This window comes from Pseudomonas sp. CFBP2511, from assembly GCF_030209255.1.
GTDB lineage: Bacteria > Pseudomonadota > Gammaproteobacteria > Pseudomonadales > Pseudomonadaceae > Aquipseudomonas > Aquipseudomonas avellanae.
Genome location: NZ_JARVSI010000037.1, coordinates 1 through 48,009, shown reverse-complemented (window position 1 = coordinate 48,009; position 48,009 = coordinate 1). Strand labels below are relative to the sequence as shown.

At 59.2% G+C, this 48,009-nt stretch carries 32 protein-coding genes; 13 read left to right on the top strand and 19 right to left on the bottom strand.

All coding sequences use genetic code 11. The features are described from left to right. Positions 1-115 precede the first annotated feature (115 nt). The 8 genes from QRN38_RS26725 to QRN38_RS26690 form a co-directional block, all read right to left on the bottom strand. Positions 116-1,729: an NAD(P)/FAD-dependent oxidoreductase gene (locus QRN38_RS26725; RefSeq protein WP_005764923.1), complete on the bottom strand. Its 1,614-nt coding sequence runs from the start codon at positions 1,727-1,729 to the stop codon at positions 116-118. Positions 1,730-1,825: 96 nt separating this feature from the next. After that, entirely contained in the window at positions 1,826-2,506 is a 681-nt protein-coding gene (locus tag QRN38_RS26720) for a COG3650 family protein (RefSeq protein ID WP_003381486.1), read from the bottom strand. Between the two features lie 285 nt (positions 2,507-2,791). Continuing rightward, positions 2,792-3,493 carry an ABC transporter ATP-binding protein gene (locus QRN38_RS26715; protein WP_003381485.1) on the bottom strand — a complete coding sequence of 234 codons (702 nt, stop codon included), beginning with the start codon at positions 3,491-3,493 and terminating at the stop codon, positions 2,792-2,794. Beyond that, a complete protein-coding gene (livG, locus tag QRN38_RS26710) occupies positions 3,494-4,261 on the bottom strand; it encodes a high-affinity branched-chain amino acid ABC transporter ATP-binding protein LivG (protein WP_003381484.1) in 768 nt (255 codons plus the stop codon). Further along, the gene (locus QRN38_RS26705) at positions 4,258-5,523 is read right to left on the bottom strand and encodes a high-affinity branched-chain amino acid ABC transporter permease LivM (RefSeq protein ID WP_024666138.1); all 1,266 of its coding nucleotides are present in this window, start codon (positions 5,521-5,523) and stop codon (positions 4,258-4,260) included. Before QRN38_RS26705 ends, livG begins: the two co-directional genes overlap by 4 nt. Continuing rightward, on the bottom strand, positions 5,520-6,443 hold the full coding sequence (gene livH, locus QRN38_RS26700) for a high-affinity branched-chain amino acid ABC transporter permease LivH (RefSeq protein ID WP_003381481.1): 924 nt from the start codon (positions 6,441-6,443) through the stop codon (positions 5,520-5,522). Before livH ends, QRN38_RS26705 begins: the two co-directional genes overlap by 4 nt. A gap of 225 nt (positions 6,444-6,668) precedes the next feature. Next, positions 6,669-7,793, bottom strand: a complete 1,125-nt coding sequence (locus tag QRN38_RS26695; protein WP_057417793.1) for a branched-chain amino acid ABC transporter substrate-binding protein — start codon at positions 7,791-7,793, stop codon at positions 6,669-6,671. A 65-nt stretch (positions 7,794-7,858) separates the two neighbouring features. Then, on the bottom strand, positions 7,859-8,122 hold the full coding sequence (locus QRN38_RS26690; protein ID WP_010203709.1) for a hypothetical protein: 264 nt from the start codon (positions 8,120-8,122) through the stop codon (positions 7,859-7,861). Between QRN38_RS26690 and QRN38_RS26685 the strand changes: the two genes are divergently transcribed. Beyond that, positions 8,121-8,426, top strand: coding sequence for a DUF2288 domain-containing protein (locus QRN38_RS26685; RefSeq protein ID WP_003381475.1), 306 nt, complete (start codon positions 8,121-8,123; stop codon positions 8,424-8,426). The genes QRN38_RS26690 and QRN38_RS26685 overlap by 2 nt on opposite strands. A 124-nt stretch (positions 8,427-8,550) precedes the next feature. Here the strand turns inward: QRN38_RS26685 and QRN38_RS26680 are convergent, their stop codons facing one another. Beyond that, positions 8,551-10,842: a putative bifunctional diguanylate cyclase/phosphodiesterase gene (locus tag QRN38_RS26680; RefSeq protein WP_057417794.1), complete on the bottom strand. Its 2,292-nt coding sequence runs from the start codon at positions 10,840-10,842 to the stop codon at positions 8,551-8,553. A 233-nt stretch (positions 10,843-11,075) separates the two neighbouring features. Here QRN38_RS26680 and QRN38_RS26675 point away from each other — a divergent pair, with 233 nt between their 5' ends. Further along, positions 11,076-12,455, top strand: a complete 1,380-nt coding sequence (locus QRN38_RS26675; protein WP_057417795.1) for a spinster family MFS transporter — start codon at positions 11,076-11,078, stop codon at positions 12,453-12,455. Between the two features lie 410 nt (positions 12,456-12,865). On the opposite strand, the gene rapA is transcribed toward QRN38_RS26675, so the two are convergent. Further along, a complete protein-coding gene (rapA, locus tag QRN38_RS26670; RefSeq protein WP_005764946.1) occupies positions 12,866-15,712 on the bottom strand; it encodes an RNA polymerase-associated protein RapA in 2,847 nt (948 codons plus the stop codon). Between the two features lie 230 nt (positions 15,713-15,942). On the opposite strand from rapA, the gene QRN38_RS26665 reads away from it, so the two are divergent. Both QRN38_RS26665 and QRN38_RS26660 read left to right on the top strand, forming a co-directional pair. Then, on the top strand, positions 15,943-16,284 hold the full coding sequence (locus QRN38_RS26665) for a hypothetical protein (RefSeq protein WP_005764948.1): 342 nt from the start codon (positions 15,943-15,945) through the stop codon (positions 16,282-16,284). A gap of 88 nt (positions 16,285-16,372) precedes the next feature. Continuing rightward, complete coding sequence (locus tag QRN38_RS26660) at positions 16,373-16,528, top strand: hypothetical protein (RefSeq protein ID WP_005740131.1); 156 nt, start codon at positions 16,373-16,375, stop codon at positions 16,526-16,528. A 279-nt stretch (positions 16,529-16,807) separates the two neighbouring features. Here QRN38_RS26660 and QRN38_RS26655 read toward each other — a convergent pair whose 3' ends face one another. Both QRN38_RS26655 and QRN38_RS26650 read right to left on the bottom strand, forming a co-directional pair. Beyond that, positions 16,808-18,475, bottom strand: coding sequence for a pectate lyase family protein (locus QRN38_RS26655; protein ID WP_024666289.1), 1,668 nt, complete (start codon positions 18,473-18,475; stop codon positions 16,808-16,810). Positions 18,476-18,647: 172 nt separating this feature from the next. Then, positions 18,648-19,118 (bottom strand): MaoC family dehydratase, encoded by a 471-nt coding sequence (locus QRN38_RS26650; RefSeq protein ID WP_005740134.1) that lies wholly within the window; start codon positions 19,116-19,118, stop codon positions 18,648-18,650. Positions 19,119-19,513: 395 nt separating this feature from the next. Here QRN38_RS26650 and fadD2 point away from each other — a divergent pair, with 395 nt between their 5' ends. Together fadD2 and fadD1 are read left to right on the top strand one after the other, a co-directional pair. Further along, positions 19,514-21,202 carry a long-chain-fatty-acid--CoA ligase FadD2 gene (gene fadD2, locus QRN38_RS26645; protein WP_057417796.1) on the top strand — a complete coding sequence of 563 codons (1,689 nt, stop codon included), beginning with the start codon at positions 19,514-19,516 and terminating at the stop codon, positions 21,200-21,202. 355 nt (positions 21,203-21,557) lie between these two features. After that, on the top strand, positions 21,558-23,249 hold the full coding sequence (gene fadD1, locus QRN38_RS26640; protein WP_054090393.1) for a long-chain-fatty-acid--CoA ligase FadD1: 1,692 nt from the start codon (positions 21,558-21,560) through the stop codon (positions 23,247-23,249). Between the two features lie 298 nt (positions 23,250-23,547). Here the strand turns inward: fadD1 and QRN38_RS26635 are convergent, their stop codons facing one another. Beyond that, complete coding sequence (locus tag QRN38_RS26635) at positions 23,548-23,688, bottom strand: hypothetical protein (RefSeq protein WP_010203699.1); 141 nt, start codon at positions 23,686-23,688, stop codon at positions 23,548-23,550. 157 nt (positions 23,689-23,845) lie between these two features. On the opposite strand from QRN38_RS26635, the gene hrpA reads away from it, so the two are divergent. The 4 genes from hrpA (at position 23,846) to QRN38_RS26615 (ending at position 35,311) form a co-directional block, all read left to right on the top strand. After that, complete coding sequence (gene hrpA, locus QRN38_RS26630; RefSeq protein WP_057417797.1) at positions 23,846-27,757, top strand: ATP-dependent RNA helicase HrpA; 3,912 nt, start codon at positions 23,846-23,848, stop codon at positions 27,755-27,757. A 240-nt stretch (positions 27,758-27,997) separates the two neighbouring features. Continuing rightward, positions 27,998-29,119, top strand: coding sequence for a beta-ketoacyl-ACP synthase III (locus tag QRN38_RS26625; protein ID WP_005764961.1), 1,122 nt, complete (start codon positions 27,998-28,000; stop codon positions 29,117-29,119). A gap of 120 nt (positions 29,120-29,239) precedes the next feature. Next, positions 29,240-34,144, top strand: coding sequence for an NEL-type E3 ubiquitin ligase domain-containing protein (locus tag QRN38_RS26620; RefSeq protein WP_057417798.1), 4,905 nt, complete (start codon positions 29,240-29,242; stop codon positions 34,142-34,144). Between the two features lie 39 nt (positions 34,145-34,183). Beyond that, complete coding sequence (locus QRN38_RS26615) at positions 34,184-35,311, top strand: GNAT family N-acetyltransferase (protein WP_007247022.1); 1,128 nt, start codon at positions 34,184-34,186, stop codon at positions 35,309-35,311. 91 nt (positions 35,312-35,402) lie between these two features. Here the strand turns inward: QRN38_RS26615 and QRN38_RS26610 are convergent, their stop codons facing one another. From QRN38_RS26610 to QRN38_RS26595, 4 genes are all read right to left on the bottom strand, one after another. Beyond that, the gene (locus QRN38_RS26610) at positions 35,403-37,235 is read right to left on the bottom strand and encodes an ABC transporter ATP-binding protein (RefSeq protein WP_005764967.1); all 1,833 of its coding nucleotides are present in this window, start codon (positions 37,233-37,235) and stop codon (positions 35,403-35,405) included. 101 nt (positions 37,236-37,336) lie between these two features. Further along, on the bottom strand, positions 37,337-37,900 hold the full coding sequence (locus QRN38_RS26605; protein WP_005764969.1) for a peptidylprolyl isomerase A: 564 nt from the start codon (positions 37,898-37,900) through the stop codon (positions 37,337-37,339). 149 nt (positions 37,901-38,049) lie between these two features. Continuing rightward, complete coding sequence (locus QRN38_RS26600; RefSeq protein ID WP_005764971.1) at positions 38,050-38,838, bottom strand: alpha/beta fold hydrolase; 789 nt, start codon at positions 38,836-38,838, stop codon at positions 38,050-38,052. 13 nt (positions 38,839-38,851) lie between these two features. Next, positions 38,852-39,775, bottom strand: coding sequence for a LysR family transcriptional regulator (locus tag QRN38_RS26595; RefSeq protein WP_005764973.1), 924 nt, complete (start codon positions 39,773-39,775; stop codon positions 38,852-38,854). Positions 39,776-39,842: 67 nt separating this feature from the next. Between QRN38_RS26595 and QRN38_RS26590 the strand changes: the two genes are divergently transcribed. Next, entirely contained in the window at positions 39,843-40,157 is a 315-nt protein-coding gene (locus QRN38_RS26590; protein WP_005764975.1) for a hypothetical protein, read from the top strand. Positions 40,158-40,732: 575 nt separating this feature from the next. Here the strand turns inward: QRN38_RS26590 and QRN38_RS26585 are convergent. Continuing rightward, positions 40,733-45,565, bottom strand: a complete 4,833-nt coding sequence (locus QRN38_RS26585; RefSeq protein ID WP_057417799.1) for a M10 family metallopeptidase C-terminal domain-containing protein — start codon at positions 45,563-45,565, stop codon at positions 40,733-40,735. A gap of 278 nt (positions 45,566-45,843) precedes the next feature. Here QRN38_RS26585 and QRN38_RS26580 point away from each other — a divergent pair, with 278 nt between their 5' ends. After that, complete coding sequence (locus tag QRN38_RS26580) at positions 45,844-46,722, top strand: carboxylate/amino acid/amine transporter (protein ID WP_057417800.1); 879 nt, start codon at positions 45,844-45,846, stop codon at positions 46,720-46,722. A gap of 1 nt (position 46,723) precedes the next feature. Here the strand turns inward: QRN38_RS26580 and QRN38_RS26575 are convergent, their stop codons facing one another. Next, positions 46,724-47,458 (bottom strand): SDR family NAD(P)-dependent oxidoreductase, encoded by a 735-nt coding sequence (locus QRN38_RS26575; RefSeq protein WP_005619926.1) that lies wholly within the window; start codon positions 47,456-47,458, stop codon positions 46,724-46,726. A 481-nt stretch (positions 47,459-47,939) separates the two neighbouring features. On the opposite strand from QRN38_RS26575, the gene QRN38_RS28425 reads away from it, so the two are divergent. Continuing rightward, positions 47,940-48,009, top strand: a 70-nt coding sequence (locus QRN38_RS28425; RefSeq protein ID WP_479681213.1) for a hypothetical protein, incomplete at its 3' end; no start/stop codon positions are given.

The window sequence follows — 48,009 nt, the reverse complement described above, 5'->3', positions numbered from 1 at the left end:
CATACATTTGCTTACTTTGATCCTTCAAAGTCAGTCGCCGAGGGGCGAAAAGGTGCATTGAGCCTGGCCTGAATCTAACTGACTCTGTGACGCAGAGCGCCGCACGATAGTGGGGTCAGCCCTCGATCCCCAGCATGTCGCGCACCAGTGCTTCGGCAACCCGAATGCCGTCCACGCCTGCCGACAGGATACCGCCCGCATAGCCCGCGCCTTCACCGGCCGGGTAAAGGCCTTTGGTATTCAGGCTCTGCATAGTCGGGCCGCGAGTGATCCGCAGCGGTGCCGAGGTGCGGGTTTCGATGCCGGTCAGCACTGCATCGTGCAGCGAGAAGCCTTTGATCTGCTTGTCGAACGCAGGCAACGCCTCACGGATGGCTTCGATGGCAAAGGCGGGCAGGGCCTCGGCCAGGTCCACCAGTTTCACGCCTGGCTTGTAGGAAGGTTCTACACTGCCCAGCGCCGTTGACGCTCTGCCGGCGATGAAGTCGCCGACCAGTTGCGCGGGGGCTTCGTAGTTGCTGCCGCCCAGCAGGTAAGCGTGGGATTCCAGACGCTCCTGCAGCTCGATACCGGCCAACGGGCTGCCAGGAAAGTCCTGCTCCGGCGAAATACCGACCACGATGCCCGAGTTGGCATTGCGCTCGTTGCGCGAATACTGACTCATGCCGTTGGTGACCACTCGGCCAGGTTCCGACGTTGCTGCTACCACCGTGCCGCCAGGGCACATGCAGAAACTGTAAACCGAACGACCGTTGCTGGCGTGATGCACCAGCTTGTAATCCGCCGCGCCCAGTTTCGGGTGCCCGGCGTATTTGCCCAGCCGTGCACGGTCGATCAGCGATTGCGGGTGCTCGATGCGAAAACCCACCGAGAACGGCTTGGCTTCCATGAACACGCCACGGCCGTGCAGCATACGGAAAGTGTCACGGGCGCTGTGGCCCAGCGCCAGGATGACGTGCCGGGACTCGATCTGTTCACCGCTGTCGAGCTGGACGCCCAGCAACTGGCCGTCCTCGATCATCAGGTCGGTCACGCGCTGCTGAAAGCGCACTTCGCCGCCCAGCGCTTCGATCTGGTGACGCATGTTTTCAACCACACCGGTCAGGCGGAACGTGCCGATGTGCGGTTTGCTGACGTAGAGAATTTCTTCCGGCGCGCCCGCTTTCACGAACTCGTGCAGCACCTTGCGGCCGATGAATTTCGGGTCCTTGATCTGGCTGTAAAGCTTGCCGTCGGAGAACGTACCGGCACCGCCTTCACCGAATTGCACGTTGGACTCGGCGTTGAGCACGTTCTTGCGCCACAGCGCCCACGTGTCCTTGGTGCGCTGGCGCACTTCGGTGCCGCGCTCGAGGATGATCGGCTTGAAGCCCATCTGCGCCAGCAGCAGCCCGGCAAAAATGCCGCACGGCCCGAAGCCCACCACTATCGGGCGCTCGCTCAGGCCTTCAGGGGCGTGACCGACCACTTTATAGCTGACATCCGGTGCCGGGCCGACGTGACGGTCATTGGCGAGCTTGCGCAGCAGCGCTGCTTCATCCTTGACCTGAAAGTCGATGGTGTAGATGAAACACAGCTCGGACGACTTCTTGCGCGCGTCGTAACTGCGTTTGAAGAGGGTGAAGTCCAGCAATTCGCTGCTGTCGATGCCCAAGTGCTGCAAGAGTGCAACGCGCAGGTCTTCTTCCGGGTGATCGATCGGCAGCTTGAGTTCGGTGATTCGTAACATTAAGGGGTCCAGTTTTCGGGCCGCAGGTTCAGCCCGACAGCACTACAAGACCGGCGATTATAAGCGCTGAACCCCTTTGGCGGCGAGCCTGCCCGATCAGTCGTCGCGCGAACCGCCGTAATAACCGCAGCCACGCTGGGCCTGACCGTTGATACGCAGCTCTGCGGTGAGGTGCTGCACCGAGCCGTCGACGCTGTCAACGCAACGCTGCGGGGCTACCCAGATCTCGATGCGCTGGTTGTTGGCTTCGCTGCTGACGCTGAAACTGCCATCGGGAAGCTTCTCTTCCACGTACGGCAAGGCCAGGGGGGCGAGCCCTTCGCGCTCCAGCACCATGCCTTTGCCACTGACGTTGACGTTCCAGGCAGGTTTGTTGCCGTTGACGTGCAGCGTCAGGCGTTTGAAATTGAGGTCTTCACAGGCCTGACCGGGACGCTCGACGCGATACAGCTGATGCAGGTCCACTTGGCCATCGCTGTTGGCCGCCTTGCTCGCAGTAAAACTGCCGCGCAGGTCGGCAAACACCTTGCCGTTTTTGTCGGCCAGCGAAGCGGCTTCCTGCAAAATGCCGGTATTGCCGCGATCCTTGACCACATAACGACGCTGCTCGTTGCATGGCTTGAACAGCAATTGGCCGTTGCTGCCAGTCAGATCGCCCTGCATACGGAGCATGCCAGCCGTAGAAACCTTCGGTTCCTCGGCCTGTTTACCGAGCAACTGACACCCGGCAAACAGCGGTAGAAGGGCAAATACGAGGACGGAACGGGCAGTGAACATGATGTGGTCTCCAGACAGGTGCCGCCACGTTACTCAGACTGGAGATGCATCACAAGGGTTGGAATGTCTATCGCGTGCAGGAGCGGACCGAGCGTCGCTTCGCTTGTCCGCGAACTGCCGGGGACCGGCAGCAAAACCAGCCGCCTTGGTGTGCCTGACACAACCGAAGTGGCCGGCCTTGGGGCCGCTTCGCAGCCCATTGCGGACAAGCGAAGCGTCGCCGGGTCCGCCCCTACGCCTCCGGGCAAGAAACCGGGGCGTGGATGACGGGTGTCCTGGGCAATCTCAACCGCCCAGGTACGCATCCCGCACTTTCGGATCAACCAGCAGTTCTTCACCCGTGCCTTGCATGACCACGCGACCGTTTTCCAGTACGTAGGCGCGGTCGGCGACTTTCAGGGCCTGATTGGCGTTCTGCTCGACCAGAAACACCGTCACCCCGTCACGGCGCAGTTGTTCGACGATCTCGAAAATCTGCTGAATGATGATCGGTGCCAGGCCCAGCGACGGCTCGTCCAGCAGCAATAGCTTGGGCTTGCTCATCAGCGCACGGCCGATCGCGAGCATCTGTTGTTCGCCACCGGACATGGTGCCGCCACGCTGATTGAAGCGTTCCTTGAGGCGCGGGAAGAGGTGCAGAACCTTGTCCATCTGCTCCTGATAGTCAGCCTTTTCCGTGAAGAAACCGCCCATCGCGAGGTTTTCTTCGACCGTCAGGCGCGCAAACACACGACGGCCTTCCGGCACGACGGCGATGCTCTTGCGCATGATAATCGAGGACTCCAGCCCGACCAGTTCTTCGCCCATGTAGCGAATGCTGCCGCTGTGCGCACGCGGCGAACCGCACAGGGTCATCAGCAGGGTGGACTTGCCCGCACCGTTGGCGCCGATCAGGGTGACGATTTCGCCCTGACGAACCTCCACGTTGACGCTGTGCAGTGCCTGGATCTTGCCGTAGAAGGTGGAAACGTTTTCGAACTGCAGCATTTACGCTTCCCCCAGGTAGGCTTTGATCACGTCAGGATTGTCGCGAATCTGTTCCGGCGTACCGTCTGCCAGAGGCGTGCCCTGATTGATCACCACAATGTGGTCGGAAATGCTCATCACCAGTTTCATGTCGTGCTCGATCAGCAGGACCGTGGCGTCGTGCTCGTTGCGCAACACACCGATCAGGGCTTTCAGGTCGTCGGTTTCTCTGGGGTTCAGCCCGGCTGCCGGTTCGTCGAGCATCAGGATGCGCGGGCGCGTCATCATGCAGCGGGCGATTTCCAGGCGGCGTTGCTGACCATAGGCCAGTGTTCCGGCAGGGCGGTTGGCGAACTCGCGCAGGTTGACGGCTTCGAGCCAGTGCTCGGCATAGTCCATCGCTTCGCGTTCGCTGCGACGGAACGCCGGGGTCTTGAACAGGCCGGACAGGAAGTTGGTGTTCAGGTGCCGGTGCTGAGCAACCAGCAGGTTCTCCACCGCAGTCATTTCCTTGAACAGGCGCACGTTCTGGAAGGTTCGAACCACGCCCTTGCGGGCAATCTGATGCCCCGCCAAGCCTTGAATCGGCTCGCCGTCCAGCAAAATGGTGCCGGCGCTTGGCTTGTAGAAGCCGGTCAGGCAGTTGAAGACTGTGGTCTTGCCCGCGCCGTTGGGGCCGATCATCGACACGACCTGACCTTTATTGACCGTCAAGGCCACACCGTTGACCGCCAGCAGGCCGCCAAAACGCATGCTCAAGCCGGTGGCTTGCAGTAATGGGCGGCTCATTTGGGCAGCTCCGCTTTCAATTTCATTTCAGGCCGTTGCATCGGCAGGAAGCCTTGAGGACGCCAGATCATCATCAGCACCATCAGGGCGCCGAACATCAACATGCGGTAGTCGCTGAACTCACGCATCAGTTCCGGCAGCAGGATCATCACAATGGCCGCCAGAATCACGCCCAGTTGCGAGCCCATGCCACCGAGCACAACGATGGCGAGGATGATTGCCGACTCGATGAAGGTGAAGGATTCGGGTGTCACCAGGCCTTGGCGGGCCGCGAAGAAGCTGCCGGCGAAACCGGCGAATGCAGCGCCCAGGGTGAAGGCCGACAGCTTGATGACGGTCGGATTCAGGCCCAGCGCGCGGCAGGCGATTTCGTCTTCACGCAGCGCCTCCCAGGCCCGGCCGATCGGCATGCGCAGCAGACGGTTGATGACGAACAGCGCCGCCAGTGCCAGCAGCAGGGCGATCAGGTAGAGAAAGACAACCTTGTTGATCGAGTTGTACGGCAGGCCGAAATACTCGTGAAAGGTCTGCATGCCTTCGGCCGCTTTGCGCTCGAACGTCAGGCCGAAAAAGGTCGGCTTGTCGATGTTGCTGATGCCATTCGGGCCACCCGTCAACTCGGTGAGGTTACGCAGGAAAATACGGATGATCTCGCCGAACCCCAGCGTCACGATGGCCAGATAGTCGCCGCGCAAACGCAATACCGGGAAGCCCAGCAAGAAGCCGAACACTGCCGCCATCATCCCCGCAATCGGCAGGCAGATCCAGAAGCCGAGCCCGTAGTAATGGGACAGCAGGGCGTAGCTGTAGGCACCGACCGCATAGAAACCCACGTAGCCGAGATCAAGCAGGCCGGCCAGGCCGACGACGATGTTCAGGCCCAGGCCGAGCATGACGTAGATCAGGATCAGCGTGGCGATGTCCACCGCGCCGCGCGAGCCGAAGAACGGCCAGATGAAGGCCAGCACGATCAGGGCCGCCAGGCCCCAGCGCTGGGTTTTCGGCTGAGTCAGGAAGTCGCTGGTCTTCTGCGGGATCAGCGGCTTTTCCGAGCCGCGACGCAGGCCGCTGATTTGCTCGGCGAACAGCACGCGCAGAAACAGCAGCACCGAGCACACGGCAATAATGGTCAGGGTCAGCGGGCTGGCATTCTGCACTTGCAGGGTCACGCCGGAGAACGCCAGTTTCAGGCCGAACACCGGGTAGGCCACGGCCCAGACCAGTGCGGCGCTGAACAGCGCCTGTTTGAAAGACTTGCTCATACTTTTTCAACCTCCGGACGACCCAGAATACCGGTCGGTCGGAACAGCAGCACCAGAACCAGCAGGCCGAAGGCCACGACGTCCTTGTACTGATCACCGAAAATGTCGGCACCGAACGCCTCGGCGACGCCCAATACCAGACCGCCGAGCACCGCGCCAGGGATCGATCCTATACCGCCCAGCACCGCCGCTGTGAACGCTTTCAGGCCGACCAGAAACCCGGCACTCGGGTTGATCACGCCGTATTGCATGCTCAGCAGCATCGCGGCGACGGCGGCCAGTGCCGCGCCGACCACGAAGGTCAGGGCAATGATGTTGTTGGTGTTGATGCCCAGCAGGTTGGCCATTTTCATGTCTTCGGCGCAGGCGCGGCAGGCGCGGCCCATTCGCGAGCGGGAGATGAACAGGGTCAGGCCGGTCATGGCCAGCAGGGTGACGACGAACACCACGATCTGCATGTAGGAAATAAGCACTTCCTGCGAACCACCGGGCCCGAACGACAGGCTGCCGGGCAGCAGGTTGGGGATGGCAAAGTTGCCGGAACCCTGAGAAAGCTGAACCGAGTTCTGCAGAAAGATCGACATGCCGATCGCAGAAATCAGTGGAATCAGACGGTTGCTGTTGCGCAATGGCCGATAGGCCACACGCTCGATGCTGTATCCGTAGGCGCTGGTTACGACGATCGCTGCGGCAAAGCCGGCAATCATCAGCAACGGCAGGCTATGAATCCCCAGCATCGCCAGACCGGCGAGTGCCATGAAGGCCACATAAGAACCGATCATGTACACCTCGCCATGGGCGAAGTTGATCATTCCAATGATGCCGTACACCATCGTGTAGCCGATGGCGATCAATGCATACGTACTGCCAATGGTCAGGCCATTGACCAGCTGCTGCATGTAGTGGAAAAACTCGGGCATTTACCGCGCTCCTAAAAACCTGATCTGCATTTCTCTGATGTGCGCCGGGGTGGCATTCTGTCGATGCGTAGCCTGTTGCGCCGTCAGCGAACCGCTGGTGACGGTTTTAAGATTTTCAGGGGGCCTCGTTACGCAGTGTTGTTGATATCGGTCTGCGTGCGGGCCTGGATGTGTAAAACAAAGCCCACTGCACAGGCAGTGGGCTTCGATGAGTGACGCAGCAGCTTATTTGGCTGCTTCGGTCTTCGGTTTGCCGAAGTGCCACTCGTAGACCACGAACTGGAAGTTCTTCAGGTCGCCCTTGGCGTCGTAGCTCAGATCGCCCATTGGGGTCTTGAAGGTGCCGGCATGGATGGCAGCTGCCACCTTGGCGGTGTCTTCGGACTTGGCGGCAGCGATGCCGTCAGCAATGACCTGAACGGCGGAGTACGATGGGTACACGAACGGGCCGCTCGGGTCCTGCTTCTTGTCCTGGAACGCTTTGGTCAGTGCCTGGTTGGCCGGGTCCTGATCGAAGGATTTTGGCAGGGTGACCAGCATGCCTTCGGAAGCATCACCAGCAATTTGCGAGATGGACTCGTTGCCGACGCCTTCAGGACCCATGAACTTGGCGTTCAGGCCCTTTTCCTTGGACTGGCGCAGGATCTGCCCCAGCTCAGGGTGGTAGCCGCCGTAGTAGACGAAATCGACATTGGCTTGCTTGAGTTTGGCGATCAGCGAGGAGAAGTCCTTGTCGCCAGCGTTGATGCCTTCAAACAGCGCAACCTTGAAGCCTTTGGCTTCCAGCGTCTGCTTCACGGCTGTCGCGATACCTTCGCCGTACTGCTGCTTGTCGTGAATGACAGCGACGATTTTCGGTTTGGCGACATCGGCAATGTAGTTGCCTGCTGCCGGGCCCTGAGCGCTGTCCAGACCGATGGTGCGGAACACCATCTTGTAGCCGCGCGCGGTGATTTCCGGGCTGGTGGCAGCCGGGGTGACCATGATGATGCCTTCGTCTTCGTAAACATCGGACGCTGGCTGAGCGGAGCTGGAGCACAGGTGACCGACCACGTATTTCACGCCGTCGTTGACCACTTTGTTGGCGACTGCAACGGCCTGTTTCGGGTCGCAAGCATCGTCGTACTCGACGGCTTCAAGCTTTTTGCCATCGACGCCGCCTTTGGCGTTGATCTGCTCGATGGCCATTTTGGCACCGTTGAACTGCATGGTGCCGTACTCGGCAACAGGACCGGTTTTCGGGCCGGCGATGCCGATCTTGATGGTGTCAGCTGCGAACGAATGGCTGGCAACCCCCGCCATAACCAGTGCGGCAAACAGCCTTGAAAGCTTATTGGTACCCTTAGTCATGATGCTCCACTCTTGCGTTGTAGTTTTTATAATCCTGATGGCCGAGGCTCCAGGACCGGATTCGATTACCGGTTTTCCCCGCTCCGCCAACTGTACCGGAACAGTTTAGAGTGCCGGTCAATGGCTTGGAAAGCCGCGTGCCGGGGAGCCAACCGATGGGTGTCGCTTAATCGAAAGAAAGTTACAGAATCCAACCACTTGAGTGTCTGAAAAACCTTCAGATCCATAAGGTTATCTGCATCTCCCTGCGACTTTTCACCTGCTTCTGGGCTTGCCGGCGGGAAAGTCGGCGTTATCATTGCGCCGATTTTCTTTCTGGTGAAACCCATGACGCAAGAACCTAGCACCCTCTATGCCAAACTGCTCGGCGAAACCGCCTCAATCACCTGGACTGAATTGCAACCATTCTTTGCCAAGGGTGCCCTGTTGTGGGTCGAGCTGCCTCTGGATTTAATCGAAGTCGCCGAGGCCGTGGCCGAAAATGATGCAGCCAGGGTGTCTGCGTGGCTGGCCGACGGGCAGGTTGGCAAGGTGTCTGAAACCAAGGCGCTTGAGCTGGTAGAGACCGATCCGCCGCTGTGGGCGGTGGTGGTGGCACCTTGGGTTCTGATTCAAAACAGGGCGAATGCCTGAATTTCGCACCCTATCAGTGCTCGCCTGTTAGCATGATTGGGTTGGAAGGTAACTCTGGGGCGGTCTGCGTGGCGTAAAACCACACCTGCCGATGAGCGTTTTACCGATTCCCATCGCAGAAGCGTCAGGTGCGAACGGGGCGGTGGCTGACAAAGCTGTCACTGTCGGGCAGCTCGTCGAACGGGTCGATGGGTTCTGGTACATCGATGTCCGGCTCTTTGGAGACCGGAAACGGCAGCACCGGCCATCGACTGTTCGCTTCGCGTGCGTTCATCTGTTTGGCAAGAGGCAGGATTCGCTCCAGTGGCTGCGGTCTGCTGAACAGATAGCCTTGCACGTAATCACTGCCGAACTGGTTGAGAAACTCCAGTTGTGCAGGGGTTTCCACGCCCTCGGTGACCACTTTCAGGTGCAGGGTGTGCGCCATGACGATAATCGCCTGGACGATTTCCATGTCTTGCGGCGAGTCGGGGATGTCGATAATGAATGACCGGTCGATCTTCAGCGTGTCCAGCGGCAGGCGCTTGAGGTAGGCGAGTGACGAATAGCCCGTACCGAAGTCGTCGATCGACAGCGACACCCCCAGGCTGCGAATGTGCTTGAGCATCAGGATGGTGTTGCTGATATTGCCCATCAAGGCATTTTCGGTCACCTCTAGCTCCAGCCGGCCAGGCGCGGCATTGGCGTCGGCCAGCGCCTGCTCGACCTCTTCGACCAGCTCGTCGCGGCCAAGCGTCAGTGCCGAACAGTTGACGGTGATGATCAACTGTTCCAGACCCTCGTTGCGCAAGGTGGCCAGATCACGACAGGCACGGCGCAGCACCCAGTTGTCCAGCTCGGCAATCAGACCGTTGGCTTCGGCAATGCCGATGAAGCGAACGGGCGCCAGCAGGCCGTGCTGCGGGTGATGCCAGCGCACCAGCGCTTCCAGCTTGGCGACGTGGCCGGTGCGCATGTCGACGATAGGCTGGTAGTAGACCTGCAGGCCTGTCTCTTCACGCAGGGCGTTGCGCAGTTCTTCCTCAAGGTGCAGTTCCAGGCTGGCCTTGGTCTTGAGTGCCGGGCTGAAGAAATTCACCCGGTTACGCCCGTTACCCTTGGACTGGTAAAGCGCAAGGTCTGCGTGCTTGAGCAGTTCATCGCAGGTCGAGCCGTCACGCGGGAAGACCGCGATGCCAATGCTGGTGGTCATGACCATGCGCCGTCCTGCAAGCGCGATGGTTTCCTTCATTTTGTGCATGACCCGATGCGCCAGATGCCGCGCCTCTTCGTAATCGGGAATGCTCAGCAGAATGCAGAACTCATCACCGCCGAAACGTGCAACCACGTCTTGAACACGCGTGGCGCTGCGGATGCGCTCGGCGATCACCTTGAGCAGCTCGTCACCGGCATCGTGCCCCAGGCTGTCGTTAATGCGCTTGAAGTGGTCGATGTCCAGAAACATCACCGCCAGCATACCTTTGCTGTGGGTGTGCTCCAGCAGCTTTTCAGCGAATATCTGATTGAAGCCGCGGCGGTTGATCAGGTTGGTCAGCGGGTCGTAATGCGCCACTTGCTGGAGCGAAACGCGTGCCTGATCCAGCTGGCTGAGCAGGGCGTTGACCCGTTGCAGGTCATTTTCCTTGCCCTGCAACTTCTTGTCGGCCATTGCCGCGCTGATACTCCCGGCGATGATCAGCAGGGTAATGGCCGCGATGGTGAGCCCCAGTTGTTGACTGTTTTCGGTGCCGGGAATGTGCAGCTCGGCGTTCTCGGGGATAACCAGGCGCAGCGCTCGCATGCCCATCAGGTGCATGGTCAGCAAGCCTGCGCCCAGCAGCAGGCTGACGCCATAGCGAAACATCTGATGGAACATGCCGCTGTACTGACGCAGGTGGCGTGACAGGGTCAGCAGCGCGATGCTGGAGAGCACAGCGACCACAATCGACAGCGCGAACATTCGCGGCTCGTAGTATTGCGTGGCTGCGGAGCGCATGGCCGACATGCCCAGATAGTGCATGGTGCTGATACCTATGCCCATGACCACCGAACTGATCAGGCAGCGCTTGAGGGTCAGCTCCGGGATGGTCAGGGCTTTCATGGCGCCCAGTGCCGTGATCAGCACGATCAGCAGCGACACCAGGGTAATGGTCAGGTCGTAGGAGATTTTCAGCGGTGCCTGAAACGCCAGCATGCTGATGAAGTGCATGGCCCACACACCGCCCGCCAGGCAGAGTGCGCCCAACGCTTTCCATACGCGCCGGCTTGTGGTGGCATCCACATGAATGACGCGGTCGGCGATGTCCAGCGTGGCAAAGCACGCCGCGCACGCCACGCCATAGGCCAGCGCTACCAGAAACAGATTATGACTGCAGTCGACCAGCAATTGCCCGTCCGCTGGCAGGCCAGCGAACATGTTCAAACCCAGCCACTCCATAGCGTGCCCTATTTTGACTACCAGGGCGCCAAGGCTTAAGGCCTGGCGATTTGAGCTGAGTATAGAAGTTGTTTACAACCTGCCACCCAAATGAGGGGACATTTTGACATCAGTTCAATAACGAATAGTTATAAAAGGCCATCACGCACCTGCCGTAGTTACGAATATTTACAGACAGACAACCTTCCTGCTTCTAGATTTGAGTGACTGACCATAGAAGGACGAATGGCGCCATGAACAAGCTCCCGCCGGAAAACGCGACTCAAGCGGCCAATGCCTGGCGTGTTCTGTTCCTGTTGTTTTTGGCCAATCTGTTCAACTTTTTCGATCGCACCATTCCGGCAATCATCGTTGAGCCTATTCGTCTGGAATGGCACTTGAGCGATTTTCAACTGGGCATGCTCGGCACTGCGTTCACACTGGTCTACGCCATCGCCGGCCTGCCGCTGGGGCGCATGGCGGATAACGGGTCGCGCAAAAAACTGATGGGCTGCGGGCTGGCGGTCTGGAGCGGCTTGACGGCGGTCAATGGCATGGTCGGCAGTTTCTGGGCGTTCCTGCTGGTACGCATGGGCGTCGGGATAGGCGAGGCCAGTTATGCGCCTGCGGCCAACTCGCTGATCGGCGACCTGTTTCCTGCCCACCGGCGTGCACGTGCAATGGGCCTGTTCATGCTCGGTCTGCCATTGGGCTTGCTGTTGGCGTTCTTTACCATTGGTGCGATGGTCAAGGCGTTCGACAGCTGGCGTGCGCCATTTTTCATTGCGGCGGTGCCCGGTCTGTTGCTGGCGGTGTTGATCTTTTTCATCAAGGAGCCCAAGCGCGGCGCTGCCGAAAACGTGCGTATGTCGCAAGCCAAGATCGACAAGCCGATCCGCCGCGTGCTGTCGATCCCGACCTTTCGCTGGCTGGTGCTGGGCGGTCTGACCTTTAATTTTGCGACCTACGCCTGCAATTCATTCATGGTGCCGATGTTACAGCGCTACTTCCTTCTGCAGCTGCAGGAAGCGGCGGTGGCGACGGGAATCATCGTGGGCGTTACCGGTCTGATTGGCTTGACGCTGGGCGGCTGGATTGCCGACAAGCTGCACCAGCGCTCCGCCAATGGCCGCCTGCTGTTTGCGACCTTCAGCATGCTGGTCGCCGCGCTGGCGACAGGCTATGCGTTGCATGCAGGACGAATCGAGATCGGTGTGTTTGTAGGCGTTTTCAGCCTCGGCTGGCTGTTTGCCTACAACTTTTACACCTGCGTCTACACCGCGATTCAGGACGTGGTCGAGCCACGCCTGCGGGCAACCGCCATGGCGTTGTTCTTTGCCGGGCTCTATCTGCTCGGTGGCGGGCTTGGGCCGGTGGTGGTCGGTCTGCTGTCTGATCACTTCGCCCACTCGGCGATGGCCGTGGCGGGTGTCGAGGTCATGAACGAAAGCTTCAAGGCCATCGGCCTGCACGACGCCATGTACCTGATCCCGGTCGCGCTGTTTCTGACCCTGCTGTTTCTGTATCAGGCATCGCGCTGCTTCAGCCGGGATGCCGAACGGATGACGGCGCGCATGGTGGCGGAAGAACCAGTGGCGGGGTTGGCGGAAGGGGTTGCGGTGGTCAGGCATTGATTGCTCTGATGCAAGATCGGACGCAGAGCGTCCAGAACGGCATGCCGACGCAGAGCGCCGCACGATAGTCAAAAATGCTTTAGATGTGCTTTTCAACCACGATGGCACTAACGACGCCGATTGCGACGTAAGTGACGGCTGAGCTCTGGCGCTGATCCGGGGGATGCGAGGCAGGACGCCGAGCAAGCCGCACCGGGCCATGGATCAGTGACAGGGCGAAGGAACCCGACGAAGTCGGGCCGGAAACGGAGCCAGGGTTGCCTACTTTGGCCCCATCAAAGTAGGTCGCCGAGGGGCGAAAAGGTGATTCGAGCCGTGAACAAGCATCACTGCCATCGCAGATCGCTGTGACGCGGAGCGTCACGAAATGCATCCCCACGCGGAGCATGGGGAGGAGAGTCAGCGCGGCTTCAACCCGCGACCAGTACCCGGATCGCCTCAAGGCGCAGCGCGGCTTTTTCAAGCATCGCCAGACCTTGTTCGCGCTGAGTGCGCAAGGCGACCAGTTCGCTGTCACGCACGGTAGGGTTGACCGCCTGCAAAGCGGTCAGACGTGCCAGCTCCTCTTCGGTGTCGGCTGCCAGACGGCGTTGTGCTTCGGCCACGCGTTCAGCGTGCTTGGGAGTGATTTTCTCTTCGCCTGCGTTGATCCTCGGGGTCAGCTGATCACGCTGCGCCTGGATGAACTTGTTGGCGCTGGCGCGTGGCACACTTTCAAGCTGATCGTTCAGGGTATTGAACGAGACACGGCTCGACAGATCGTTGCCATTTGCGTCGAGCAGGCAGCGCAGTGCAGCAGGCGGCAGGTAGCGTCCCAGTTGCAATGAGCGCGGCGCGACCACTTCGCTGACGTAGATCAGCTCCAGCAGCACAGTGCCCGGTTTGAGCGCCTTGTTCTTGATCAGTGCCACCGCCGTGTTGCCCATCGAACCGGACAGCACCAGGTCCATGCCGCCCTGGACCATCGGGTGTTCCCAGGTGATGAACTGCATGTCTTCACGAGACAGTGCCTGATTGCGGTCGTACGTGATGGTCACGCCTTCGTCGTCGCCCAGCGGGAAGCTGGCGTCGAGCATCTTCTCACTCGGCTTGAGGATCAGGGCATTTTCCGAGTGGTCTTCGCTGTCGATGCCAAAGGCGTCGAACAGGGTTTCCATGTAGATCGGCAGGCTGAACTGATCGTCCTGTTCGAGAATATCCTCAACCAGTGCCTCACCTTCGCCAGCACCACCGGAGTTGAGCTCCAGCAGCCGGTCGCGGCCAGTGTGCAGCTCGCTTTCCAGACGCTCGCGCTCGCTGCGGGCCTCATCGATCAGGCTCTGCCACTCATCGTCGTCACCGCTTTCCAGCAAGGGCAACAGGCGCGGTCCAAACTGATGTTGCAGCGCGTTGCCGGTCGGGCAGGTGTTGAGGAACGCATTGAGCGCTTCGTGATACCACTGGAACAGACGCGCCTGCGGGCTGGTCTCCAGAAATGGCACGTGCAGCTCGATGACGTGTTTCTGGCCGATCCGGTCCAGACGCCCGATGCGCTGTTCCAGCAGGTCCGGGTGCGACGGCAGGTCGAACAGGACCAGATGGTGGGAAAACTGGAAGTTGCGGCCTTCGCTGCCGATTTCCGAACAGATCAGTACCTGAGCGCCAAACTCTTCGTCCGCAAAATAGGCTGCGGCGCGGTCGCGCTCAAGGATGTTCATGCCTTCGTGGAACACTGTGGCCGGAATGCCGGAGCGCACGCGCAGCGCGTCTTCCAGGTCCATGGCGGTTTCAGCGTGAGCACAGATGACCAGCACCTTGACGCGCTTGAGCATCTTGAGCGTGTCGATCAGCCATTCGACGCGTGGGTCAAAGCGCCACCAGCGCTCTTCTTCGCTGGCATCCGACTGCGACTGGAAACTCACTTCGGGGTAAAGATCGGCGTGCTCGCCAACCGGCAGTTCAAGGTATTCAACAGGGCAGGGCAGCGGGTATTGATGCAGCTTGCGCTCCGGGAAGCCCTGCACGGCGGCGCGGGTGTTGCGAAACAGCACGCGGCCGGTGCCGTGACGGTCCAGCAGTTCGCGAATCAGACGTGCCTTGGCTTCGTCGTCGCCGGCATTGACCGCCGCGAGCAAGGTGTCACCTTCGGCACCGAGGAACCCGTGGATGGTCTTCTGCGCCGCAGCGGACAATTTGCCCTTGTCGAGCAGTTCCTGAACGGCCTGAGCCACCGGGCGATAGTTTTCGCTCTCGGCGCGGAAGGCTTTCAGGTCGTGGAAACGGTTCGGGTCGAGCAGGCGCAGGCGGGCGAAGTGGCTGTCCTGGCCCAGTTGTTCTGGCGTTGCGGTCAGCAGCAGTACGCCGGCAATGACCTCGGCCAGTTGTTCGACCAGCGAGTATTCACGGCTGGCCTTTTCTTCGTGCCAGACCAGGTGGTGCGCTTCGTCGACCACCATCAGGTCCCAGCCCGCCGCGAACAGGGCGTCCTGCGCTTTTTCGTCTTCGACCAGCCACTCCAGCGCAACCAGCGCCAGTTGGGTGTCTTCAAACGGGTTGCCGGCATCGCTTTCCATGAAGCGTTCGGCGTCGAACAGCGCAACCTGCAGGTTGAAGCGGCGGCGCATCTCCACCAGCCACTGGTGCTGGAGGTTTTCCGGAACCAGAATCAGCACGCGGTTGGCGCGCCCCGACAGCAATTGGCGATGAATCACCAGGCCGGCTTCGATGGTCTTGCCCAAACCCACTTCGTCGGCCAGCAATACGCGTGGCGCGATGCGGTCGGCGACTTCCCGGGCGATGTGCAATTGGTGCGCAATAGGTTGCGCACGCACTCCACCCAGGCCCCAAAGCGATGACTGCAACTGGCGGCTGGTGTGCTCAAGCGTGTTGTAGCGCAGCGAAAACCACGACAACTGGTCGATCTGGCCCGCGAACAGACGGTCGGTCGCCAGGCGGAACTGGATGAAGTTCGACAGTTGGGTTTCCGGCAGCGTGACCACTTCGTTCTGCGCGTTCAGGCCGTGGTACACCAGCAGGCCGTCGACATCGTCGACTTCGCGAACGGTCATCTTCCAGTTTTCGAAGTGCGTGATCACATCGCCCGGCGAGAAGCGCACGCGGGTCAGCGGCGCATTACGCAGTGCGTACTGGCGTGTCTCGCCAGTGGCCGGATAGAGCACGGTCAACAAGCGGCCGTCCTGTGCCAGAACGGTGCCTAAACCCAGCTCGGCTTCGCTGTCACTAATCCAGCGTTGCCCCGGTTGATACTGCTGCGCCATGCTGCCTGTCTCCCGCTTGAAAAAGCTGACTATGTTAACGGAACGCGCACCGAAGACCAAAGGTGACGTGAAAAAACTCGCCGTCGGGGCGTGCGACGCATCAAATTTTTAGTTCCATGACACTAATTTCACTAAACGCAGTCCAAAAAGGCCTTATAAATCATTGCTGCTTATTTCTCGGTTCAAGTTGCCACGCACACGGCCGAAACCCCGATAAGAGGATATAAACCATGCTGCAACCTATGCTTCCGTTAAGTGTGGTGCCCGTGACATCACAGCTGGACCCGGCCAAACGCATGCCGGACATCCCGCCTGTGGCACCGGTGCAACAGAGCTCCAGCGAGACCTCTATCGACCTGCACAACGAAGATACTGAACGCAGCGCGTTGCTATTGCGTGAAGAGCAGCAACGTCAGCAACAGCAGCATCAGGGTCGTCCTTATGAAGAGGCCGAGGAGTATCAGGGGCTGGTCGTTCCGGGTGACTCGCTCAATGCCGACAATACTGTACCTGTCGTGCCTTTGATCGACGACGAGCCGCGTCAGGGTATCTGGGTCGACATTCAGATCTGATCGCTCCAATTGCCGCACAGGTGCTGGTCATGGCTGATGCGAGCAAGCATTATTGACACTGTTTTCCAGTGTCCGAGAGCGGCAAGCCATGAGCGACGATGAAAAATTGATCGACCTGGGCGCAGAGCGCGCCAGGCGCGTTCACGATTTGAACGACAAACGCCTCAACGAAGTGCGCAACGCCTTCGAGCAGGCCATGCCGTTGAGCGGCAAAAAACCGAAGAAAAAGCCTAAAAAACGCTGACACCCTTCCTGCGTCATTGACCCGGATCAGTTATCCCTGTGCCTGCGCGGCCGGCGAGCGGATAACTGATCTGGATCAACATGCATTTATCCAGCTGCGCTTAAGCTGATGCCATCGAACACGACGCAGCATGACCTCGGGCAGGTCATTGCCAACGCCGGAATCGGCGGCATAAAAAAGAATGACTGGCGCAGGCCCGTCATTCTGTCAGTGAGCACGCAAGGCACTTCGGGCGACGCAGGTCGCCCTTTTTTTTCGCCTGCGTTTCGGGCCTGGTGGTTATTTCACGACCTGTGCGCCCGCATTGGCCAGGTCATAGGCTCTGGCTGCTTCGGCTGTTTTCACGTCGCGGTTGTAGCTCGGTGTCCAGGCGGTGACCGGCGATTTCTGAGTGAAGCTGACGTTACTGCCAATGTCTTTGAAGTGAGCATCGCCGTAGTCATCCAGCACGCCGGAGTTACTGGCCTTGCTGGAAACATCCACGCCTTTTGCGAAATAGTTGGCCTGCGACAGGATGGTTGCATCGCCCGTCGCGGTGAAGCCAAGGTGGAAGTTGTCGATGGAATTGTTGAACACGTCAAACTGCCCGTGACGCATCAGACCCGGTGCCCGAACATCAAGGTTGCTGAACACGTTGTTGGCGATGGTCATCCGTGGGTAGCCCTTGTACTCGGCCTTGGCGGCTGCCGAGTCGTCCGGCTGGCCGAGAATCACGCCATATTCGTTGTTCTGGAATTTCGAATTGGTCAGGCTGACGTTATCTGCCGTCCCGCCTACATAGAGCAGTTTGTCCAGCCCCTTGGGGTTCTGATCCTTGGTGCCGGTGTAGGTGTTTTGGTCAATCCAGTAGTTCTTGCCGCTGCTGATGAACATCTGCATGTCGCCGTTTTCACGGTAACGGGCGTCGTGGTTGAAGTTCAGATTCTGGAAAATATCGTTGCTGGCGGTTTTGCCGCTGGCCAGATAGATGTTGTGCAAGGTGTTGCCTTTATCGGTGCCCAGCAGGGTTTTGTTGGCCCCGAAATTTATTGACACTTTACTGTCGGCAGACAGGTTGGCCCCCAGCTTGACGGTGCGGGCTTTGTCGTCCTCCATGTACTTCTTGAGGTCGGCAACCGTGTTCACGGTGACCACTTCGCCGTTGTTGCCCCCGGTGGTATTGGCTTCCTTGGCAAAACCGATCATGCCGGACATGTCAGCGCCCTGGCCACGGGCAGCGGGCGTCGCGTGTTTTGCGGCGGTCACCGTGCTGTCAGGCTTGGCGGCGGCAGGGGTCGAGGTTTTCGGCAGCACCGGGTCGTTGACCACTGCCGGCTTTACCGCCTCGGGTTTGGCCGGTGCCTTGTCCGGGGTAATGCTGTTTCGCTCGACAGCCTGCGGTGGTGTTTGTGGCGGCGTCACAGACGTTGGCTCTGAGGTTCTCTGCAGCGATACCGGTTTTTCCGCCGGATGATCGCTCTGCACCACAAACGGTTTTTCTGCGTTGCCCTGAGGCGTTGAAGGCACTGAGGGTGAAGACTGGGAGGATGTCGACGGCGAAGATGAAGACGACGAGGAAGGCGAAGCGTGCGATTGAGTGGACGTCGGCGTCTGTTCACGCTGGGTCTGTGCAGGCGCAGAGCCCTGGTGTTGATTGCCTTCCAGCAGAGAGAGCAGGTTGTTGAGGATGTTACGGATCGCTTCCACGAGTTTGTTCAGCAACTGATCGCCATTACCCCCCAGCCTGTTTGAGGACGTGCTGGTGTCAGTCGGCTGAATTCTGGAGCTCGATGTGTTCAGCGATGAGTGCGGACCATTGGCCTGCTGTATCAGTCCGAAGTCGATCAGGTTGCTATTGTGCCCCGGCCTGATGCCCTGGCCTTGCGGCTGGAGCTGATCAGTTTGTACAGGGGCATCCTGCGCAGAAATCCCGGAGACGGGGTAGATGTTTCTGTTGATCGTATTCATGGCTGAGTTCCCCGCCTGTGGGAATGAACAATGGGTGATCCCGGATAGAGGTACGGCTAGTCCCCTGAGTGGAAAGCGCAGGGAAAGAGTTCCGGGATGCATCACATATTTGTGTTCAGGCCATAGCAGCGCGTGGGCGCGGGGTTGTCTGGGCGCGCGCCCGTTTTCGGTGTCAGCCGAAGGTGATCTCCGGGAGCACGGTCAGGTCGACAGTCTGCTTTTTACGCGGGGCCAGGATCTCGGCTTCGCCGTCTACCACCAGTTCGTCGTTCTGGTTGAACACGCGGGTGGCGATGCGGACGCGGAATTTCGGCAGCTTTTCCAGAATTTCCAGGCGCACCGTCAGCGTGTCACCCAGCTTCACAGGCTTTTGGAACGTCATCTGTTGACCGATATAAATGGTGCCCGGCCCAGGCAGCTCGCAGGCAACGGCAGCACTGATCAGCGCGCCACTGAACATGCCGTGGGCAATGCGCTCCTTGAACATGGTCTTGGCGGCGTATTCTGCGTCCAGGTGAACCGGGTTGTGGTCGCCGGACATCGCCGCGAACAGTTGAATGTCCCGTTCTTCGACGGTCTTGCTGTAGCTGGCGGTCTGACCGACTTCAAGGGCTTCGTAAGGCGTGTTGGTGACTTGAGTCATGTGGCTGTCCTGACAATGAAAATCAAAATGAATTGAAGCGGGCCGGTTCATTCAGTCCGACGTAGCCTTGATTTGTAACACTTGATGACCTGCCGCCGCCAATGCGCGGACAAGATCATACAGACGCTTGCTGGCGCTCCCCGGATCACATTCCCGGCAAATATAAGCAAAAGGCGCATAAACGCTGCTGTTGCGGCGTCGAACGCTGCCCGTGGCCGGCCCGCCTGTGCCTGACAGTGTATCGCCAGTGGCAGATTGCAGTCTGAACAGGCACAAGATTCATGCCGCTGATGACGTCAGGTGGATTATTTGCCTGACGCGTTTTAACTGATAACGTCGGGCCACCCCGACCTTTGACAGCGGGCCAGGCACATGCAGGGAAGAGGATAAAAATAATGCAAGCTGATTTCTGGGATGACAAGCGTCCGGCGGGTGTCGATTCCAACGTGGATCTACAGGCCTATCAATCGGTCATCGACGTGTTTGAACGCTGCTGCAAGAAGTTCGCGGACCGACCTGCGTTCAGCAACATGGGCGTGACCCTGACTTATGCCGAGCTTGATCGTCATTCAGCCGCGTTCACCGCTTATCTGCAACAGCACACGCAACTGATGCCGGGTGACCGTATCGCCGTGCAGATGCCCAACCTGCTGCAATACCCCATTGCTGTATTCGGTGCCATGCGTGCCGGTCTGATCGTGGTCAACACCAACCCGTTGTACACCGCGCGCGAGATGCGCCATCAGTTCAAGGACTCGGGTGCCAAGGCACTGGTCTACCTCAATATGTTCGGCAAGCTGGTGCAGGAAGTGCTCCCGGACACCGCCATCGAACATTTGATTGAAGTGAAGATGGGCGACATGCAGTCGGCGGCCAAGGGGTGGCTGGTCAACACCATTGTCGACAAGGTCAAGAAGCTGGTCCCGCCATTCCGGTTGCCCCAGGCTGTCGGCTTCAAGCGGGCACTGCAACTGGGGCGTGACAGCCGGGTGCAGGCCGTGGCGCAAACCCTCGACGACGTCGCCGTGCTGCAATACACCGGTGGCACCACGGGGCTGGCCAAGGGTGCGATGCTGACGCATGGCAATCTGGTCGCCAACATGCAGCAAGTCTATGCCTGCATGCGCCAGGACCGTCCCGAGGGTGGTCCAGTGTTTGAGGAGGGCTCGGAGGTGATGATTGCGCCGCTGCCGCTTTATCATATCTATGCATTCACGGCGAACTGCATGTGCATGATGATCAGCGGCAACCACAACATCCTGATTACCAACCCGCGTGACATCGCCGGCTTCATCAAAGAACTGGGCAAGTGGAAGTTCACCGCCATGATCGGTCTCAATACGCTGTTCGTGGCGCTGATGAACCATCCCGAGTTCAAAAAGCTGGATTTCTCGGCGCTGAAAAGCACCAACTCCGGCGGCACTGCGCTGGTCAAGGCCACGGCCGAGCGCTGGGCGCAGATCACCGGCTGCACGATTGTCGAGGGCTACGGCCTGACTGAAACGTCGCCTGTGGCCAGCGCCAACCCTTATGGAACGCAGGCGCGTCTGGGTACGGTCGGTATTCCGGTGCCCGGCACTGCCATGAAAGTCATCGATGACGAGGGCGTGGAGCTTGCGTTCGGCGAGCGCGGCGAATTGTGCATCAAGGGGCCGCAGGTCATGAAAGGCTACTGGAATCGTCCGGATGCCACGGCCGAAGCACTCGACGCCGAAGGCTGGTTCAAGACTGGCGACATTGCCGTGATAGCTGCCGACGGGTTCGTCAGTATCGTGGATCGCAAAAAGGACCTGATCATCGTTTCGGGTTTCAACGTCTACCCCAACGAAATCGAAGACGTGATCATGACTCATCCCAAGGTGGCCAACTGCGCCTGCATCGGCGTGCCGGACGAGCGCTCCGGCGAGGCGGTGAAGCTGTTTGTCGTGCCGCGGGACCCAAGCGTGAGCGTTGAAGAACTCAAGGCGTTCTGCAAAGAGAATTTCACCGCTTACAAGGTGCCCAAGCTTATTGTTCTGCGCAATTCGTTACCCATGACACCGGTGGGCAAGATTTTGCGCAGGGAGCTTCGCGACCCGGCCTGAGGCTAATCAATCATCTCTGTTTGCGTACCTGACCCCATTTGCAGACTGCTGCACATGGGGTCTTTCTTTTCCGGTTGCGACGACTTTTATCGCTGACCGCTCTGGCTCGGTACTTTCGAGGCTGGCAATCGATATCTTCTTCGGGTTTTAAAAGTGACTGAATTTAATATTTTGGTCTCTTTTGTGACTTGTCGGCCTGCTTCTGCCTCTAGTCGGCCTCTGGCAAAGCTGCTACGCTCGGCGCGCTTTTTGATCAGTCATAAAGCGAAAAAGCGTCTACTGCATAATTCCAAACACAAGAAAATCATCGCCTCAAGCGATGTGAAGAATTCGCTATCGCTATGGAGCTGGCTGAATGATTGAAAACTTCTGGAAGGACAAATACCCGTCCGGTATCGCTGCCGATATCAACCCCGACGAGTATCCCAATGTCCAGGCGGTCCTGAAGCAGTCCTGCCAGCGCTTCGCCGACAAACCGGCGTTCAGCAATCTGGGCAAGACCCTCACCTACGGTGAGTTGTATGAACTGTCCGGCGCGTTCGCGGCCTGGATCCAGCAACACACCGACCTGCAGCCGGGCGACCGTATCGCCGTGCAGCTGCCCAACGTGCTGCAATATCCGATTGCCGTCTTCGGTGCGATTCGCGCCGGATTGATCGTAGTCAACACCAACCCGCTGTACACCGCGCGGGAAATGGAACACCAGTTCAACGATTCCGGTGCCAAGGCGCTGGTGTGCCTGGCAAACATGGCGCACCTGGCCGAGAAGGTCGTGCCCAAAACGCAGATCAAGCACGTCATTGTCACCGAAGTCGCCGACATGCTCTCGCCGTTCAAACGCTTGTTGATCAACTGCGTCATCAAGTACGTGAAGAAAATGGTTCCGGCGTACCACCTGCCGCAGTCCGTCAGGTTCAACGACGTGCTCGCCAAGGGCCATGGCCAGCCGGTGACCGACGTCTCGCCCGGCGCCGTCGATGTCGCCGTGCTGCAATACACCGGCGGCACCACGGGCGTAGCGAAGGGTGCGATGCTCACTCACCGCAACCTGATCGCCAACATGCTGCAATGCAAGGCGTTGATGGCGTCCGAACTTGGCGAAGGCTGTGAAATCATCATCACGCCGTTGCCGCTGTATCACATCTACGCCTTCACCTTTCACTGCATGGCGATGATGCTGATCGGCAATCACAACATCCTGATCAGCAACCCGCGTGATCTGCCGTCGATGGTCAAGGAACTGTCGAAATGGAAGTTCAGCGGTTTTGTCGGCCTCAACACGCTGTTTGTGGCCTTGTGCAACAGCGAGGGCTTTCGCAATCTCGATTTTTCGGCACTCAAAGTGACCTTGTCCGGTGGCATGGCCTTGCAGCAAGCCGCCGCCGAACGCTGGAAGCAGGTCACGGGCTGTCCGGTCTGCGAAGGCTACGGCATGACCGAGACCAGCCCGGTGGCGACGGTCAATCCTTCTGAGTACATTCAGATGGGCACCATCGGCATTCCCGTGCCGTCAACGCTGTGCAAGGTCATCGATGATGTCGGCAACGAACTGGCATTCGGTGAAACCGGCGAGCTGTGCATCAAAGGCCCGCAAGTGATGAAAGGCTACTGGCAGCGCCAGGAGGCCACCGACGAAATGGTCGACAGTGACGGCTGGCTCAAGACGGGTGACATCGCGATCATCCAGCCTGATGGCTACATCCGGATTGTCGATCGCAAGAAGGACATGATCCTGATCTCTGGTTTCAACGTGTACCCCAACGAACTGGAAGACGTGCTGGCCACGCTGCCTGGCGTGCTGCAATGTGCAGCGATCGGTATACCGGATGAAAAATCGGGCGAATCCATCAAGGTTTTTGTTGTGGCCAAGCCTGGTGTAACCCTTACCAAGGATCAGATCATGGTGCACATGCGCGCCAACCTGACGGCCTACAAAGTGCCACGCAGCGTGGAGTTTCGCGACGTACTGCCAACCACCAACGTCGGCAAGATCCTGCGTCGCGAACTGCGTGATGAGGAATTGAAGAAGCTGGGTTTGAAGAAGTAGGTGTTCTGCGTCTTGCATGCTTCGTGCTCATCGCTACGCGCAAGTTCCGATGAACACGGAAGTCGGGGCTCAGACCGCGATGACTCTTGCCGCCCCTTGATGAAACTAGACATGTTCTCCCGGACACCTATCGTTCCTCACGCTCCAGTGGACTGCCTGTCGTGACGCTCCGGGTCACAGATCTGCATTGCACCGCGCATTCAGGATCGGACGCGGAGCGTCCAGAACGGCATGCGACGCAGAGCGTCGCACGATAATTGAACCGGAGTGCATTTTGTGACGTGAGCTCGCAGCCAGGTCAGGGAGACAGCCTGTCCTTGGCTGAATCGTAGATAGCCCCTCGTTCGCGCTTGCCTACAGCGACGCCGGTCACTATTACCCGATCATCTTCCACCCGGTAAACCAGTCCTGAAGGCAGAAACTCGAGCTTAAAGGTCATCTATATCTACCGATACCGGCTTTTCATGTTGCCTGGCGCAGTACCCCGTGATTCGTCACGGGTGCCAGTGATGGCCTGAGGATCAGACCATCGTCACAACCCACCGCAATCTGCGACAATCCGCACCTGCCATTTGAAAAAAGACCCTGCGCACCTGATGACCGACGAATCGCCTTCTATCGACCAACTCCTGAAAAACCTCGACCACGCGATGATCAGCGAACGCCATCGTTTGCGCCGTCAGTTGCATGAGCTGCGCAAGAAGCCTGACGAGGCGAAGCTGGCGCAGTGGGTGGCACGGGTTCAGGCGTCCTGCGCTCAGGTGACGGCGCGGCGCGAAAGCGTGCCGGCGATGCGTTATGACGACAATTTGCCCATCGCCGCCAAGCGCGACGAGATCAAAGAAGCGCTGCTCAAGCATCAGGTGCTGATCATTGCCGGTGAGACCGGTTCGGGTAAAACCACGCAGTTGCCAAAGATCTGCCTGGAAATCGGTCGCGGTCAGCACGGTCTGATCGGCCATACCCAGCCGCGCCGGATCGCCGCACGCAGCGTGGCCAGCCGGGTTGCCGAGGAAATCGGCACGCCGCTGGGGGCGCTGGTCGGTTATCAGGTACGTTTCGAGGATCAGAGCGACAGCAACACCCTGATCAAGCTGATGACTGACGGTATCTTGCTGGCCGAAACCCAGAATGACCGCTTTCTTGAGCGCTACGACACGATCATCGTCGACGAAGCCCACGAGCGCAGCCTGAACATCGACTTTCTGCTCGGTTACCTGAAAACCCTGCTGCCGCGCCGCCCGGACCTGAAAGTCATCATCACCTCCGCGACCATCGACCTGCAGCGCTTTTCCGAGCACTTCAACGATGCGCCGGTGATCGAAGTATCGGGTCGTACCTTCCCCGTGGACCTCTGGTATCGCCCGCTGACCAGCGAGCAGGACGAGGAGGGCAGCAGCGTTGAAGAAGACCTGACTGTCGATCAGGCGATTCTGGCCACGCTGGACGAACTGGCAGCTTTTGAACGCAGCGAGCGCAAAAGCCCCGGCGATGTGCTGGTGTTTCTGCCCGGCGAACGCGAAATTCGCGATGCGGCCGAGGTGCTGCGCAAGGCTCAGTTGCGGCACACCGAGATTTTGCCGTTGTATGCACGTCTATCGCCGGCCGAACAGCAGCGTATTTTTCAGTCGCATCCCGGTCGTCGCGTGGTGCTGGCGACCAACGTCGCCGAAACCTCGCTGACCGTGCCGGGTATTCGTTACGTGATCGATACCGGTACGGCGCGCATCAGCCGCTACAGCTATCGCGCCAAGGTCCAGCGCTTGCCGATCGAGGCCGTTTCCCAGGCCAGCGCCAATCAGCGCAAGGGCCGTTGCGGACGTGTCGAACCGGGCTTGTGCGTGCGCCTGTACAGCGAGGAGGATTTCAACGGTCGGCCTGAATTCACTGACCCGGAAATCCTGCGCACCAACCTGGCGGCGGTCATCCTGCAGATGCTGCACCTGCGCCTGGGCGAGATCACCGACTTTCCGTTTATCGAGCCACCCGACGGCAAGGCGATCAGCGACGGCTTCAACCTGTTGCAGGAACTGTCGGCGGTCAATCGCGAAAATCAGCTGACCCCGCTGGGTCGCCAGCTGGCGCGTCTGCCAGTGGACCCGCGCATGGGCCGCATGCTGCTTGAAGCCGCGAAACAGGGCAGCCTCCAGGAAGTGCTGATCGTCGCCAGCGCCATGTCCGTGCAGGACGTGCGTGAGCGCCCGCCCGAGCGTCAGCAGGCGGCCGATCAGGCCCATGCACAATGGAAGGACGCCGACTCGGACTTCGCCGGGCTGGTCAATCTGTGGCGCGGTTTTGAAGAGCAGCGCCAGACCCTGACCGCCAGCCCGCTGCGCAACTGGTGCCGGCGCAATTTTCTGAATTACCTGCGCCTGCGTGAGTGGCGTGACTCTCATCGGCAGTTGAGCCTGATCTGTCGCGACCTGCAACTGACGGTAAACAAGGAGCCGGCCGATTACCCGAAATTCCACAAGGCCATTCTTTCCGGCCTGCTAAGCCAGATCGGGCAAAAGGCCGACGAAGGCGATTACCTTGGCGCGCGGCAGCGACGCTTCTGGATTCACCCCTCCTCAGGTCTGGGCAAGAAGCGCCCGCAGTGGCTGATGGCTGCCGAATTGGTGGAAACCACCAAGTTGTATGCGCGCATGGTGGCCAAGATCGATTCGGACTGGATCGAGCCGCTGGCCGGGCACCTGATCAAGAAGAATCATTTCGAGCCGCATTGGGAGAAAAAGCGCGGGCAGGTGGTCGCGTTTGAACAGATCACCCTGTTCGGCCTGATCGTGGTCGGTCGTCGCCCGGTGCATTACGGGCCTGTCGACCCGCAGGTGTCACGCGAGCTGTTCATCCGCGAAGGCCTGGTGCGTGGCGAAATCCTCTCTCGGGCCAAGTGCCTGAGCGCCAATACCCGCTTGCTGGAACAGCTCGACGAGCTGGAAGCCAAAGCTCGCCGTCGCGATATTCTGGCCGACGAAGACACCCTGTACAGCTTCTACGAAGCGCGAATTCCGGCCGAGATTCACCAGACCGCCACGTTTGACAGCTGGTACAAGACCGAAAGCCAGAACAACCCGCAGCTGCTGATCATGCGCGAAGAAGACGTGTTGGCCCGTGAGGCCAGCGAAGTGACCGCCGCGCAGTACCCGGACACGCTGAATCTGGGCGATTTGAGCCTGTCGCTGAGTTACCACTTTGAGCCCAACCACCCGCGTGACGGCGTGACCCTGCGTGTTCCGGCACCCTTGCTGCTGTCTTTGCCTGCCGAGCGTCTGGAGTGGCTGGTGCCGGGGTTGCTGGAAACCAAGTGCATCGCGCTGGTACGCAACCTGCCCAAGGCGGTGCGCAAGAACTTTGTGCCGGTCCCGGATTTCATCAAGGCCGCGCTGCAACGCCTGACCTTTGGTGAAGGCTCGTTGCCTCAGGCGCTGGGCCGCGAGCTGTTGCGCATGACCGGCGTTCGGGTCAGCGACGAGGCCTGGGCCGAAGCCGCGCAGCAGCTTGAAGGCCATTTGAGGATGAACCTGGAAATCGTCGATGGCAGCGGCAAGTTTCTGGGTGAAGGGCGTGATCTGGCCGAACTGACCGCACGCTTCGCCGAGGCGAGTCAGGCTGCTCTCGCGGTGCCGCAAACCGCGAAAAGCCAGCAACCGGTTCAGGCCAAGGCCTTTGCTGCGGTGGCACAGAAAACTCAGCAGAACATAGCCGGGCTGTCGATGACGGTGTATCCGGCGCTGGTCGAAGAGGGCGGCGTGGTCAAGGAAGGCAGGTTCTCTACTCAGGCCGAAGCCGAGTACCAGCACCGACGCGCCTTGCAACGCTTGCTGTTGCAACAGTTGGCGGAACCGGCGAAGTTTCTGCGCAACAAACTGCCGGGCCAGACCGAGCTGGCCTTGCTGCACCGCGAACTGGGGCGTATTGATGCGCTGGTCGAAGACATTCTGCTGGCCAGTCTCGACAGTTGCGTGCTGGAAGGTGAGGCCGAGCTGCCGCGCGACGGTGCCGGCCTGCTGTCGCTGGCGGAGCGCAAGCGCGCCGACTGGACCGAGCACGCCGAGCGGCTCGCGAAGCTGGCGCTGGAAATCCTCAAGCTGTGGCACGGTTTGCAAAAGCGCTTCAAGGGCAAGATCGACCTGTCTCAGGCGGTTGCGCTCAACGATATCAAGGCGCAACTGAGCAAACTGGTGTATCCGGGCTTTGTGCGGGAAACCCCGGCGGCGTGGCTCAAAGAACTGCCGCGCTACCTGAAAGCCATCGAAATGCGCCTGGAGAAACTGCCAGGCCAGATGCAAAAAGACCGGGTGTGGAGCATCGAACTGGCAGGTCTCTGGGCGCAATACCAGGCACGCGCCGACAAACACGCCCAGGAAGGCAAGCGTGACCCGGAGCTGGCGTTGTATCGCTGGTGGATGGAAGAGTATCGCGTCTCGCTTTTTGCTCAGCAGTTGGGCACTAAAATGCCGGTGTCGGACAAACGGTTGAGCAAGCAGTGGAGCCAGGTGGATAGCTGATCCCAAGTTCACATGTGTTTAGTGAAATGTGTCTATCGGGCCTATATTCATTGGCCCGATAGCGCCAAAACCGGGCTCTGTGGCACACTCCGCGCCTGTCTTCACCGTGTCATGAAACGCTGCTACCGCTTGCGGGCAGCTTTTACCTTCGCACTGGTACGCTGGTCCCGACAAGTGTGGGCTGGCAGATGCCGTGCCTGAGCAGGTCATTACCTGCAACTCAATAAAAGAGGAACGACCGTGCACAACGTCGTCATCAGCGGCACAGGCCTGTACACCCCGGCCGACAGCATTTCCAACGAAGAGCTGGTGCAGTCCTTCAATGCCTACGTTGCACAGTTCAACGCTGACAACGCAGCCGCCATCGAGCGCGGAGAAGTGCAAGCGCTCAGCGAGTCCAGCGCCGCGTTCATCGAGAAGGCATCGGGCATCAAAAGCCGCTTTGTGATGGACAAACAGGGCATTCTCGACCCGCAGCGCATGAAGCCCAACCTGCCTGAACGCGGCAATGACCAATGGTCGATCCTGTGCCAGATGGGTGTTGCGGCAGCCAATCAGGCGCTACAGCGCGCAGGCAAGACGGCTGCTGATATCGACGGCGTTATCGTCGCCTGCTCCAATCTGCAACGAGCGTACCCGGCGATCTCCATCGAGATTCAGGAAGCGCTGGGCGTTGCGGGCTACGGTTTTGACATGAACGTCGCCTGTTCTTCGGCCACCTTCGGTATTCAGGCCGCCTGCAACAGCGTGCAGCTCGGCCAGGCCCGCGCCTTGCTGGTGATCAGCCCGGAAATCTGCACCGCGCACCTGAATTTTCGCGACCGCGACAGCCATTTCATCTTCGGTGACGGCGCCACGGCAGTGGTGGTCGAGCGTGCAGACCTCGCCACGTCGGCTTTTCAGTTCGATATCGTCAGCACCCGTTTGTTGACCAAATTCTCCAACAACATCCGCAACAACTTCGGTTTCCTCAACCGCACGTCAGATGAAGGCCAGAACGCACCGGACAAACTGTTCGTGCAGGAAGGGCGCAAGGTGTTCCGCGAGGTTTGCCCGATGGTCGCCGAGCTGGTCAGCGCGCATTTGCAGGACAACGGCATCAACATCAGTGACGTGAAGCGCTTCTGGCTGCATCAGGCCAACCTGAGCATGAACCACCTGATCACCAGGAAACTGCTGGGCCGCGATGCCACGGTCGAAGAAGCACCGGTGATTCTCGACACCTACGGCAACACCAGCTCGGCCGGATCGGTCATTGCGTTTCATACCTATCAGGATGATTTGCCAAAAGGCGCGCTGGCGGTACTGAGTTCGTTTGGTGCCGGTTACTCGATTGGCAGCGTGATTCTGCGCAAACGCTGATCGCGTTCGATGGGTAGCGCTTGAGCGGCGAGCGCTACTTGTCATATCCCGTTATGTCACTTGCAGGTCATAGGGTCTCTATGGTGTTGGCTTTTCACGAAGCCACCCTAGGTATTGACTATGTTAACTGCTCACGACAACACGCCTGAAACACAGGCATCGCCTGACGTGCCCGTTTCCTTGATAACCCCGCGCAAGCTCGACTCTGAGCCGTTTGAAGCCGAACATCCGAACGCCGGATTCATCAGGGCTAATTTACCTGGCTGGTACTCGAGCGCACCGGCGTCATTGCGCCAGGCACTGCATGCCAGCCAGCAGAAAGCCCGGCGTTCGGCCCAAGCGCTGGAACCCATCCGCAACCGCCTGTTATCGGCAAAGACGTTCGCCGCGCCTGTGCTGTCGAAAGCGTTTTTTGAACGTTTCAAACTTGCTCTGGACGTTGAAGACTTCCAACTGATGACCTGGCGCTACGACAGCACCTGGAAACCGGCTCCCCTTGAGCAGACGCTTTTGCAGGCAGCGTTACAGAACTTTGCCGCCAGCAACCGCAGCCGCTTCGATCCGCACTCGGCCATTCTGCGTACAGGTGGCTTGCGTTACTGGCTGATCGACAGCACCCAGCACAGGTACACGGTGGAATACCATGACCGCCAGGACATCAGCCTTGAGCAGTTCGCTGATTTTTGCCATGAGCTGGACCTGGGCAGCCAGTACCAGTCCCATCTGGACAGTGTATTCAAGCCTTCCACTCCCGATGCTGCGCAGGCGGTAGCCGTCGCGTTCATCGACAGTGAGCGTGATGCCGTCGAGGTACTCGCGCACATTGCCAGAATGAAGGGTGATGTCACCGATGCGGCTTACCAGATGTTGCTGAGCATGGTGAAGTCCGTCGACCGCCCGGAATGGGATGGCAAGGGCGTGCGCTGTTGCCAGTTACACATGCTCGATACCTACGTTTTTTCGGGCTGCCTTTTGCACGGCGCTCTGCTGATCCAGCAGGACATTCCTGATCCTGATGGTGGGCCTTGCATTGTCTATATGCCTTCCGAGCCTTCACATCCGATCAAACAGTTCGCATCACTCCAGGCCTTCAACGCCAGTCTTGTGGAAGCGCTCGACAGCGACAGTTATCGTCGATATTTCAGCCGCTTTGTCAGTCTGACTCGCAGTCCGCAATTCTTTGCCACGCTGAAGCCACGCCTTCACCCGGCCCAGGACGCCACGCTGGACGTCAACGCTGACCTTGTGTTGCAGGCACAGCCATTTTCAAAACCACCGTTTCAGTTGCTGTATGACCACCTGCTGGCCAAAACCTACGGCGACTCACGGGCAATCGCGGTGCCTTCCGCGCAGGTGGATCAGCAGGCTCGCGATGCACTGCTTGAAAGCCTGGAAAGCAAGGGCATGAACCTGCTCAATGTGGCCGGATTCTTTGTGCCGGTGCTGGGCGAAGTCATGGCTATGGTCGCCCTCTATCAGCTTGCCAGTGAAGCGTTCGTTGCCTACGAAGACTGGACGCACGGGGAAGTGGAAGAGGCCATGCAACATGTTTATGAGATTGGCGAAAACGTCGCCCAGATGCTGCTATTGGGCACCGTCATCGGCGCGGTGAACGGGCTCAAGCCGTCGATGTTCATCGAAAGCCTGGTGCAGAAGAGCGTCGATGGATCGATCCGCCTTGGCAAACCGACCGTTGATGCTTTTGCCGATACGGTCAGGTTGCCTGATGGGCTGAGTCTCAATGCGCTCGGGCTTTACGAATTTGATGGCAAGACCTGGCTGCTTCTGGATGGCAAGCTCTATCGCGTAGCGGCGGATGCCCATCACGCAAACTATCGAATCAAGCATCCGGTGGACGAGCGCTCGTATTCGCCGAGGCTGGAACACAATGGCGCTGGCGCCTGGCGTCATGAGTGGGAAAACCCCATGGGCTGGGATGAGGTCACGGCGTTCAGGCGTCTGAACGCGACGTGTGAAGCGTTCAGCGAAGCGGAAATCCGCAAAACGCTGGGTATTACCGGCGTCAATGAGGCGTTGCTGCGCCAGATACATGTCGAGAACCTCCCGCCTCCGGCCTTGCAGAAAGATGCCGTACAGCGCGTTGAAATCGAGCGGGAGCTGCAAAGCTGTATTGATGCACTCAAGGCCGAAGATCTGTCGCCGGTGTCGGTTTCTCACCTCGAGCCATGGATGAAGCTGCTGGTGTCGTCGCCGCTTTGGCACAAGACCCGGGGGCTGTTATTGATCGATGCTGAAGGGGGCCTGCTGGATTCCTGGAACGCGGGGGCGCACATGACACTTTCATCTCATGTGGTAGGCCCGACACGGCACCTGACTCAGGTTCTGGGCCAATTACTGGACGGCCTGACGCCTGACGAAATCACTCGTCTGACGGGCAGCGGCAGCACAGACAAGGTCGTTCAGCTTCGCGGCTTGAAAAGTCATTTGGCCGATTATGCTCAATACCATATAGAGCAGCTGCTCGATGGGGTTCATGCGCTGAAAGCCCGCAGCAGCGACCCGCTGGTCCAGTTGATACAGCGCGATTTCAGCCGCTTGCCGGATAGCGTCGCGCTTGAACTCCTCGACATGACGAGCGAGGCTGACAAGGTCCGCATGACATCGGAAAAGCGTATCCCTCTGGAGCTTGCCGAGCACGCCCGTGAGTATCAACAGCAGCTGAGGATAAACAGGGCCATCGAGGGCTTCTACAGAAGTTCGACCGACAATCCCGACACTCAGGCCGCAGGACTTGGCCTGTTGCAATACGTGCCGGGCTGGGGCGGTGACAGGTCAATCGATCTGCTCAAAGACACACTGGAGGGAGACGAAATAGGCAGTCTTGCCAGCGAGAAGGCCACCGCCGTGCACCGGATTCTCGTCAGAACTGGAGAGGGATTTGAGCCCTTCAATCATTTGGGAGAGTCTCTTGGTGCACGGAATCCGAGGTTTTTCGGCAGCCTGTTGAGCGTTCTTCCTGATGACGTGCGCCTCACTATCAATCTGCCGTTGAATGCGCAAGAGCAGCAGTTGCGCAGTCTGTTGGGCGGTATTGCATCTGATCGACGCGACCGCGTCATGAGTATCCTGCAGATGCAACCGATCAAGCCTGGCATCAAATGGCCGCACAGATTGCCTGACGGCCGTATCGGCTATCCTCTGAGCGGTCGCTTGCGTGGGTTCTTTCGCCGACTGGGTATCGGTTCGTCCAATCACTCGCCAGAGCTTGCAGTGAAAAGTTTATACCCGGATTTTTCCGCTGATCAGGTGGCGAGTTTTCTTGATGAGTTGCGGGCCGAACATACCGGGTCGGCCGGGCAGTTGCCCCATTTCGTCAAGCAAAGGCTGCGTGGTCTCAGGGATGAATTACGCAACCTTCAAACCACCCTGGATGAGTGGATAACGGAAACGCCATTCTCTTTGCTGCGCACATCCAGGGAAGTCGCGGCGAGGCGCATTCACGGCTGCTGGAGAAGACTCGGTAATCACTCCATAAGTCTTCAGGGTGAGTTTCTGGGCTATTCGCTTGATCTGGATAATCTGCGAGTAGGGGTAATACCGGAGATAACCGCCAGCTTCGGCCATGTGGCTGAGTTAAAGGCGTGGAACATGCAGCTTCCCCATTCACACATGGATGCATTGCTGAAAAACTTCACTAACCTGCGGTCGTTGAATCTGGGTTTCAATGAACTGCAGGCCCTGCCAGAGTCGATAGGGAGAATGACTCGGCTTACAGAGCTGTCACTCAGAAATAACCCCTTGGGCTGGACAGAGGCCTCCAATGCCATTTTGCAGAACCTGCGCCGACTGGAGGTTCTGAATCTCAACTATTGTCCGCTTGGGCCGCAGGTGCGTCTTGCGGATCTCAATTCGTTACGTATGCTGTTTTTGCGTGCTACAGGCATTGAAACGTTGCCAGCGTGGAATTGGCGCAGGTCGGATTTGATTCGTCTTGATGTGCGCGATAATCGTATTTCGGAATTATCGCTCGAGGAGCTTGATGGCATTGAGCGCTCCCTCGGCTCCACTCGCCTTCACCTGCTTTTGAGCGGCAATCCATTGACTGCGCAAGCAATGGCCAGCATCCGACTGTTTCTCGAGGGCAGGACCCGGCCGCGATTGGGTGTCGGCCAGAACCGTCCTGCGCTTGAGGCCGGGCCTGACAGTACACCCTGGCTTGCAGGTCTGGATCGTGAGCAAGTGGAAGCCCGTGACCGGCTTTGGCAGGATCTGCGAGCCTGTACAGGTTCTACGGACTTTTTCCAGATGTTGAGCGACCTGACGCACTCGGCTGATTTTTCAAATAACCATGAAGCACTCGTCAGGCGAGTCTGGGCGATGATAGACGCAGCCTCTGCAAGTACGGAGTTGCGTCTCCAGCTATTCGATGTTGCCGCTCACCCGCAGACTTGCGGCGATGGGCTGGCGTTGGTCTTTGGCGACATGGAAGTGCGCGTGCGGGTGTTCTCGATCATGTCATCCACGCCGCAAGCCGCGCAGCCACTGGAGCTGTTCAAGATGACGCGCAGTCTGGACCGTCTGGATCAGGTGGAAAAAATTGCACTGCGCGAGATTGCTCTTCGTCAGCATCAAGGCGACAGGGTCGATGAGGCCGAAGTGCGGTTGGCCTACCGTGTCGGCCTGCAAGCCCGGCTTGATCTGCCCGGTCAGGCCCAGACCATGCTGTTCAGCAATATCGCGAAGGTCACCGACGCTGATTTGCAGGACGCGCACAGCGAAATAATCACACGCGAAAGTACCCAGGCATTTTTCGAGTCGCTGATCGCCAGGGAATTCTGGATGAGTTATCTGGAAGCTCGTTACGCCTCCGATTTCGACGTGGTAAAGAGGCCTTTCAGTGAGCGTCTGAGCGTTCTGGATGAATTGCCTGCGAACCAGCAATCCGACCAGCAGTATCTTGATCGGATCGCCTTGATTTCCAGTGAGCGTGAGCAGGCACTCAATGAGTTTGCGATCAGGCTTTCCATGCAGATTGCTGAGGCGGTGAACATGGCGCCTCAATAAGGGATACTCTTGACCCTGTCTGCTTATCGGGGAACCTGCATGCCTGTTCACGTCATCGACAGCCTCGGCACCGTTGCGCCTGCCCAATGGGACGCACTGGTGCCGGGCAATCAGCCGTTCCTGCGCCATGCCTTTCTCAGCTCGCTGGAAGACAGCGGCAGCCTCGGGCCGCGCTCCGGTTGGCGTGCCGAGCATGTGCTGCACTACGAAAACGATCAGTTGGTGGCGGCGTTACCGGCTTATCGAAAGTGGCATTCGTACGGCGAATATGTGTTCGACCACGGCTGGGCAGACGCCTGTCGCCGTGCTGGCATTGCTTATTACCCCAAGCTGTTGGTGGCGGTGCCGTTCAGCCCGGTTAGTGGTTCGCGGATTCTGTCTGCAACGCCACAGGGCGGTAGGGAGTTGCTCAGCGAGCTGCCGGCCTATCTGCAGAGCGAGGGCCTGTCGAGCGCGCATGTGAACTTCACCGACCCTGCCGCAGATGCCTTGCTTGAGTCGCAACCGGGCTGGCTGCAGCGCATTGGCTGTCAGTTCCATTGGCATAACCGTGGCTACCGGGACTTTCAGGACTTTCTTGATGCATTGAGTTCGCGCAAGCGTAAACAGATGCGCAAGGAGCGTGAGCAAGTGGCGGGGCAGGGCATCGAGTTTGAATGGCTCGAAGGTGGGCAAATGAGCGAAGTGCTGTGGGACTTTGTTTATGCCTGCTATTCCAATACCTACGAAATTCGTGGGCAGGCGCCTTACCTGACCCGCGAATTCTTCAGCCTGCTGGCCGAGCGCATGCCTGAATCGATTCGTGTGGTCATCGCCTTGCAGGGCTCACGGCCTGTGGCGATGGCCTTTAGCCTGATCGGTGGCGACAGCTTTTACGGGCGTTACTGGGGCTGTCTGGCCGAGTTCGACCGTCTGCATTTCGAGACCTGTTTCTACCAGGGCATGGACTACGCCATCGCCCACGGCCTGCAACGGTTCGACGCGGGTGCCCAGGGCGAACACAAGCTGATCCGCGGCTTTGAACCGCAGATCACCCGTTCATGGCATTACCTGATGCACCCAGGGTTGAAAGACGCTGTGAGCGAGTTTCTGGAGCAGGAGCGAGCGGGCATAATGGCGTATGCCGAGCAAGCACGGAGCGCGTTGCCGTATCGGCACGTAGACTGACCGATCAACTGCTCCTGTGGGAGCGCCCGAGGCAGCGATCCGCATTGCTCGCGACGGCTGACTGGCGAAGAGGCCAGCATTCTGCCTACGCTCAATCCACCCCCACAAACCCGCCGGTCTGATGTTGCCACAATCGCGCATATAACCCGCCGCGGGCCAGCAGTTCGGCATGGGTGCCGGTTTCGGCGATCTGGCCTTTTTCCAGGACGACCAGGCGATCCATGCGGGCGATGGTCGACAGGCGGTGAGCGATGGCGATGACAGTTTTGCCTTGCATCAACGTTTCCAGGCTCTCCTGAATCGCCGCTTCGACTTCCGAGTCGAGTGCCGAGGTGGCTTCGTCCATGATCAGAATCGGCGCGTCCTTGAGCAGCACGCGGGTGATCGCGATACGCTGGCGCTGACCACCGGACAGCTTGACGCCGCGCTCACCCACATGCGCATCGAAACCGGTACGGCCTTCGGAGTCCGATAACAGCGGAATAAACTCATCGGCGCGGGCCTTGTGGATCGACTCCCAGAGCTGTTCATCGGTCGCGTCAGGATTGCCATACAGCAGGTTTTCGCGAATCGAGCGGTGCAACAGCGAAGTATCCTGAGTGATCATGCCGATCTGCGCACGCAGGCTTTCCTGGGTTATCCGGGAAATATCCTGGCCGTCGATCAGAATCCTGCCGCCCTGCACGTCATACATGCGCAGCAACAGATTCACCAACGTCGATTTACCAGCGCCGGATGGCCCGATCAAACCGATCTTCTCGCCGGGTTTTATGTCCAGGTTGAGGTTGTGAATGATCCCGTTGCCATTGCCATAATGGAAATCAACCCCGTCGAACCTGACGCCACCGTTCTCGATCTTCAACGGTTGAGCGCCGGGCTGGTCATTGACCGTGACAGGCTGCGAAATACTTTCCAGGCCGTCCTGCACGGTGCCGATGTTCTCGAAAATACCGTTGACCACCCACATGATCCAGCCGGACATGTTGACGATACGAATCACCAGGCCTGTGGCCAGCGCAATGGCGCCCACCGAGATCATTGACTGGGTCCACAGCCAGAGCGCCAGCCCGGTCGTGGTGACAATCAGCACGCCGTTCATGGTGGTGATGGTGGTGTCCATCGACGTCACGACCCGGCCAGCCAGCTGGCTTTTTTCGGTCTGGTCACGCATCGCTTCACGCGCGTATTGCTGTTCGTGATTGGTGTGGGCGAACAGTTTCAGGGTGGTGATGTTGGTGTAGCCATCAACTATCCGGCCCATGAGCTTTGAGCGCGCGTCGGACGAATCCACCGAGCGCTGTTTGACCCTGGGGACGAAATACATCAGCGAGAGGATGAACGCCAGGATCCAGGTGCCCAGCGGGATCATCAGTCGCCAGTCAGCCTCGGCGAACAGCACCATGGCGCTGATCGCGTAGATCAACACATGCCACAGCGCGTCCACCGACTGCACGGCCGAGTCGCGCAGCGAGTTGCCGGTCTGCATGATGCGCTGGGCAATGCGCCCGGCAAAATCGTTCTGGAAAAAGTTGACGCTCTGTTTGAGCACGTAGCTGTGGTTTTGCCAGCGGATCAGGTTAGTCATGCCGGGGCTGATGGTCTGGTGCACCAGCAGGTCGTGCAGACCGACGAAGATCGGGCGTAGCAGCAGGGCCACCACCACCATCCAGATCAGCTCCGGGCCATGAAGGCTGAAAAAGTCCTTGGGCGGCGTGGTTTGCGCCAGGTCAATGATGCGGCTCAGGTAGTTGAACAGCGACACCTCGATCAGCGCACCAATCAGGCCCACGACCAACAGCGCGAGAAACGTCGGCCACACCTGGCGCAGGTAGTACAGGTAGAACGCAAAAACGGTGTTGGGCGGGGAAGCGGTAGGGGCGTCTTTGAAGATATCGATCAGTTGTTCAAAACGACGATAAAGCATTGGCTATCACACCCACGCGACGTGGGTTCTCCTTGATAAGTGGAGGCTCTCCCGTCCGGCCCGCACGAAGCCATATGGCTTCATGCGGTGCAGGTTGCTGATCAGTTGACGCGTTTGGCGGACTTGATCAGGATCGGGTCGACTGGCACGTTTTGCATGCCTTTCTGATTGCCGGTTCGGGCGTTGACGATGTTGTCGACCACGTCCATGCCCTTGACGACTTTGCCGAACACCGCGTAGCCGAAGTCACGGGTGCCGTTGTCGAGCATGGCATTGTCATTGGTGTTGATGAAGAACTGGCTGGTGGCCGAGTTCACATCCGAAGTCCGGGCCATGGCAATCGTGCCGCGCACGTTATGCAGACCGTTCTGGGCTTCGTTCTTGATCGGGTCCTTGGTGGGTTTCTGCACCAGTTGCTGGGTGAAACCGCCACCTTGCACCATGAAGCCCGGAATCACCCGGTGAAAAATGGTGTTGCTGTAGAAGCCGCTGTCTACGTAACCCAGAAAGTTCTGAGTGCTGACAGGCGCCTTGGTGTCGGCGAGCTCGATTTCAATCTGGCCGAAGCTGGTATCGAGTACCACATGCGTGGCCTTGTCTTGAGCAGCCATCAGGTTGGCGGCAAACAGCACGGAGCAGGCGGCGAGAGCGATTTTTTTCAGCATGTGGCAACACGTCCTTCAGTTAGAGATATCGACTGTGGCCAGCATGGTAAACACGTTTGGCTTTTTTTGCCCAGCGACTCGCAAGATCCGCTGCGTATTGGGCGCTCGGCTTGCACATGGACTTGCACGCGGACAGGCCGCGTACGTTTTCAGACTCCAGTGCCCGCGATGAATTCCAGCAGCGTGCGATTGAATTGCTCAGGCTGGTCCAGCGGCGTCGCGTGCCGGGAGTCATTGATGATCACCAGTCGCGCGTTGGGCAGGCTTTTGACGTAGGCCTCCTTGAGCGACACCGGGGTGTAGTCGTGTTCAGCCGCAACAATCAAGGTCGGGCAGGTGATACGCCCCAGCCTGTTCTCCACACCCCAGCCTACGATGGCGTCGAAGCTGGCCAGATAGGCGCGTTTGTCGTTCCTGCCCCAGCGTTCGGCCATCTTGCGCCGCAGCTCGGCCTGCTCCGGTTTGGGGAACAGCAGCTTGCCCAGCGCCTTGCCGAGGGTTTCCATGCTGACGAGGCGTGACAGGGTCCAGCGCCTGATCCACTGCCACAGATCGCCTGGGCTTTTGACCTTGACCTGCGGCGCGCTGTTGACGATGCACAGGCTTTTGAGCAGGTGCGGCTGATCGACCGCCAGCTGGAAGCCGATCATCCCGCCCATCGACAGGCCCACCAAGTGCACCGGCCCCAACCGAAGGTGCTCGATCAGCGCTTCGACGTCATTGCTCATGGCTTTAATGCTGTAGCGCTCGTGCGGCTTGTCGGAGCGGCCGTGACCGCGCATGTCCATGACAATGACGCGGTAGTGGCTGGCCAGCACCGGAATCTGGTACTCCCAGTCCTGGCAGCTGGAACCCAGGCCGTGCAGCAGCAGAACAGGCTCGCCCTGGCCGTACTCTTCGTAGTGCAGTGAACAGTCATCGTGCTCGAAAAAAGCCATTTGCCTACTCCTGTCAGGCGTGTTGAGCGGCGGGGAGCGCTACGTTCAGCGGCGCGGTGTCGAAGGTGCGGATCAGGTCGATCAGAATCTGCGTCGCCGGCCCTAGCGGCCGGTCCTTGCTGGAGTAAAGATAGAACGTCGGATTGCGGATGCCACCCTTGTCGAGCGGCAGGGGCCTGAGCAGCCCTTCGCGCAGTTCGCGTTCGATCATGTGCCGAGGCAGCCAGGCAAACCCCAGGCCGTTGCTGACAAAGGTCGCTGCCGTGCCGAGGCTGCCGACTGTCCAGCGCTGTTCGGCGCCCAGCCAGCCGAAATCCCGGGGCTTCTGCCTGCCGGAGTCGCGAATCACGACCTGCAACTGGCTTTCCAGGTCCTGAAAGGTCAGCTCGCGATTGGCCTGATGCAGTGCGTGGTCCGGGTGCGCAACGGCGATGAACTCGACCGAGCTCATTTCCGTTCCCAGATGGCCAGCGATACTGTAGGCGCTGATGGCCAGGTCTGCGACGCCTTCGAGCAACACTTCCTCGACCCCCGAGAGCACCTCTTCACGCAGGCGAACCCGGCAACCACGGCTTTGCGGCATGAACGCAGTCAGCGCCCTGACCAGCCGCGCCGACGGGTAGGCGGCGTCGATGACCAGCCGCACCTCCGCTTCCCAGCCCTGTTCCATGTGGTGAGCGAGGTCTTCCAGCTGGCTTGCCTGTTTGACCAGTTGCCGCGAGCGCCGCAGCAGGACACCTCCGGCTTCGGTCAGCACAGCCTTGCGCCCGTCGATGCGCAACAAGGGCACGCCGAGCTGTTCCTGCATACGCGCCACGGTATAACTCACCGATGACTGCGAACGATGCAATGCCTCGGCGGCCTGTGCAAAACCACCATGATCGACGACGGCTTGCAACGTGCGCCACTGGTCGAGCGTCACGCGGGGCGCTTTCATGCTGTAATTCCTCTTTAATGTGCCGGCTATTGTTCTACTCTGACAATCCCGTCCCGGAGATCGCCGAATGAATCGACTGTGCTGTTTACTGCTGGTCATGTTGCCTGTCACAGCCTTTGCGTACCCCATTGAAGTGGAAAAGCAGTACCGGGACGTGAAAATCGACTATGCAACCCATGATGTCTATCACGACACCGGGGCGATTACCGTCAACAACTACGGTGACGTAGACGCCAAATGTTCAATAGTGTTCACCAATGGGCCAGAAGCGCCGCGCACCCGGCGTGTGCAAGTGGGGGCTGGCAAGAGCGTTGACGTATCGTCCAAATTCAATCGCAGCATTATCAAGTTGCGCATCAAGCTCACCTGTCAGCCAGCCTGAGAGTAGAGCGCCCTTATGGATAAAACAAATTTATGGATGGGGCGTATAGGGGCTTTGCGTTTTTGATCGATGCGTTGCTTTTGAAGTGAGGTTTTGGCTGGTGGGATTCACAAAACTGCTACGCGCCGTACATTTAAGACCGGACGCAGAGCGTCCAGAACGGCATGCGACGCAGAGCGTCGCACGATAGTTGAAAGAGCGTGGCACGATAGTTGAGATTATCGTTCCGCACGCTCCAGCGTCGGAATGCCTTGGGTGACGCTCCGCGTCACAGATCTGCGCCGCGCCGCGCAGTCAAGACCGGACGCAGAGCGTCCAGAACGGCATGCGACGCAGAGCGTCGCACGATAGTTGAAGGAGCGTGGCACGATAGTTGAGATTATCGTTCCGCACGCTCCAGCGTCGGAATGCCTTGGGTGACGCTCCGCGTCACAGATCTGCGCCGCGCCGCGCAGTCAAGACCGGACGCAGAGCGTCCAGAACGGCATGCGACGCAGAGCGTCGCACGATAGCTAAAAGGGCGTCGCACGATAGTTGAGATTCAACCGTGAGCGCGGAACATGGTCGGGTCGCTATCAGACGATGACGTCAGCCGCCTGCAGACTCTGCACACCCGTTAGCTGGATTTCGAAGTCCGCCCCGGTGTTGTCATCGACATTGCCGTACAGCACGCCATCGGCAAAGCGAAGCTCGCCGGTGTTGTTGGCGCTGAACGCTGAGTTGCCGATGAACGTGAACGCATCGTGGGTATCAGTAAGCGGTCGGGCATCGAAGCCTGTGAAATCCAGTTTGTCGCCTTCGCCCACCTTGAAACCATTGATGATGTCGCGCAAGCCGTCACGGCCCACCTCGTCGATGCTGTTGAACACATAGCGATCCGCCCCGGTGCCACCGATCAAAGTGTCCGCACCGGAACTCCCGATCAACACATCGTCGCCTGCGCCCCCGGACAACGTATCGTTGCCAGCGCCACCGTTCAGCACGTTGGCGTTCTTGTTGCCCGTCAGCGAGTCGGCAAACTGGCTGCCGGTCAGGTTTTCAGTGCCTTTCAGGGTGTCCAGGCCAGAACCGCCGGTGGCTTGCTGGGCGCTGGTGTTCAGCGCGACCGTGACCCCGGCGCTGGCGAACAGGTACGACGCCGTGTCATTGCCGTCACGCCCATCCATAACATTGTCGCCAGCGCCCGCGTAGAGCACGTTATCCAAGGCATTGCCGGTGGCGTTGGCAGTGTCTGTACGGGTGATCGCGATGTTTTCCAGATGGGCCCCCAGCGTATAACTCGCCAGCGCGCTGTACACCGTATCGACGCCGCCGACCCACGCATCGCTGTTGGTCTCGACCACGCGGTCTGCCACGTCATCGACGTAATAGCTGTCGGAGCCGTCGCCACCTTTCAGCAAATCGCCTCCGGCTCCGCCGTCCACAACGTTGTCGCTGCTGTTACCCGTGATCACGTTTTTCAACGCATTGCCGGTGCCGTCGATGGCAGACACGCCGGTAAGCAGCAGATTTTCGACATTGGCCCCCAGCGTCCAGCTGACAGACGACACCACGGTATCGACCTGCGACGGCGAGTCATTGCTCTCGGTGACGGTATCCAGCGCGTTGTCGACCACATAGATGTCGTTGCCATCGCCTCCCGTCATCTGGTCTGCACCCTGATCGCCGTCCAGTATGTCGTTGCCGGCGCTGCCGATCAGCGTGTCATCGTCACTGGTGCCGAAAATGTTGCCACCTTCGTTCTGGCCGCCCGCAAAAATTGCCGCCGGGTCATTGTTGTCACTGGCGTTGCCCCTGAAACCCAGGTCGTCGGCAATGAAGTCGGCCAGTCGCTGACCGACGATCTCTGCAGACTCTTCATGCAGGTGCCAGACGTCATCCGGGTAAACCAGCGAGTTGACCTCGTAACGCAAGGGCAGGTCGGTGTAGTCAACCGCCAGTTTGATGTCGCTGCGTTCGCTGGCGATGGCTTCCTGAGCGGCGCGGACATAACCCGCACCTTCGACAATGGCGTTGATTTTTTCCTGAGGGTAGCCGCGTGCTTCGGCTGCCTGTGCCTGGTAATGGCCGGTTTCTGCCAGGTACACCTTGAAGTCGCCTATCTGCGCGTGCAAGTAGTCGAACACCTTAAGGGTCGATGCCTTGTACAGGTCGGCCGCAGCTTGTTTATCAGTGGCCCGGGCTATTTCCTGAGCGGCTTCTTCGCCCTGACTCCAGATAATGCCGGTGGTGACTTTGTCGATGGCCGTCAACGACGCCAGTTGCGCCTTAAGCAGCTCGGTGGCACGCAGCAGCGCCTGGCCAGGTTGATCGGTATCGGTCAGCCACCAGGAAATACGCTGCTCTTCCGGGGTGCCGGTCGAGTAACCGACGACGGTGCTGCCGCCTACCGCCAGGTCGATGGCATCACCGTTGGCGTCTTTGAACTGGCTGCGCACGTCGTAATCGGTATAGCGGGTCAGGTCCTTGGCCATTTCCGAGGTGCCGGACTGGTTGTCGTCCTCGGTCATGCGCAGCAGGCGCGCGTTGGACTGGCCCAGCGTCGGCAAATAAAGAATCTCCTGAGACTCACGTTGGCCAAACACAAAGTCTGCGTCACTCAGGGTGTTGATCAGGTTGCCGCTCAAGGCGATTTCAAAGCGATTGCCTTCGGCATCGGAGGTAGCGGATTTGACGTAGGTCTTGTCGCCAGCCTCGTTGAGCGTCATGTACAGGGTGTGGTTTTCGCCGTTGCCCAGCCCCAGAAAGCCCAGGGCGGAGACATCGATCTTGTCCTGGCCGGGGGTGAAATCGAAGATTGTGTCCGTCGCGGTCAGCCCGCCTGCGTCGTAGTCACGGTAGCTGTCGGTGAGCGCGCTGTAGACGAACGTGTCGGCATCGGCGCCGCCGTACAAGGCGTCGCGGCCCGCTCCGCCGTTGAGGACGTCGGCCCCGGTATCGCCGCGCAAGGTGTCGTCGCCACCCAGGCCCAGCAAAGTGTCGTTACCCTCAGTGCCATACAGTGCTTCGGCGCTTTCGGTGCCGGTGATGATGCCCGGTGCGACGTTGCCCACATTGATCGCGAAGCTGTCCGCCACCGAAGCGCCTGTCGCGTCGCTGGCTGTCAGCAGCACGGAATAGAGCCCTGAAGCTGTGCCACCTGGTGTGCCGCTGAATGTCAGGGTCTTGCTGTCGAATTTCAGCCAGTCGGGCAGGGCGCTGTTGTCGGCCAGTGTCGCGCTGTAGGTCAGTGCGGTGCTGTCCGGGTCGCTGAAACTGCCGGGCTGCACGGCGTACGAGAACGGTTTCAGTTCGGTAACGTTCTGATCTATCAGCGGCGTGTTGAGCACCGGTGCCTGATTGGTGGTCGATGCGCTGGAAAAGATGAAGTTGGACGCGCCGAGTTTGTCGAGCAGATTGCCTTCCAGGGCGATCTCGAAACGATTGCCGGTGGTGTCAACCGCATTGGTCTTGACGTAGGTTTTGCTGCCATCGCCGTTCAGCGACAGGTAAAGGGTGTTCGCGCTGCCATCGCCCGGCCCGCGTAGGCCAATGGCGGAAAGGTCGATGCGGTCTTCGGCGACGTTGAAGTCAACGATGGTGTCGCTCTGCTTCGGCCCGCCAGCGGTGTAATTGCGGTAGCTGTCCAGGCGCGAGCTGTAGACGAAAACGTCGGCGCCTGCGCCCCCGGTCAGTGTGTCGGCATCGGCACCGCCATTGATCGTGTCTGCACCCGCGCCGCCATCGATGCGGTCCACGCCGGCATTGCCGTTGATGACATCGTTGCCCGCCGTACCGGTCAGGGTATCGCCACCTGCGGTGCCTTCCGTCACGTGCTGGAAGATGAAGTGACTGGCATTGAGTGTGTCTTTCAAATTGCCGGTCAGGCCCAGCTCGAACCGGTTGCCGCTTGCATCGACGTCCAGTGACTTGACGTAGGTGCGGTCCAGGGTGGCGTTGTAGCTGATATTCAGCGTGCCGTTCTTGCCGCTGCCCAGCCTGGTGAAGCCCAGGTTCGCCAGATCGATGCGGTCCTGGCTGACGTCGAAGTCAGTGAGCAGGTCGGTAGCGCTGGTGGTCGCCGTGCGATAGCTGTCGGTCAGTTGATCGAAACGGAAGGTATCGGCACCTGCGCCGCCGCTCAGTTTGTCGGCCCCGGCACCGCCGACCAGAATGTCGTCGCCCGTGCCGCCGTCGAGAGTGTCTTTGCCCGCCAGACCGAAGATCAGCTCGTGTGCCGCACCGCCGGTAATAACGTCGTTGGCCTCTGTGCCCAGCACGGTAACCAGCGGGAACGCATCGCCCGCAAAGCTGCCATCACCGTAAACCAGCGTCAGGCCTTTACTGGTGTGGCTGATGGTATTGCCGACGATGCTGTTGCGATCGGTGCCGTCTTCGTTGCGCTCGGCCACGCCGTAGGTAGAGTTGTCGCTGCCGGTGATCAGGTTGCCACGGATCAGGTTGTCACTGCCGTTGAAGTACTTGCCGGAGACACCAGTGGTGTCGTCATAGGACTGAATGATGATCTCCGGCACCGGTGCGCCGAGGGAGTTGTTGCTCAGCGTGTTATCAAAGACATCCACCCCGGAACTGCCATAAATGCGCACGCCCGCGCTGCCGTTGCCGTGAATGTCCAGGCCGCTGACCGATACCTGACTGGACAGCTTGATCAGCACGCCTTCGGCACCGTTGCCATAGACCGCGCCGCCGGTGATGGTGATGTTGGCGGGGGAGGGAATGTTTTCGCTGCCGCGCTGCACCACGATGCCGGTGCTGCCATTGCCGTAGGCGATATTGTTGCTCAGGGTGAAGTCGTGGGTGCTGGTCACCACGTTGAAGCCGTGACGATCGTTGTTATACGCGACGTTGTTCTCGAACACGCTGTCGCTCAGGTAATCGGCCACGAAGCCGTCCAGGCCGTTGCCGTGGGACACGCTGTTCTTGATCACCATATTGACGGTCTGCTCGTGCGGGTCGAACCCGTATCCCGAGCAATCCTTGATTTCGACGCTGTCCAGGGTGACGTTCGAGTCCTTGCCGTCAGAGCCCGGAATGTACCCGTTGAACCAGCCGTCCACTTTGCCGGTGGTGGCGTCCCGATTACCGTCCAGCGTGAGGTTCTTCATGCCGAAGTCGTGGGTTTCTTCACCGTAGGCCGAGCGGACGATGCCGGTGACCTTGGTGTCCGAGCCGTCCGCGAGCTTGATGATCGTCTCGCCCATGCCGGCACCTGACAGGGTGACGTTGCTTCTAAGCATCAGGCAGCCATCGGAAGGCTCTTCGCCACCGGACACGATGTAGGTCCCTGCCGCCAGAACCACTTCACCACCCCCCGCCGCTGCGGCCGCATCGATCGTAGCCTGAATTGCTGCTGTATCGTTCGTGACGCCGTCGCCCAAAGCTCCAAAATCTTTTGTGTTGAATATCATAGCGTTACTCCAGGCGACGAAGATTTTAGGTAATGAAGTCAATATTGCAGCGCCCCGGTGTAAGACCCCTTATTCAGGAAAAGTTGCGTGATATAGGCTATATTTTCGTCGAAAGCGACGACATGTGCGTCAATAATGCGTCTGTCATAATTGTGACGGGTAACGCAGGTCGTGCCGCTGGGTTGGCGTCAAAAAGCAATGGCCCGTCAGTGGTCTGTCGGTGGACAGCAGGTTGCGCAAACCGCTATGGTCGCGCCCTTCAAAAACGAGGGGCGGGCATGGGTTATCTACTTTTCGTCACACTGATTCAGGCGTTTTCATTCAGTCTGATCGGTGTCTATCTGGCGGGGCACGTTGACAGTTACTTTGCCGTGCTGATCCGTGTGGTGCTGGCCGGTCTGGTGTTCATTCCACTGACCCGCTGGCGTCAGGTCGAGCCGCGATTCATGCGCGGCATGCTGCTGATCGGCGCCTTGCAGTTCGGCGTTACCTACGTCTGCCTGTACCTGAGCTTCCGGGTGCTGACGGTGCCGGAAGTGCTGCTGTTCACCATCCTCACGCCGCTGCACGTCACCTTGATCGAAGACGCACTCAACCGGCGCTTCAACCCTTGGGCCTTGCTGGCGGCGCTGGTCGCTGTGCTGGGCGCAGGCGTGATTCGTTACGACGGCCTGGACGGCGATTTTCTCGGCGGCTTCCTGCTGCTGCAAGTTGCCAACTTCACCTACGCTGCCGGGCAGGTGCTGTACAAACATCTGGTGGCGCGCCACCCCAGCGACCTGCCGCATTACCGACGTTTCGGCTACTTTTATCTGGGTGCGCTGGCCGTGGTGCTGCCCGCGTTCCTGATGTTCGGCAACCCGCAACACCTGCCCGAAGCACCGACCCAATGGATCGTGCTGCTGTTTCTCGGCCTGTGTTCGACGGCGTTGGGCATGTACTGGTGGAACAAAGGCGCGTGTAGCGTCAATGGCGGCACCCTGGCCGTCATGAACAACCTGCATGTGCCATTGGGGCTGCTGGTCAACCTGCTGATCTGGAACCAGCACGAAGACCTCACCCGCCTGCTGATTGGCGGCGGAGTGATTGTCGCTTCGGTGTGGATAAGCCGGTTAGGCGTGCGGCGGGTGCCGGCAAACGTGCCCGGCACCCGTTGAATCAGACGTGCTGACCGCCGTTGACGTGAATTTCTGCGCCATTCACATAAGAAGCACCGGCGGTGCACAAAAAGTAGATCAATGAGGCCACTTCTTCGGGCTTGCCCAGACGGTGCATCGGCACCAGCCGCTCGACGATTTCCGCTGTGCCGGGCGACAGGATCGAGGTGTCGATCTCGCCCGGCGCAATGGCATTGACCCTGACCCCGTGCGGGCCGAAGTCGAAGGCCATCTCACGGGTCAACGCAGAAAGCGCCGCCTTGGACGTGGCGTAAGCGACACCGGCAAAAGGGTGCACTTTCGAGCCTGCAATCGAGGTGACATTGATGATGCTGCCCTTGGCGGCCTTCAACTCATCGAACAGCCCGCGCGCCAGCAGTGCGGTGGAGAACAGGTTGACGTTGAAGACCTTGATCCAGGTGCTGTAATCCGACTCCAGTACACCCATGCGACCGCCTTCCGGCGTCTTCGGCGAAACGCCCGCATTGTTCACCAGCGCATCCAGACGCCCGCCGAGCTTGTCTTTGATCGCCGCCATGCTGGCACTGACGCTGTCGATGTCTTCCAGGTCCAGATGGATATGATTGAGCAGCCCCTCCGCCCACGGACAGTCATCCACCCAGTTCTGCCTGGACGCGGTGAACACTTCCCAGCCTGCGGCATTGAAATGCTTGACCGTGGCATGACCAATCCCCCGGCTTGCGCCAGTCAGCAACAGCTTTTTCTTGTCGCCCATGAGTGCGTTCCGGTTTTTGAGGTTGGATGCATCATGTTTTTTGGCGGTCGGGGTGTCAACGCTGTTGGTCCGGTGTCAGGCGGCAGAACGCATGCGGTTGATGCGTTTCAGGACACTGCGCCAGTGTCGTACGTCCAGCGATGTGCATGGCCGTTGCAGTTGGGTCAATCTGGGGTTGTCCAGCATCACGCTTTGTTGATCGGGCAAAGCGGTCAGAACTTCACGCGTAGGAAATGGCATTTTTTCGAGTAGGCACGATGCGATTGTTGTATCTTTTTCGAACTGTGTCGCAGAAATTCAGCGGGCCACTGTGTACAGTTCGCCTTATGAAGACGAAGTGGGTCTGAGGCAGACCGGCCGTGAATCAATAGCGTTCAAGGACAGACAACGTACATGGACTATCAACCGCCGCATGACTCCATCAAGCTTTCGGGTTGGCTCACCGATAGCTTTGCCATGACTGGGCAGAGGGGGCGGCGCTATGTTTGAAGCTGCCCGGTTGCACGATGGAATTGAGCACACTGGCGCATTGGGTGGGCTTCTGGCGGGCG

What these genes read in the sequence shown, in the direction of transcription:
- QRN38_RS26725 (WP_005764923.1), bottom strand. Translation starts at nt 1,729, where the DNA reads ATGTTACGAATCACCGAACTCAAGCTGCCGATCGATCACCCGGAAGAA.
- QRN38_RS26720 (WP_003381486.1), bottom strand. Translation starts at nt 2,506, where the DNA reads ATGTTCACTGCCCGTTCCGTCCTCGTATTTGCCCTTCTACCGCTGTTT.
- QRN38_RS26715 (WP_003381485.1), bottom strand. Translation starts at nt 3,493, where the DNA reads ATGCTGCAGTTCGAAAACGTTTCCACCTTCTACGGCAAGATCCAGGCA.
- livG (WP_003381484.1), bottom strand. Translation starts at nt 4,261, where the DNA reads ATGAGCCGCCCATTACTGCAAGCCACCGGCTTGAGCATGCGTTTTGGC.
- QRN38_RS26705 (WP_024666138.1), bottom strand. Translation starts at nt 5,523, where the DNA reads ATGAGCAAGTCTTTCAAACAGGCGCTGTTCAGCGCCGCACTGGTCTGG.
- livH (WP_003381481.1), bottom strand. Translation starts at nt 6,443, where the DNA reads ATGCCCGAGTTTTTCCACTACATGCAGCAGCTGGTCAATGGCCTGACC.
- QRN38_RS26695 (WP_057417793.1), bottom strand. Translation starts at nt 7,793, where the DNA reads ATGACTAAGGGTACCAATAAGCTTTCAAGGCTGTTTGCCGCACTGGTT.
- QRN38_RS26685 (WP_003381475.1), top strand. Translation starts at nt 8,121, where the DNA reads ATGACGCAAGAACCTAGCACCCTCTATGCCAAACTGCTCGGCGAAACC.
- QRN38_RS26690 (WP_010203709.1), bottom strand. Translation starts at nt 8,122, where the DNA reads ATGGGTTTCACCAGAAAGAAAATCGGCGCAATGATAACGCCGACTTTC.
- QRN38_RS26680 (WP_057417794.1), bottom strand. Translation starts at nt 10,842, where the DNA reads ATGGAGTGGCTGGGTTTGAACATGTTCGCTGGCCTGCCAGCGGACGGG.
- QRN38_RS26675 (WP_057417795.1), top strand. Translation starts at nt 11,076, where the DNA reads ATGAACAAGCTCCCGCCGGAAAACGCGACTCAAGCGGCCAATGCCTGG.
- rapA (WP_005764946.1), bottom strand. Translation starts at nt 15,712, where the DNA reads ATGGCGCAGCAGTATCAACCGGGGCAACGCTGGATTAGTGACAGCGAA.
- QRN38_RS26665 (WP_005764948.1), top strand. Translation starts at nt 15,943, where the DNA reads ATGCTGCAACCTATGCTTCCGTTAAGTGTGGTGCCCGTGACATCACAG.
- QRN38_RS26660 (WP_005740131.1), top strand. Translation starts at nt 16,373, where the DNA reads ATGAGCGACGATGAAAAATTGATCGACCTGGGCGCAGAGCGCGCCAGG.
- QRN38_RS26655 (WP_024666289.1), bottom strand. Translation starts at nt 18,475, where the DNA reads ATGAATACGATCAACAGAAACATCTACCCCGTCTCCGGGATTTCTGCG.
- QRN38_RS26650 (WP_005740134.1), bottom strand. Translation starts at nt 19,118, where the DNA reads ATGACTCAAGTCACCAACACGCCTTACGAAGCCCTTGAAGTCGGTCAG.
- fadD2 (WP_057417796.1), top strand. Translation starts at nt 19,514, where the DNA reads ATGCAAGCTGATTTCTGGGATGACAAGCGTCCGGCGGGTGTCGATTCC.
- fadD1 (WP_054090393.1), top strand. Translation starts at nt 21,558, where the DNA reads ATGATTGAAAACTTCTGGAAGGACAAATACCCGTCCGGTATCGCTGCC.
- QRN38_RS26635 (WP_010203699.1), bottom strand. Translation starts at nt 23,688, where the DNA reads ATGACCTTTAAGCTCGAGTTTCTGCCTTCAGGACTGGTTTACCGGGTG.
- hrpA (WP_057417797.1), top strand. Translation starts at nt 23,846, where the DNA reads ATGACCGACGAATCGCCTTCTATCGACCAACTCCTGAAAAACCTCGAC.
- QRN38_RS26620 (WP_057417798.1), top strand. Translation starts at nt 29,240, where the DNA reads ATGTTAACTGCTCACGACAACACGCCTGAAACACAGGCATCGCCTGAC.
- QRN38_RS26615 (WP_007247022.1), top strand. Translation starts at nt 34,184, where the DNA reads ATGCCTGTTCACGTCATCGACAGCCTCGGCACCGTTGCGCCTGCCCAA.
- QRN38_RS26610 (WP_005764967.1), bottom strand. Translation starts at nt 37,235, where the DNA reads ATGCTTTATCGTCGTTTTGAACAACTGATCGATATCTTCAAAGACGCC.
- QRN38_RS26605 (WP_005764969.1), bottom strand. Translation starts at nt 37,900, where the DNA reads ATGCTGAAAAAAATCGCTCTCGCCGCCTGCTCCGTGCTGTTTGCCGCC.
- QRN38_RS26600 (WP_005764971.1), bottom strand. Translation starts at nt 38,838, where the DNA reads ATGGCTTTTTTCGAGCACGATGACTGTTCACTGCACTACGAAGAGTAC.
- QRN38_RS26595 (WP_005764973.1), bottom strand. Translation starts at nt 39,775, where the DNA reads ATGAAAGCGCCCCGCGTGACGCTCGACCAGTGGCGCACGTTGCAAGCC.
- QRN38_RS26590 (WP_005764975.1), top strand. Translation starts at nt 39,843, where the DNA reads ATGAATCGACTGTGCTGTTTACTGCTGGTCATGTTGCCTGTCACAGCC.
- QRN38_RS26585 (WP_057417799.1), bottom strand. Translation starts at nt 45,565, where the DNA reads ATGATATTCAACACAAAAGATTTTGGAGCTTTGGGCGACGGCGTCACG.
- QRN38_RS26580 (WP_057417800.1), top strand. Translation starts at nt 45,844, where the DNA reads ATGGGTTATCTACTTTTCGTCACACTGATTCAGGCGTTTTCATTCAGT.
- QRN38_RS26575 (WP_005619926.1), bottom strand. Translation starts at nt 47,458, where the DNA reads ATGGGCGACAAGAAAAAGCTGTTGCTGACTGGCGCAAGCCGGGGGATT.